This is a genomic window from Pseudomonas sp. SYWMCR5, from assembly GCF_057197165.1.
In genome coordinates this window covers 57,672-113,200 of the sequence record NZ_JBXUNH010000008.1, presented here as the reverse complement: position 1 = coordinate 113,200, position 55,529 = coordinate 57,672, and the positions used below count along the sequence as shown (strand labels likewise).

The window sequence follows — 55,529 nt, the reverse complement described above, 5'->3', positions numbered from 1 at the left end:
CTGACCTGGCTGGAGCATGGCCATGACTGATCCGCTCAAGCTGGCCGTGGTCGGCCACACCAACGTCGGCAAGACTTCGCTGCTGCGCACCCTCACCCGTGATGTCGGCTTCGGTGAGGTCTCCCATCGCCCCAGCACTACCCGCCATGTCGAAGGCGCGCGGCTGTCGGTGGAGGGCGAGCCCCTGCTCGAGCTCTACGATACCCCCGGCCTGGAGGACGCCATCGCCTTGCTCGACTATCTGGAGCGCCTGGAGCGTCCCGGTGAACGTCTCGACGGCCCAGCCCGCCTGGAACGTTTTCTCCAGGGCAGCGAGGCACGCCAGCGTTTCGAACAGGAAGCCAAGGTGCTGCGCCAGTTGCAGGCGAGCAATGCCGGTCTTTACGTGATCGACGCACGCGAGCCGGTGCTGGCCAAGTACCGTGATGAACTGGAGGTGCTCGCCAGTTGCGGCAAGCCGTTGCTACCGGTACTCAACTTCGTCGCCAGCAGCCAGCACCGCGAGCCGGAGTGGCGTGAGGCCCTGGCCCGCCTGGGGCTGCATGCGCTGGTGCGGTTCGACAGCGTGGCCCCGCCCGAGGACGGCGAGCGCCGCCTCTACGAAAGCCTTGCCCTGCTACTGGAGAAATCCCGCCCCGCCCTGCAGCGCTTGATCGACGACCAGCAGGCCCAGCGCCAGGCCCGCCAGCACAGCGGCAAGCGCCTGATCGCCGAGCTGCTGCTCGACTGTGCCGCCTGCCGACGCAGCGTCGAGGCAGAGCCTGCCGCTGAAGCCAAGGCCATCGAGGCGCTGCGCCAGGATGTGCGCCAGCGCGAACAACGTTGTGTCGAGGCGCTGCTCAAGCTCTATGCGTTCCGCCGTGAGGATGCCAATGCCGGCGACCTGCCGTTGCTGGATGGTCGCTGGGGCGATGACCTGTTCAACCCCGAGACCCTGAAGCTGCTGGGCGTACGTCTGGGCAGCGGTGTGGCCGCTGGCGCGGCGGCCGGGGCTGGTGTCGATCTGCTGGTCGGCGGCCTGACCCTTGGCGCTGCCGCGCTGGCGGGGGCCATTGCCGGCGGCGCACTGCAAACTGCGCGCAATTACGGATCGCGGTTGCTGGGCAAGCTCAAGGGTCAGCGTGAACTGACCGTGGATGACAGCGTGCTGCGCTTGCTGGCGCTGCGCCAACAGCAACTGATGCTCGCCCTGGACAGCCGTGGCCATGCCGCACAGGAGAGGGTGCGGCTGGGCGAGCTGGATGAGAAAGCCTGGCGCGAAGGCAAGCTACCGGAAGCGTTGAGCAAGGCACGGGCGCATCCGCAATGGTCGACGCTCAATCCGGGCGCACGGGTGAACCAGGCGGAACGCCAGGAGCAACTCGAGGCGTTGGTGTCACAGATCTGAGGCGCTTCCCTGTAGGAGCAACTGTCTTGCTCAAATTTAAAGGCCAGCCCAATCCCCCTGTGGGAGCGGGCTTGTCCCGCGAACACGGGCGTAGCCCGTGCCAGGCAGCGCGGTGTTTTTTTCGCGGGCAAGTCGGGGCGCCGAACCGCCGCTCCCACAAGTCCCTGCAGCACTGCTGAAGGCTGTGCTGCAACTCTCAGATCAAGGCCAACGCCTTCCCTTTCAACACCGCCATGTCCAGCACCGGCACCCCGACCTCCTTGGCCATCTCGTCCCACTCACGCATGCGCAGGCTCACCGCAAACAGCGGGTCGCGCTCGAAGGCGTCGGCCTCGGCATCGCTCATCACGCCCCCCTGGTAACCCAAGGTGCGCCGGCTCGCCTCGCTCAGCCGCTGGTAATAGCCCGGCTTGCGCAAGGTCAGGTAGCGCTTGGCCTCCACGTGGAACTCCACCAGCCGCGCCATGCGTTCGCCGAACCCACAACGGCGCAGATACTCGGCGCCGATACGCTCATGGCTGACCACACCATACCCACCCATGCTGGCGTCACCGCCGCAGAGGTGGCCGATGTCGTGGAAGAACGCAGCGAGCACGACCTCGTCGTCGAAGCCTTCGGCCATGGCCAGTTGCGCGGCCTGGGACATGTGCTCGATCTGGGTGATGGCTTCGCCGATGTAGTCGTCGGCGCCGTGGCGCTCATACAAGGCGAAGGTGTTGTCGATGATCTGGGCTGGGCTGGGCATCGCGGTAGGGTCCTGGCGTCGTGAGGATAGGCCTGTTGAATGTAGTGCTACTTACTGTGCCACCTTCTCCGACTTGCCGTCGTAGCGCTTGCGCCATTCGCCCAGGATCTGGTCGCGGTGCTTCGACGCCCAGGCAAAGTCGTTCTTGATCAGGCGTTGCTCATAGTCGGCCGGCAGTTCGGTCTGCGGCTTGGCGATGCCCGGCGCGGCCAGCACGGCGAAGTTGTCCTTGTACAGCTCCATGGCCGCTGGGCTGGCCGAGAAATCCGCCAGGCGCTTGGCTGCGTCAGCCTTAGGCGTGCCCTTGATCACCGCCGTGGCCTCGATTTCCCAGCCCAGGCCTTCCTTGGGCAGCACGATGTCCAGCGGCGCACCCTGGCGCTTGAGCTGCACGGCCGGGTACTCGAACGAGATGCCGATCGGGAACTCGCCCGCCGCCGCCAGCTTGCAGGGCTTGGAACCAGAATGGACGTACTGCCCGATGTTCTGGTGCAGGGCGTCCATGTAGGCCCAGCCCTGGGGCTCGCCGAAGGTCTGCAGCCAGGCACTGACATCCAGGAAGCCGGTGCCGGACGAGGCAGGGTTGGGCATGACGATCTTGCCCTTGTACTCGGGCTTGGTCAGGTCCTGCCAACTCACCGGCTTGCTCAGGCCCTGCTTCTCGGCCTCGATGGTGTTGAAACAGATCGTCGCGGCCCACACGTCCATCCCCACCCAGGCTGGCGGGTTGGCGGCGTCGCGGTAATTCGGTGCGATCTTGCCCAGGTCTTTCGGCGCGTAGGCATCGAGCATGCCGTTCTGATCGAGGATGGCCAGGCTGGAGGCTGCCAGGCCCCACACCGCGTCGGCCTGCGGGCGGTTTTTCTCGGCCAGCAGCTTGGCGGTGATGATGCCGGTGGAGTCCCGCACCCATTTGATCTCGATATCCGGGTTGGCCTTCTCGAACGCCTGCTTGTAGCTCTTGAGCTGCTCGGCTTCCAGGGCGGTGTAGACGGTCAGTTGGGTAGCGGCCGCCGAGGCGTGCAGGCTGAACACGGCAGATATGGCAGCAACAAGGGCAAGTGGCTTGAACATGAGGCAGCTCCTTTGAGGTGGACAGTCGGATCAGGGTTTGGGCGCGCGCTGGCGCCAGGCCTGGGAGCGGCGCAACAGACCGCGCGAGGCCCCCGCCAGCAGCAGCGAGGCCGTGGCGCTGGTGAGCAGGATCAGGGTGGACATCGCCGCAGCGCCGCCAACGTTGCCGGCATCGTCCATGTTCAATACGGCGACGGCGGCCAGGATCGTGTCGGGGCTGTAGAGGAAGATCGCCGCCGACACCGTGGTCATCCCGGAGACGAACAGGTAGCGCACGATATCCAGCAGTGCAGGCAGGCAGATCGGTACGGTGACGCGCAGGTAATGCCGATACAGCGGCGCCTTGAGCGACAGCGCAGCCGCTTCGAACTCACCATCGAGCTGGCGCAGCGCAGTGCTTGCGGTCATCTGTGCGGTGGTCAGGTAGTGAGCGATGGTGCAGACCACCAGCAACGCCATGCTGCCGTAGAAGACATGCAGCGGGTTGCCGGCGAGGTTGAAGAAGAACACGTAGCCCAGGCCCAGGACGAGCCCTGGCACCGCCATCGGTACGAAGCTGAGCAGGCGCAAGGCTTGGTTGAGCAGGCGCTGGCCTTGGGTTTTCTCCATCAGGTAGGTGCCGGTAAAGATCACCACGCTGCCGATCACGGCGCAGCACAGGGCCATGGTCACGCTGTTGCGGTAGGCCAGCCAGCCGCCACCAGCGGTGTCGTCGAACAGGTAGTGCTTGAACGAAAGCGTCAGGTTGTAGGGCCAGAAGGTGACCAGCGACGAATACACCGCCATGCCGATCACCCCCAGCAGCGCTGCGCAGACCAGCACCACGATGGTCAGGAAGCAGGCATCGCGACGACGCGAAGGCTGAGGCTCGAATACCTGCGCGCGCCCGCTCATCGCCTCGCCCTGGCGGCGGCGCAGCCAGGCATCGACGCTGAAGCTGAGCAGCGCCGGCACCAGCAGGACCATGCCGATCAGGGCGCCACGGCCGAACTGCTGCTGGCCGACCACCGCCTTGTAGGCTTCCAGTGCCAGCACCTGATAGTCGCCACCGACCACCACCGGCACGCCAAAGTCGGTGATGGTCAGGGTGAACACCAGGCAGAACGCGGCGAACACCGCTTGGCGCGTGGCCGGCCAGGTGATGCTGCAAAAGGCCCGCCACGGTCCTGCGCCCATGCTCGAGGCCGCGTCGAACAGCCTCGCATCGGCGAGCGACAGCGCCGACAGCAGGATCATCAGGGCATGCGGGAAGGTGTAGATCGCCTCGCCGAGCACGATCCCCCAGAAGCCATAGATGTTGTCGCTCAGCAGTGCACGCAGCAGGCCCTGGTTGCCGAACAGGTAGACCAGCGCAATGGCCGGCAGCATCGACGGCGCCAGCAGCGGCAGCAATGAAATCCCGCGCCACAAGCCCTTGGCCGGGATCAGCGTGCGTTGCAGGGCATAGGCGAACACGTAGGCCAGCGGCACGACGATCAGCGCCACGCTGAAAGCCACCGCCAGGCTGTTGCCGAGCAGCCAGCGAAAGTTGTCGCTGGCAAATAGCTCGGCGGCCGCCTGCAGGCCACCGCCCTGGCCCGCCTCGCCGCTGAAACCACGCCAGAAGATGGCCAGAAGCGGCATCAGCACGGCCAGCAGCAGCAGGAGCAACAGCAGACTCTTGCCACCGACCACGAACAGGCGATCACCTAGGGCGATGCCACCACCTGGTGCGGCCTTGACGGCGGCCAGCGATACGCTCATGGGCGCGGCCATCTCAGGCAAACACCTGCAGGCTCTGCGGTGGCAGGGCCACCCAGATATCCTGCGAGCCCAGGCGCGGCATGGCTTCGGGCGCCAGCTCCGCGAGCAACGCGTGCCCCGGCAAGGCCTTGAGCTCGAAGCTCATGCGGCAGCGGTTGCCGAGAAAGGTGAGCTCACGCACCTTGGCCGGAAACAGGTTCTCCTCGTGTACCACCGGATTGATCATGATCGCCTCCGGGCGGCAGAACAGCCGGCCACTGCGCGCACTCGCCGCGCCCGGAGCCAGACGCATGCTCATGCTGCCCACCTGGGCGTGGCTGTCGTCATGGCGCTGGAACGGCAGCCAGTTGCCCTGACCGACGAACTCGGCAACGAACGGTGTGGCAGGCCGGTCGTAGATATCCTGCGGGGAGGCGTACTGCTCGACCTGCCCGTTATTCATCACGGCGATGCGGTCGGCCATCAGCATGGCCTCGTCCTGGTTGTGGGTAACCATCAGCGTGGTGATGCCCAGCTTGCGCTGCAGTTGGCGCAGCTCGGTGCACAAGTGCTCGCGCACCCGCGCATCCAGCGCCGACATTGGCTCGTCGAGCAACAGCACCGACGGCGCTGGCGCCAGCGCACGGGCCAGGGCCACACGCTGCTGCTGGCCACCGGAGAGCTGGCTGGGGTATTTCTTTTCACTTCCGGTCAGGCCGACCAGCTCGAGCATTTCGGCGACGCGCTGACGCGACTGGTCGCGGCTGCCGTCCGTCAGGCCATAAGCGATATTGGCTTCGACAGTGAGGTTGGGGAACAGCGCGTAGGACTGGAACAGGATGCCGTAGTCACGGGCCTGGGGCGGCAGATCGGAAATATCCCGTTCGCCGATGTACAGCGAGCCACGGTCCTGGCGTTCGAGGCCGGCGATGCAACGCAGCAGGGTGGTCTTGCCGCAGCCGGAGGGGCCGAGCAGGCAGACCAGCTCGCCGGCGGCAATGTCCAGGGACACGTCGTTCAGCGCAGTAAACGCGCCGAAACGCTTGTGGATGCCGCGCACGTGCATGTGTGCGCCCGGAGTGGTGTGGTTCATGGCGGGGCCTCATCGAAGAGATGAGGGCCATGCTAGGAAGGCTGTGCGAAGGTTCTGTGGCGATTAGGGCAAAGCAGGTGATAGTGGCATTGGCGGATTTTGGTTGAGGGCCTGCGAACACAGGCATGGCACCGCGAACAAGCTGCAGGAAATCTAGAACCGAGCCCCCGCCACTTCCTGCGCTACCCCAAGAAACGCCGCCGGCAAGCGCGCCTGGCGCCGCTCCTTCAGGCAATACAGGTACTCGTGCATCAGCGGCGCGCCCTCCAGTGCCAGCACCCGCAACTCCGGGGTCAGGGGCACTTCATGGCGGGCAATGACGCTGATGCCGATATTGCGCAGCACCGCTTCGCGAATCGATTCGCGGCTGCCGATTTCCAACAGCGCACCGGCCTTCACCCCGGCCTCCTGCATCATCTGCTCGGTCAGCTTGCGCGTGGTCGAACCCGGTTCGCGCATCAACAGGCAATGCCCGGCGAGGCCTTCGATGCCCACCGCCTGACGCTGCGCCAGCGGATGGCTGCGGTGCACGGCCACGACCAGCGGATCGCTGCCCAGCACCCGGCGCACCAGGCGCGCATCCTCGACCAACTGCGACGAGGCAGCGATGTCCACCCGGTACTCCTCGAGCATCTCCAGCACCTGTTGCGAGTTGCCGATCTCCACCGCCACCTCGACCTGGGGCAGGCGTTCGCGGAACACCTTCACCAGGTCGAGAATGTAGTAAGGCGCGGTGGCCGCGACCCGCAAGCTGCCCTGGGCCTGGCCGCTGTTGCGCAGTTCGAACTCGATGTCCGCCTCTTGCTGCAGCAAGGCCTTGACCCGCGGCAGGAGCCTGGCGCCCTCCTCGCTCAGCACCAGGCGTCGGCCCCCCCCGGTAGAACAGCTCGACCGCGTACTGGCTCTCCAGGTTGCGGATCTGCGTGGTCACCGTGGGCTGGCTGAGCCCAAGCTTCTTCGCCGCCAGCGTGATGCTGCCCAGGCGGGCCACCATGTAGAAGGCTTTGAGCTCCGATGCGAGCATGGCACCTCGTTATTTGCGCAACAGGCGCAAGCCGTTGAACACCACCAGCAGGCTCACGCCCATGTCGGCGAACACTGCCATCCACAGGGTGGCCATGCCGGCAAAGGTGATTGCCAGGAATATCGCCTTGACCCCCAGTGCCAGGACAATGTTCTGGATGAGGATCGCAGCGCTCTGGCGCGACAGCCTGACGAACGCCGGGATTTTGCGCAAGTCGTCGTCCATCAGCGCCACATCCGCGGTTTCGATGGCGGTGTCGGTGCCGGCCGCCGCCATGGCGAAGCCGATCTCGGCGCGGGCCAGGGCCGGGGCGTCGTTGATGCCGTCGCCGACCATGCCCACGCGGTGGCCTTGAGCGTAGAGGTCTTCGATGGTCTTGAGTTTGTCGGCAGGCAGCAGGTTGCCCTCGGCGCGATCGATACCCACCTGGGCAGCGATGGCCTGGGCCGTGTGCGGGTTGTCGCCGGTCAGCATGACCGTCTTGATCCCCAGCTCATGCAACTCGGCGATGGCCTGGCGGCTGCTGTCCTTCACGGTATCGGCCACGGCGAACAGTGCCAGCGGGCCGGAGCGGTCGAGCAGCAGCACGACGGTCTTGCCTTGGCGCTCGAGCTGGTCGAGCTGAGCTTCCAGCGCAGGCGAGCACAGGCCCAGTTCCTCGACCAGTCGATGGTTGCCCAGGTGATAGGCCTGGCCATCGATCTCGCCACGCACACCGCGCCCGGCCAGCGCGGCGAACTCCATGACATCGCTGAGGGCGATGTTCTGCGCCTTGGCATGCTGGGCAATAGCGCGCGACACCGGGTGGTCGGAACGCTCTCCCAAGCTCGCGGCCAAGGCCTGGGCGCGATCCTCGAACAGCGGGTCGAGCGCCTTGAAGTCGGTCTGCACTGGCTTGCCGTGGGTGATGGTGCCGGTCTTGTCCAGGGCCAGGAAGTCCAGCTTGCGCCCGCCCTCGAGATAGACACCGCCCTTGATCAGGATGCCCTTGCGCGCCGCCGCAGCCAGGCCGCTGACGATGGTCACCGGGGTCGAGATCACCAGCGCGCACGGGCAGGCCACCACCAGCAGCACCAGGGCACGGTAGACCCAGTCGAACCAAGCACCGGCCATGAACAGCGGCGGGATGATCGCCACGGCCAATGCCACGGCGAACACGGCGGGGGTGTAGATGCGCGAGAACTGATCGACGAAGCGCTGGGTCGGCGCCCGCGCGCCTTGCGCCTCTTCCACCGCCTTGATGATGCGTGCCAGGGTCGATTGCCCGGCGCCAGCCGTGACGCGGAACTCAAGGGCACCGGCCTGGTTGATGGTGCCAGCGAAGAGTTTGTCGCCCACAGTCTTCTCGACAGGCAGGCTTTCGCCGGTGATCGGTGCCTGATCGACGCTGGATTGCCCACTGACCACCTCGCCATCCAGGCCGATCCGCTCGCCCGGGCGCACCCGCACCCGTGCACCGATGGCCACCTCACGCACCTCGACCTCACGCCATTGGCCATCCGCTTGTTGCACGGTGGCCATATCTGGCGTCAGTTGCATCAGGCCGCTGATGGCGTTGCGCGCCCGGTCCAGCGAGCGTGCCTCGATCAGTTCGGCGATGGTGAACAGCACCATGACCATCGCCGCCTCCGGCCACTGGCCGATCAGCACGGCACCGGTCACGGCGATGCTCATCAGCGCGTTGATGTTGAGGTTACGGTTCTTGAGCGCGATCCAGCCCTTCTTGTAGGTGCCCAGGCCGCAGCCGAGGATGGCTGCCAGTGCCAGCAAGGCCACCACCCACTCCGGCGCCAGCGCGGAGAAGTGCACGATTTCGGCGCCAATCGCGGCAATACCCGACAATGCCAATGGCCACCAGCGGGTCTTGTGGGCAACAGGGGCGCTGGCGCTGCCAGCGTCGTCTGCAGCCAGGGGCTCGGCCTTCATGCCCAGGCTGTCGATGGCACGCTCGATCTGCACGGTGCCGTCGAGGGTGTGGCGCACGCCGAGGATGCGGTTGATCAGGTTGAACTCCAACTGCTCGATGCCAGCAAGCTTGCCAAGCTTGTCCTGGATCAAGGTCTGCTCGGTCGGGCAGTCCATCGCTTCGATGCGAAAACGGCTGAGGCGCGCCTGGTCGCTGGCCTTTTCGGTCAGTTGCACGAAGGCCGGCGCCGCTTTGCTGGCACAGCAGCTGTGGGCCTGGGTGTCGTGGCAGGAGGACTTGGCGCCATGCTCATGGCCATGATCGTGCTTGTGGTCGTGGTCGTGACTGACAGGCTGGTTCATAGGTTCGCCCTGATGGAGAGTGCCCACTGACGGGGGGTTGTTGCCAAGTGAACACCCTGTAGCCACTATAGGGTCAAGCGATCCAATGGAGATTTCGTCATGAAGATCGGAGAACTGGCCAAGGCCACCGACTGCGCCGTGGAAACCATCCGCTACTACGAGCGCGAGCAATTGCTGCCCGAACCCGCCCGCACCGACGGCAACTACCGCCTGTACACCCAGGCCCATGTGGAGCGTCTGACCTTCATCCGCAACTGCCGAACCCTGGACATGACACTCGACGAAATCCGCAGCCTGCTGCGCCTGCGCGACACCCCCGAAGGTGCGTGCGGCAGCGTCAATGCGCTGATCGACGAGCATATCGAGCATGTGCAGGCGAGGATCGATGGTTTGATGGCGCTGCAGACGCAGCTGGTGGAGTTACGCAGGCAGTGCAATGCACAGGGGGATGAGTGCGCGATCTTGCAGCAGCTGGAGGTCAATGGTGCGGTGTCGGTGCCGGAGACCGAGCATTCGCATGTGGGGCGTAGTCACGGGCATTGAGGCCGGTAAAGGCCTCTGCCCGTGAAAAGAGCGACGCGGCCTCGAATCAGACCGCCATCGGCGCCGTCATCGGCGCATGATGCTCATACCCTTCCAGCCAGAAATCACTCGGCTCGATCTTTTCCAGCCACTCCGGCTCATACACACCGGTCTCGGCAAACGCCGGCACACGGTCGCTGATCACCAGCTTCGGCGCTTCCAGCGGCTCGCGCTTGAGCTGCTCATTGAGCATGTCCAGGTGGTTCTCGTACACATGGGCATCGCCGATGAAGTAGGTGAACCAGCGCGGGGTATAGCCGGTCAGGCGCCCGAACAGCGACAGCAGGGCCGCACCTTCGGTGAGGTTGAACGGTGTGCCCAGGCCCAGGTCGTTGGAGCGAATGTAGAGCGTGAGGGAAATTTCCTTCGTCTCGACATTGGGGTGGAACTGGTACAGCAGGTGGCAGGGCGGCAGCGCCATCTCGTCGAGCTGGGCGCAGTTCCAGCCGTGGAACAGGATGCGTCGGCTGCCCGGGTCGTTGGCGATGGTGTCCAGGCACTGGCGCACCTGGTCGATGGCCTTGTAGAGGATGACGAATCCCTGGCCATCTTCCTCGTCCTTGGCGATCTGGCGGAAACCGGCCTTTTGCGCCATTTCGATGGCGGCCGGGTTGCTCAGCGGGATGCGCTTGTAGCCTGGCCACTGGCGCCATTGCACGCCATAGATCTCGCCGAGGTCGTCATGACCCTGGCGGAAGGGGTTGGCCAGCCATTGGGCGTTCTCGTTGGCGTTCTGGTCCCAGACCTTGCAGCCGAGGTCGCGAAACTCGCCGGCGTTCTTCACGCCGCGCAAGAAACCGACCATCTCGCCGATCGCCGACTTGAACGCCAGCTTGCGTGTGGTGATGGCCGGGAAACCCTTCTGCAGGTCGAAGCGCAACATGGCGCCCGGCAGGCTGATAGTGCGGATACCGGTGCGATTGCCCTGCAGCGTGCCGTTCTCGATGACGTCGCGAACCAGGTCTAGATACTGTTTCATGGCCTACCTGTAGCAAGCACGGCAGGGGGATCGCCCCTGCCGTGGAATTATCAGTGGGCGGGTGTCGCCGTGGGTTTGCGATTATAAGCCCACCAGATCAAGGCGAGGCCAGCGACGATCATCGGTATGCAGAGAATCTGACCCATGGTCAGCCAGCCCCACGCCAGGTAACCCAGCTGTGCGTCCGGTACGCGGACGAACTCGACGATGAAGCGGAAGATCCCGTAGAACAGCGCGAACATGCCGGAAACCGCCATGGTGGGGCGTGGTTTGCGCGAGAACAGCCATAGGATCAGGAACAGGGCCACACCCTCCAGTGCGAACTGGTACAGCTGCGAGGGGTGACGCGGCAACTGCGCCGGATCGCTGAACGGCGGGAAGATCATCGCCCATGGCACGTCGGTCGGCTTGCCCCACAGCTCGGCATTGATGAAGTTGCCGATACGCCCGGCACCCAGGCCGATCGGCACCAGCGGCGCGACGAAGTCCATCAGCTCGAAGAACGACTTGTTGTTGCGCTTGCCGAACCACAGCGCTGCCAGCATCACGCCGATGAAGCCGCCATGGAACGACATGCCGCCTTTCCACACTTCGAAGATCAGCGTCGGGTTGGCCAGGTACTGGTGCAGGTCGTAGAACAGCACGTAGCCCAAGCGCCCGCCGACGATCACGCCCATCGACAGCCAGAAAACCAGGTCGGAGAGCTTTTCGCGGTTCCAGGTCGGGTCGAAGCGGTTCAGCCGGCGCGAGGCGAGCAGCCAGGCACCGCCGATGCCGATCAGGTACATCAGGCCGTACCAGTGGATTTTCAGCGGCCCGAGGGCCACGGCCACGGGGTCGATCTGCGGGTAAGGCAGCATGGTGGTTCCTCTAGATCAAAAAGCTAAGGCCGACGCAGAACAGCAGCGCGGCAAACAGGCGCTTGAGCAGGCGCGGCGACAGCTTGTGCGCCAGACGCGCGCCGAAGCGGGCGAAAAACATGCTGGTGACGGCAATGCCGACCAGCGCGGGGAGATAGACGTAGCCCAGGCTGTGCGCGGGCAGATGCGTTTCGTTCCAGCCCAGGATCATGAAGCTCAGGGCACTGGCCAGGGCGATTGGCAAGCCGCAGGCCGACGAGGTGGCCACGGCCTTCTGCATGGGCAGGCTACGCCAGGTAAGAAAAGGCACCGTGAGCGAGCCACCACCGATACCGAAGATCGCCGAGGCCCAGCCGATCACCCCACCCGCCGCGATCAGCCCAGGCTTGCCGGGGATGCCACGGCTGGCCTTGGGCTTGAGGTCGAGAGCCATCTGCAGCGACACCAGCAGGGCGAACACGCCGATGATCTTCTGCAGCATCGGCCCCTGGATCAACGAGGCGGTCTTGGCGCCAATGCCGGCGCCAATGAGGATGCCGACAGTCATCCACAGGAACACCGGCCACTGTACGGCCCCCTTGCGGTGGTGCTCCAGCACGGCATTGATCGAGGTGAAGACGATGGTCGCCAGCGAAGTCCCGACCGCCAGGTGCGTGAGGATCGAGGCATCGAAGCCCTGCAGGGTGAAGCTGAACACCAGCACCGGCACGATGATGATGCCGCCGCCCACGCCGAAGAGCCCGGCCAGTACGCCGGCGCAGGCGCCCAACAGCAGATAGAGTACGAATTCCATTCGCCGACCCTGTGAATACGATCCGGCATGGTAACGGAAGCCGGGGCTGCGCCTCTAGTGAACTCTGTGTCAGGTGATGGAAGTGCAGGCAGGCTGTGGGTAGAGTGGCACAAAACACTGAGGCCACCCCATGTGCCTGATCGTATTCGCCTGGCGGCCGGGGCACGCCCTGCCGCTGATCGTCGCGGCCAACCGCGACGAATTCTATGCCCGCCCTACCCAGGCGCTCGCCCCCTGGGACGATGCCCATGGCGTACATGCCGGGCGCGACCTCGAAGCCGGCGGCACCTGGCTGGGTATCGGCCCGGCCGGGCGTTTCGCGGCGCTGACCAATATCCGCGACCCTCGCCAGCCGCTCGGGCCACGCTCGCGCGGAGAACTGGTGGCGGCCTTCCTGCAGGGAGACCTGGGCGTCGAGGCGTATCTGGACCAGGTTGCCAGCCGCAGCGCGCAGTACTCGGGGTTCAACCTGCTGGTGGGCGATGGCGAGCGGCTAGGCTATCTGCACGCCCGCGACCCGGCGCCACGGCTGCTGTCACCCGGCGTGTACGGGCTGTCCAACGCCGGGCTGGATACGCCGTGGCCAAAACTGGTGAAGGCGCGCTCGGCGCTGGGCCAGGCGCTGGAATCGGCAGACCCGCAGCAGCTACTGGCGCTGCTGGCCGATGGTGGGCAAGCACAAGATGGTGAGTTGCCGGAGACCGGCGTAGGGCTGGCGACCGAGCGGTTGCTGTCGAGTGTGTTCATTGCCAGCCAGAATTACGGGACGCGGGCAAGTACCGTGCTGATCGTGGATGATCAGGGCAGAAGGCGGATGATCGAGCGCAGTTTCGGGCCCTTTGGTGGGCATCTAGGGGAAGTGGAACTGAATCTCGTGTGACTTCTCAGGCCCCTTCGCGGGCAAGCCCACCCCTGTGGGAGCGGGCTTGCCCGCGAAGGGGCCTGTGAACCATCAGAGGCTCTTGTTAGGTCCGATCATCCGCGCCAGCCCCAAGTTCTTCAGCGCCAGTTGCAACGAGCTGTGGATAACCTGCGGGTTGTCATGGGTCATGGCTTCGGTCAGCAGCTCGCGGGCCTTGCTCATGTTGATCTGACGCAGCATCCACTTCACCTTCGGCAGGTTGGTGGCGTTCATCGACAGGCTGTCGAAGCCCATCGCCATGAGCAGGATCGCCGCTGCCGGATCACCGGCCATCTCGCCGCAGATACTCACCGGCTTGCCTTCGGCGTGGGCATCGCGCACCACGGTCTGCAAGGCTTGCAGCACCGCGGGATGGAGGTAGTCGTACAGGTCGGCGACCCGCGGGTTGTTGCGATCGACCGCCAGCAGGTACTGCGTGAGGTCGTTGGAGCCGACCGAGAGGAAGTCGACCTGACGCGCCAGTTCCTTGGTCTGGTAAACGGCAGCCGGAATCTCCACCATCACGCCAACCGGGGGCATCGGCACATCGGTGCCTTCGTCACGCACTTCGCCCCAGGCACGGTGGATCAGGTGCAGCGCCTCTTCCAGCTCATGGATGCCAGAGATCATCGGCAGCAGGATACGCAGGTTGTTCAGCCCCTCGCTGGCCTTGAGCATGGCGCGGGTCTGTACCAGGAAGATTTCCGGGTGGTCGAGGGTGACGCGAATGCCGCGCCAGCCGAGGAAGGGGTTTTCTTCCTTGATCGGGAAGTAGGACAGCGCCTTGTCACCGCCGATGTCCAGCGTGCGCATGGTCACCGGCAGCGGGTGGAAGGCCGCCAATTGCTCGCGGTAGATCGCCAGCTGTTCCTTTTCGCTGGGGAAGCGCTGGTTGATCATGAACGGCACTTCGGTGCGGTAAAGGCCCACGCCCTCGGCGCCACGCTGCTGGGCCCGGGCCACGTCGGCCAGCAGACCGGTGTTGACCCACAGCGGCATGCGGTGGCCGTCGGGGGTGATGCACGGCAGCTCGCGCAGGGCATCGAGCCCCTGGGCCAACTGGCGTTCTTCCTCGACCACGTCGCTGTACTGCTTGCGCAGCACATCGCTGGGGTTGGTGTAGGCCTCGCCCTTGTAGCCGTCGAGAATCATCTCGATGCCATCGACCTTGGAATACGGCAGGTCGACCAGGCCCATCACCGTCGGGATGCCCATGGCCCGGGCCAGGATCGCCACGTGGGAGTTGCCCGAGCCCAAAACCGACACCAGGCCGACCAGCTTGCCTTCCGGCACTTCGCCGAGCATCGCCGGGGTCAGCTCCTCGCTGACCAGGATGGTGTTGTCGGGGTAGACCAGCGTCTGCGAGCGGGCCTCCTGCAGGTAGGCCAGCAGGCGGCGGCCGAGGTCCTTGACGTCCGAGGCGCGCTCGCGCAGGTAATCGTCATCCATCAGCTCGAAGCGGCTGACGTGCTCGCCGACCACCTGGCGCAGCGCGCCCTGGGCCCACTGGCCGGTCTTGATGACCTCGGCCACTTCGCCACCGAGGGCGGCATCTTCGAGCATCATCAGGTACACATCGAACAGCGCACGCTCTTCGGGGCGCAGCTGGGTCGCAAGCTTCGCCGACAGCTTGCGCATGTCGGCGCGCACCCCTTCGAGGGCGTTGTTGAAGAGTTTGAGCTCGCCGTCGATGTCTTCGACGGTCTTGTCCGGGACCACTTCGAGGTCGGCAGGCGGCAGCATGACCACTGCGCGGCCGACGGCAGCGCCCGGCGAGCCCGGTACACCGACGAAACGTGCTTCCTGGATACCCTTGCCCTGGCGGCCCAGGCCGCGTATCGAGCCGGTGGCCTCGGCGTGGGCGATAACCCCGGCGAGCTGGGCGCTCATGGTCACCAGGAAGGCTTCTTCGCCTTCATCGAACTGGCGCCGCTCCTTCTGCTGGATCACCAGTACCCCGACCACGCGACGATGGTGGATGATGGGGGCACCAAGGAAGGAGGCGAAGCGTTCCTCGCCGGTTTCGGCGAAGTAGCGGTAGCGCGGGTGATCCGCCGCGTTCTCGAGGTTCAGCGGCTCCTCGCGGGTGCCGACCAGGCCGACCAGGCCTTCGTTGGGGGCCATGCTGACCTTGCCGATCGAGCGCTTGTTCAGGCCTTCGGTGGCCATCAGCACGAAACGGTTGGTCTCCGGGTCGAGCAGGTAGACCGAGCATACCTGGCTGCCCATGGCCTCCTTGACGCGCAAGACAATGATACCCAACGCCGTCTTGAGATCTTTGGCGGAGTTCACTTCCTGGACGATCTTGCGCAGCGTATTGAGCATGGCTCGGGGTCGGACTCCGTCGTCAGTCGCGCGTCAACAGGCGCGGGGCTAGCTCTTTCAGGGCGCGGCGATACACCTCGCGCTTGAATGTCACCACCTGACCCAGCGGATACCAGTAGCTGACCCAGCGCCAGCCATCGAATTCCGGTTTTCCGGTCAGGTCCATCCGCACCCGCTGTTCGTTGCTTACCAGCCGCAGCAGGAACCACTTCTGCTTCTGGCCGATGCACAGCGGCTGGCTGTGCGTGCGGACCAGGCGCTGGGGTAAACGATAACGCAACCAGCCTCGGGTGCAGGCAAGAATTTCCACATCCTCGCGTTCCAGGCCAACTTCTTCGTTCAGCTCGCGGTACAGGGCATCTTCTGGGGTTTCGTCAGGGTTGATGCCACCCTGTGGAAACTGCCAGGCATCCTGGTTGATCCGCCGAGCCCATAGCACCTGCCCGGCATCATTCGTGAGAATGATCCCGACATTGGGGCGAAAACCATCCGGGTCGATCACGGCAGCAACCTCGAAAACGCATGTCACCGCATTGTTCCACAAAGCTTGCGAGCGCAGCAACGCACCCGCCATAGCTTATGTGCAGCGAGGTGAAAACTCCGTATTCTGCGGGACTTCTTCCCGGAGGCTTCTGCGAGAAAACCCATGCGCCTGGCTTTATTCGACCTGGACAATACCCTCCTCGGCGGCGACAGCGATCACGCCTGGGGTGACTACCTGTGTGAGCGGGGCATCCTCGACCCCATCGCCTACAAGCAACGCAACGACGCCTTCTATCAGGATTACCTCAACGGCACCCTGGACCTGCAGGCCTACCTGGCGTTCTCGATGGAGATCTTCGCCGCCACCGAACCTGCCCAGCTCGACCAATGGCACCGCGAATTCATGCGCGACTGCATCGAGCCGATCATCCTGCCCAAGGCGCTCGCCCTGCTACAGCAGCACCGCGAGGCTGGCGACAAGCTGGTGATCATCACTGCCACCAACCGCTTCGTCACCGCGCCCATCGCCCGCCGCCTGGGCGTGCGTACCCTGCTGGCCACCGAATGCGAGCGTGATGGCGAGCGCTACACCGGGCGTAGCACCGATATACCCTGTTTCCGTGAAGGCAAGGTGACGCGCCTGAAGCGCTGGATGCTGGAGAACGGCTACGACCTGGAAGACAGCTACTTCTACAGCGATTCGCTGAATGATCTGCCGTTGCTGGAGCAGGTGACGCACTCGGTGGCGGTGGACCCGGACCCGAAGCTGCGTGCAGAGGCCGAGCGGCGCGGCTGGCCGGTGATTTCGTTACGCGATTGACGCGGGGCTCTCTTCATGGGTTTACCCGTGAAAAGGGCCCCGCAGACGCATCAGACCGGCTTGGCCCCCATCAATCCTGCAATCGACAGGAAGCACACCCCACTGAACACCGCCAGCGCCAGCGTCAGACGCAGCCCGGCAGGTTCGGCCTTGCGCAGACGGTTCAGCCGCACCAGCAGCCACCACACGGCGAAAGCGCCCAGGGTATAGAGGATGCTGGAGGCCAGCACCCAGGTCTGGCCCAACGGCCAGCCGACCAGGTGCACCAGCCACCAGCCGGTGAACGGCATGCTCAGCAGGCACAGCCCCATCACCAGCCAGACGAATACCAGCGGCCGACGCAGCAGTTTGGCGTAGGCCTCGGCATCGCCCTGGCGGCGGGCACGCAAGGTCCAGGTCGCCAGGCCCAGCGCACCGAGGATCAACAGTGCGGTGGCGAGGATATGCAGGGTCTTGAGGGTGGTCAGGTGTTCCATCGCGTGCGGGTCCTTGAAAGACTTTTTTCGGCCTCATCGCGGGACAAGCCCGCGCCTACAGGTAAGGCGTTGCCTTCATGCCAAGCGTAGCCGCTCAACCCAGGAACAGCTTGTACGCCGGGTTATCGGTTTCATCCCAGTAGGGATAGCCGATCTTGGCCAGCGCCTCGGGCACCAGGTGACGCTCGTCATCCGGCACCTGCAGCCCAGCCACCACACGACCATCCGCCGCGCCGTGGTTGCGGTAGTGGAACATCGAGATGTTCCAGCGCCCGCCCAGCTTGTTGAGGAAGTTGAACAGCGCCCCCGGACGCTCAGGGAACTCGAAACGCAGCACCAGCTCATCGCTGGCCGCCGCCGAGTGGCCGCCGACCATGTGACGGATATGCAACTTGGCCAGTTCATTGTCGGTCAGGTCGGTTACCGGGAAGCCCTGCTCGGTCAGGTGCTGAACCAGGGCGGCGCGCGGGTCGGTCTCTGGATGGGTCTGCACGCCGACGAAGATGTGCGCCTCTTTGTCGGCGTGGTAACGGTAGTTGAACTCAGTGATCTGGCGCTTGCCGATAGCCTCGCAGAAGGCCTTGAAGCTGCCCGGACGCTCCGGGATGGTCACGGCGATGATCGCCTCGCGCTTTTCGCCCAGCTCGGCGCGCTCGGCCACGTGACGCAGGCGATCGAAGTTGACGTTGGCACCGGAGTCGATGGCCACTAGCGTCTGCCCCGAGACACCGGTCAACTCGACGTACTTCTTGATGCCCGCCACGCCAAGAGCGCCGGCAGGCTCGGTGATCGAGCGGGTATCGTCGTAGATATCCTTGATTGCTGCGCAGATCTCATCGGTGCTGACAGTGACCACCTCATCGACATGATCCTTGCAGATATCGAAGGTGTGCTGGCCGATCTGCGCCACAGCGACACCGTCGGCGAATAGCCCCACCTGCGGCAACACCACACGCTCGCCCGCAGCCATGGCGGCCTGCAGGCAATTGGAATCGTCGGGCTCGACACCGATCACCTTGATCTCGGGGCGCAGGTACTTCACATAGGCTGCGATCCCGGCAATCAGCCCGCCACCGCCGACCGGCACGAAGATCGCGTCCAGGCGGCCCGGGTGCTGGCGCAAAATTTCCATGGCCACGGTGCCCTGCCCGGCGATGGTGTGGGGATCGTCGTAGGGATGGATGTAGACGAAGCCCTTCTCCTCGACCAGCTTCAGCGAATAGGCCAGCGCCTCGGGGAAGGAGTCGCCGTGCAGCACCACCTTGCCGCCACGCGAGCGCACACCCTCGACCTTGATCTCCGGCGTGGTCTTGGGCATCACGATGGTCGCCTTGATGCCCAGCTCCCGCGCAGCCAGGGCCACGCCCTGGGCATGGTTGCCGGCAGAAGCGGTGACCACGCCGCGCGCCAGCTCTTCGGCGCTCAGTTGCGCCAGCTTGTTGTACGCCCCGCGGATCTTGAAGGAGAACACCGGCTGCAGGTCCTCGCGCTTGAGCAGGATCTGGTTGCCCAGGCGCTTGCTCAGTTGCCCGGCGTTGTGCAGCGGGGTTTCGACAGCGACGTCGTAGACGCGCGAGGTGAGGATCTTCTTGACGTACTGTTCGAGCATCTTGGAAACATCACTGGGCCGCGGGACAAGGGCTGGAAGTCTACCCCAGCGCCCTGTCGGGCGACCACAGCAAAGCCGCCGGACTCGTTATACTAGGCGACTTCAGAAAACCTCCCGCCCCTCTCGGAGCCCGCATGACCCAGGACCAACTCAAACAGGCCGTCGCCCAGGCCGCTGTCGACTTCATTCTGCCAAAGCTGGATGAAAAGAGCGTCGTCGGCGTCGGCACCGGTTCGACCGCCAACTTCTTCATCGACGCCCTGGCCCAGCACAAGACCGCCTTCGACGGCGCCGTCGCCAGCTCCGAGGCCACCGCACAGCGTCTGAAGGGTCATGGCATTCCGGTCTATGAGCTGAACAGCGTCAGCGAGCTGGAGTTCTACGTCGACGGTGCCGACGAGAGCGATGCGCACCTGAACCTGATCAAGGGCGGCGGTGCGGCCCTGACCCGCGAGAAGATCGTCGCGGCAGTGGCCAAGACCTTCATCTGCATCGCCGACGCCAGCAAGCTGGTGCCGGTGCTCGGCGCCTTCCCGCTGCCGGTCGAGGTGATCCCGATGGCCCGCAGCCACGTGGCGCGCCAGCTGGTCAAGCTGGGCGGCGACCCGGTGTATCGCGAAGGCGTGGTGACCGACAACGGTAACGTCATCCTCGACGTGTACAACCTGCAGATCACCAACCCGGTGGAGCTGGAAAGCCAGATCAATGCGATCGTGGGCGTGGTCACCAATGGCCTGTTCGCGGCGCGTCCGGCAGATTTGCTGCTGCTGGGGACTTCAGAAGGCGTGAAGAGCCTGAAGGCCGAGTAAACCGCCGCTCCCACAAGTACCCCGCTGTTCTGGAGGACACCGGGAAACCTGTGGGAGCGGGCTTGCCCGCGAATAGGCCAGCACTGACACAACAAAGACCATGCCCCCACAGAGCCCTGAACTACACCTACTCAGCCGATTGCCTGAACACATAGAACAGGTTCGGCTCACTCACCAGGTAAATGGTCCCGGCATCGTCCATGGCGATCCCCTCAGCCTGCGGCACTGTCTTCTTCAGGCCCTGATACCCCTTGCGCAATGACAGGGTGCTCAGCGGCCGCCCCTTCACATCCAGCTCCAGCACCAGCCGTGATTCGTCCGACAGCGCCAGCAGATGCCCGCTGCGTTCATCGAACTGCAGGCTCGACAGGTCGCGCACGAACAACCGCGAATCGCGCTTGCGGTCCTGCACCACATGCACCGCATAGGGCTGCTCCGGATTGTCATGTGGGAAGCCGTGCACCTCGTAGATCAGCATCGGGTCACGCTCCTTGGCGACGAACAGGCGCTTGCCGGCAGAGTCGTAGGCCAACCCCTCGAAGCCCTTGTTGCCGTTCAGGCCGATGCCCAGGGTGAGCTGTTCGGCATCGTTGGCATCGAGAAACAGGGTGTCGTCGTCCAGGCGCACACGGATCAGGCGCTGCTGACGCTCATCGGTGATCACGTAGCTGTTCGGCCCGACGTACTCCACGGCCTCGGGATCACCGAAACCGGTCAGCGGCACACGGCGCAGGATGCGCCCGTCCAGCGAAAGCTCGATGAGCTCGGAGCGGGCGTTGGTGACGGTGAACAGGGTCTTGCGGTCAGGATCGTAGGTGAGCGCCGAGACATCGTCGTCCAGCCCCTCGATGGGCTGAGCCTCGATCACGACCTGGTAGCGATCCAGACCGATGCCCTGCTCGGTCGGCTGCCACCAGCTCTTGAGGTTGAACCAGCCGCGCTCGAACAGGCGGAACTCGTGCCCCGCCACGCCAAGCACCGCCAGCACGGAGAAAGCCAGAAGAAAGAGAAACGAACGAAGATGACGGCGCATGAAGAGGACTCGACGGAGGATGCCGAATCTAATCATTCATAGCTGAAATAAAGCTTAAGGCCATCATCAGAGAATTCCGATAATCCTGTCAGTGCTTCTTGAAGCGATAGAACAGCGCGGGCTCGCTGACCATGTACAGGTTGCCCTGATCGTCCATGGTCACACCTTCGGCCCGAGGCACACGGCTACCCAGACCGTTGAACGCCCCGAGCAAGGTCATGAAGCTGACCTGTTCGCCCTTCTCGTCCAGCTCCAGCAGCATGTTCGAGTCAGCCGACAGCACCAGCAGGTGGCCCGTGCGTGGATCGACCGCCAGCGCCGACAGGTTGCGCAGGTCCAGCTCGTCACTGGGCAGTAGCTGCTTGTCGCCCTTGAGCGGCCCGCGACCGTCGGTGCTCCAGGCAAACAGACGCGGCGGACGCTCTTCGCCGATGATCAGGCGCTGGCGCAGCGAGTCCCAGGCGATGGCCTCGAAGCCCTTGTTGCTCTTGACCGACTTGCCCAGGTCATAGCTGGGGAAGTCGTCGTGATTGAGCGTCGAGGTACTCGCGTCCACCTTTACCAGCGTCAGGTCATGGTTGCGCTCATCAACGATCGCGATCAGCCCGTTTTCCAGCACGGCAAGGCCTTCAGGATTTTCCCAACCCACCAGCGGAATCTTGCGCAACACGTCGCCATCGAGCGTGAGTTCGACCAGGAAGGGGTTCTTGCCCATCACTGCAAACAGCGTGCGGGTCTGCGGATTGAACGACAGGTCCGAGGCTTCGTCGTCGTCCATGCCCGGCAACGGCTTGGCGTCGATGTCTACCAGGTAGTCCGGCAGCCAGACGCTTTCAATGCGCTCGGCACTGCTCTCGAAACGCTCCTTGACCCACAGCAGGCCACGGTCGTCCCAGTGCATGGCGATGGCCACCCCATAACCGATCACCGCTGCCACAGCCAGGGCGAACGGCCAGCGCAGGTAGAAACGACGCTTGGTGGAAGCTGGGGCGCTGGAGGGTGCTGGCATGCAGGGGGTCCTGGGTAAATGGGCGAAGACCCGCGCATTATCCAGATGCGGTGTGAAAAAAACGGTAAATCGTTCGCGGGTAAAACCGCTCTCACAAGGCTGCGCAAATCCCTGTAGGAGCGGGTTTACCCGCGAAAAGGACGACCCGCAGTCAGATCAAAGCACGCGGCTCTCGAAGCGGCTGACACCCGGCAGCTCAAGCACCAGCTCATCACCGACATTGAACGGCCCGACACCGGCCGGAGTACCGGTGAGAATCACGTCACCCGCCTGCAGGGAGAACTGCGCAGCGATGTGCTGGATGATCGGCACGATAGGGTTGAGCATCATTGCGCTGTTGCCATCCTGGCGCACTTCGCCATTGATGGTCAGGCGTACCGGAATGTCGGTCACGTCCTCGAAGCTGGATGCGGCGACGAACGGCGGCAATACACAGGCGCCGTCGAAGCTCTTGGCCAGCTCCCACGGCAGGCCCTTCTCCTTCAGCTTGGCCTGTACGTCACGCAGGGTCAGGTCCAGGGCCGGGGCGTAGCCGGAAATGGCATCCAGCACCTCTTCGACTGTCGGCTTGGTCGACAGTGGCTTGCCCAGCAGCACGGCAATCTCGGCCTCGTAGTGCACCGAACCGCGGTCGGTCGGGATCTTGAAGCCGCCTTCCAGTGGCACCACGCAGCTGCCGGGCTTGATGAACAGCAGCGGCTCGCTGGGGATGGGGTTGTCCAGTTCCTTGGCATGCTCGGCGTAGTTGCGGCCGATGCACACCACCTTGCCCAGCGTGAAGTGGATGCGCGTGCCGTCTACGTACTGGTGCTGGTAACTCATGGGGCCGACTCCTCTGGATACTGCTTTCTTATTCAGGTGCGAAGATCTTACCCGGATTCATGATGCCGTTCGGGTCGAACACCGCCTTTATCGCTTTCATGCAGGCGATTTCATCTGCCGAGCGGCTGTAGCCGAGGTAGTCCCGCTTGGTCATGCCCACGCCGTGCTCAGCAGAGATCGAACCGTTGTAGCGCTCGACGATCTCGAACACCCATTTGTTGACCTTGGTGCAGGAGGCGAAGAAATCGTCCTTGCTCATGTGATCGGGCTTGAGGATGTTCAGGTGCAGATTGCCGTCGCCGATATGCCCGTACCAGACGACTTCGTAGTCGGGGTAGTGTTCGCCGACCACCGCATCGATATCACGCAGGAACGCCGGCACCTTGGAGACGGTGACGGAAATATCGTTCTTGTAGGGCGTCCAGTGGGAGATGGTCTCGGACAGGTACTCACGCAGCTTCCACAGGTTCTTCAGCTGCGTCTCGCTCTGGCTCATCACCCCATCGAGCACCCAGCCCTGCTCGACGCAGTGCTCGAAGGTGGCCAGGGCTTCGCTGGCCACTTCCTCGGTGCTGGCCTCGAACTCCAGCAGCGCATAGAAGGGGCATGGCGTGTCGAACGGCGCCGGCACGTCGCCGCGACCCATGATCTTGGCCAGGCCCTTGTCGGAGAAGAACTCGAAGGCGGTCAGGTCGAGCTTGCCCTGGAAGGCATGCAGCACCGGCATGATCGAGTCGAAGTCCGGCGTGCCGAGCACCATCGCCGTGAGGTTGCGCGGCGCGCGGTCCAGGCGCATGGTCGCCTCGACCACGAAGCCCAGGGTGCCCTCGGCACCAATGAACAGCTGGCGCAGGTCGTAGCCGGTGGCGTTCTTGATCAGGTCGCGGTTGAGCTCCAGCAGTTCGCCCTTGCCGGTGACCACCTTCAGCCCTGCCACCCAGTTGCGGGTCATGCCGTAGCGAATGACTTTGATCCCGCCGGCATTGGTGCCGATATTGCCGCCAATCTGGCTGGATCCGCTCGAGGCGAAATCGACCGGGTAGTACAGGCCCTGGTCCTCGGCGAACTGCTGCAACTGGCGGGTGATCACGCCCGGCTGGCAGACCACGGTGCGGTCGAATTCGTTGAAGGCGAGAATCTGGTTCATCTGGTCGAAAGCCACCACGACTTCGCCATTGGCAGCGACCGCAGCGCCCGACAGGCCGGTGCGTCCGCCGGACGGCACCAGCGCGACCTTGTGGCGGTTGGCCCAGCGCACGATGGCCTGGACTTGCTCGGTGGTCTTGGGCAGGACGATGGCGGTCGGCGCCGGCGGGTAGTGCTTGGTCCAGTCCTTGCCGTACGCTTCGAGCGAGGCGGGGTCGGTCAGGACCTTGCCAGGGTCGACCAGGGTCTTCAGCTCATCAATTACCGCAGCGTGGGTCATCGCCAGAACTCTCGAATGATTCATGGTCACCCTGAGCACTCTTCACCTGTCGGGATAAGCTCAGACGGTGTCGCGTATGCTAGCATAGCCCTCCCGTCGATCGTGCTAAGGCCCGTCGCCGCGCCGCTTTGCCCCCCTCGCCATTTTTTCTCCGGGATACAGGTTTACGCAGATGAGCAAGACTTCTCTCGACAAGAGCAAGATCAGGTTCCTTCTTCTCGAAGGCGTCCACCAGAATGCTGTGGACACCCTCAAGGCTGCCGGGTACACCAACATCGAGTACCTCACTGGCTCACTGCCGGATGCGCAACTGAAGGAAAAGATCGCGGACGCCCACTTCATCGGCATCCGCTCGCGCACTCAACTGACTGAAGAAGTCTTTGACTGTGCGAAGAAACTGGTCGCGGTCGGCTGCTTCTGCATCGGCACCAACCAGGTTGACCTGAACGCGGCCCGCGAGCGCGGCATCGCGGTGTTCAACGCGCCGTACTCCAACACCCGTTCGGTTGCCGAACTGGTGCTGGCCGAAGCCATCCTGCTGCTGCGCGGCATCCCCGAGAAGAACGCCTCCTGCCACCGCGGTGGCTGGATCAAGAGCGCGGCCAACTCCTTCGAGATCCGCGGCAAGAAGCTCGGCATCGTCGGCTACGGCTCGATCGGCACCCAGCTGTCGGTTCTGGCCGAAAGCGTCGGCATGCAGGTCTACTTCTTCGACCCGCTGACCAAGCTGCCACTGGGCAACGCCACCCAGGTCACCAGCCTCAACGAACTGCTGGGCCTGGCCGACATCGTCTCGCTGCACGTGCCTGAGCTGCCATCCACCCAGTGGATGATCGGCGAGAAGGAAATCCGCGCGATGAAGAAGGGCTCGATCCTGATCAACGCTGCCCGTGGCACCGTGGTCGAACTGGATCACCTGGCTGCCGCGATCAAGGACAAGCACCTGATCGGCGCCGCCATCGACGTGTTCCCGGTCGAGCCGCGCTCGAACGACGAAGAGTTCGAAAGCCCACTGCGTGGCCTGGACAACGTGATCCTGACCCCGCACATCGGTGGTTCGACCGCCGAAGCCCAGGCCAACATCGGCCTGGAAGTGGCCGAGAAGCTGGTCAAGTACAGCGACAACGGTACGTCCGTATCCTCGGTCAACTTCCCTGAAGTGGCCCTGCCGGCGCACCCGGGCAAGCACCGCCTGCTGCACATCCACGAAAACATCCCGGGCGTACTCAGCGAGATCAACAAGGTCTTCGCCGAGAACGGCATCAACATCTCCGGTCAGTTCCTGCAGACCGACGAGAAAGTGGGTTACGTGGTCATCGACGTCGACGCCGAGTACTCGGACCTGGCGCAAGAGAAACTGCAGCACGTCAAGGGCACCATCCGCTCGCGCGTCCTGTTCTGAGCCTGATGGCTGCATGAAGAAGGGAGGCCCTGGTGGCCTCCCTTTTTTTGCCTGCGCGATCCGAGTGTTCTGCTTCGCGGTCGAATCGGGGCGCCGAAGCGCCGCGAAGCTTCCAGGCATCACTTCACATTGACGGTGATCTTCTTCGACTCGACGCTTGGCTTGAACGGCACATGGTACTGGTCGCCCAGCACCAGTTGCAGGGTGTGCTTGCCCGGGGTCAGGGTGATGGTCGCCTCGGTCTGCGCCTTGCCGAAATGCAGCACCTGCGGCCCGGCTGGCAGGGGTTGGTTGCCCTCGGGCATCAGGCTGGTCGGCAATGGCTGGTCAGCTACAGGCGCCTTGTCGACATCCACCAGCAGGTGATGGTGCCCGGAGTGCGGGGTCTGGTCGCCAGCCGGCTTGAGCGCGATACCCTCGATGCCGAACTTGACGGTGAAGGTCTTGTCGACCGTGGCGCCATCGGCCGGGGAGACGATGAAGACCTTGGCGTCTTTCGGTGGCTCCTGGCTTTTCAAGGCATCGGCAGCGCTGGCAAACAGCGAGGCCCCCATCAGCAGACCGGCAAGGGCAGCACGCGACACTGGGCTTTTCATTCACTTCTCCTGTCATTCACTTCAATTGACCGCTATCACTTAAACGAAGCGAGGTGGTACTTCACCATAGTCCAGTTACCGTCCCGCAGGTTCAAAAATGCCGGCATGAAAATTTCAGCGACGGCGTAAACCTAAGCACGATGTCGGGGTCATAGGCTGCGTTCGACCGCGGCAAAACGAGAAAGCCACGGCGAATGACATTCATCTGCCGAGATATAAAAAGGGATATTCATGCGTTTGACCATTGGCCTACTGCTGGCAGTACTCATCAGCCCCCTGGCCCAGGCAGAGCTGATCGACGAAATCAACGACCGGGGTGAACTGCGCATCGCCGTGCAAGCCAACAATGCCCCCTACGCCTTCAAGGAAAACGAGCACCTGACCGGGTTCGACATCGAGTTCGGCCAAGACCTGGCCCGCGAGATGGACCTGCGCGCGGAATTCATCGAGGCGCCCGCCGACGAAGTGCTGACAGGCGTGGAGAGTGGCAAGTACGACATCGCATTGACACCCGCGAGCGAACAGCCTGCGACTGAAAGCGCGCTGGATGCCAGCCAGACGTTTGGTGAGAAGAAGCTGGTGATCCCGTTCCAGAAGGACAATCCGGCCTTCGAGAGCACGCTGAACAATGCCCTGCAGCGGCTCAAGGACAGTGGGCGGATGGCGGAGCTCGAGCAGAAGTGGTTCGAGAAGACGGCGGCGCAGCAGTGATATCGCGGCGTTCTCTTCGCGGGCAAGCCCGCTCCCACAAGGCCTGTGGTGAGCCCAACCCTGTGGGAGCGGGCTTGCCCGCGAAAGGAACGACACCGAACTACCCGAGTGCCCGTTGCGCCTCATCCAGCTCCAGCTCGCTGAACACCAGCACCCCTTCCCGGCGCAACAGCGCAGCAACGACACCCTCCCCCGGCACCTTCACCCCGCTGAAACTGCCATCGTAGGTCAGTCGGTTACCGCACGACGGGCTACCGGACTTGAGCACCGCAACCCGAATCCCATGCCGCCGCACCAGCGCCAGGGCCTGCCGAGCGCCGCCCAGAAAGGCCGCACTGACATCCTCGCCAGCCACGGTCAGAACCTGAACCTGCCCATCGAGCACCTGGCCACCCTGCCCGCCCTGGATCTCCGCCGGCGGTCGCGGCGTCGGCAAGCCACCCGCCACCTCCGGGCACAAGGGCACTACACGCCCCTCGGCCTGCCATTGCTTGAGCAGATCGGGGTGGCCGCTGTCGCGTCCGTCATAGCGCACCGGCTGCCCCAGCAGACAGGCACTGACCAGTACCTTGGGCGACTCAGAAGGGATCATTGCCACGGCGCCGGAACCAGCCTGTCAGTGACAGGCGTTCGCGATTGGCCGGCAGGACTTCATGCGGGACTTCACCCGACAGGAACACCACCAGGCTGCCGGCCTCGGGCTGGACGTCATGCTCGACGTCGTCGGCAAGGAACATCCGCAACTGCCCGCCGTCTTCGGCTTGCCAGCGCTCATTGAGATAGAGCACCACCGACACCATGCGCCGGTCGTCGTCGCGGAAACGGTCAAGATGCCTGCGGTAGAAGGCGCCCGGCGGATACAGGGCGAAATGACACTCGAAGTCTTCCAACCCCAGGAACAGCCCTTGGTTGATCGCCTGGCGCAGGTTGCCCATGAGCTCAAGGTAGCGGTCGCAGGCCTCGGCCTGGCCGGGGTCGATCCACTGGATCTGGTCGCCACGGATCGCCTCGCGCACCTCCTGGGCCGCCCCCCTGCCGACACCTGCGGGGCTCAGTTCGCCCTCGGCATGGCGCCTGCGACACTCGGTGGCCAAGGCGCGGGCCAGCTCGAGCGACAGGAAAAGTGCCTGCTGCGACCAGCCACGGGTGGCCAGGTCGTCGACGATGATCGACAGCAGCGGATGTTCGGGAGAGGTATGCATGGCGCGCATCATATCCATTAGCCATGAGCACGGACAGCGCCACTTGGCCGAGAAGCACGCTGATATCTCGACAAAGGCGTACCACCCCACGGACAATAGCGGCCTGCCGACAGGAGTCCTGAATGCGCCGTTTGTTTTCCCTGCTTGTGCTGATGATCTGCACCATGCCTGTCTGGGCAGACAGCCTCGACCAACTGTACAAGGCCGCCGGCTGGCCCGACCAGCGCGCCCACTTCAATGACGCCATCGGGGCCGCCCAGCAGCGCTACCGCAACAGCCTGCCGCCCGCGGTTTTCCAGGCGCTCGTCGACAACAGCAACCAACGCTTCCAGGCCCAGGCAATGGATCAACGCGCCCAGGCCCAACTGCGCGCCAACCTGAAGAACCCGGCGCCGGCGCTGGCGTTCTTCCAATCGCCACTGGGGCGCAAGGTGGTTGCCGCCGAGCTGCTGGCCACGCGCAAGGACCAATTGGCCAAGAACGCCAAGGGCCTTCCCCGCATCCAGGCCAGCGACAACCGTCTGCTGGCCATCGGTCACCTGGCCCAGGCCCTGCCCGCCCGCGAAGCGGGGGCCGAGGTCAGCCTGGCGATCGCCGGAGTTGCCGCCGACAGCCTCAGCTCGATGATCCCCGGCCTGTTCGGCAGCGGCCAGGCCCAGGGCCTGCTCGATGGTCAGCGCCAACGCTTGATGAACGAGATTGGCGAAGACCTGAACAACACCTTGTTGTATGTCTACCGCGACCTGTCCGACGACGAGCTGGAAGCGTTCGCCACCTTCGCCGAATCCGCAGAGGGCAAGGCCTACTACAGCGCCGCGCTGGCTGCAGTGCGTGCGGGGCTGGCCGTCGGCCAGAGCAGCGCCAACCTCAAGTGAGCAGGCGCTGGTCGAGAAAGTTGAAGTAGCGCTGGCGGATATCCGGCAGCTCGTTGGCCAGGTGATGCCGCGCCTCGGGCAGCAGGAGAATCTGCGGCTCGGCGAACTTCTCCTTCAGCACCCTGAGGTTGTATGGCCAGTCCACCGTGCCGTCCGCCTCGCCCTGGACGATCAGCGGCCGACGCCGACTGTGCGGCGCCGCCTCGATGCGCTTGATCCAGGCCATCAGCGCGCCCACCCATGCCGTCGGCAGGCGCCGCGGCTGCAGCGGGTCAGCCTCGAGGAACGCGAGAAACGCCGGGTCATTGGTATTGGCGCTGAAACGTCGCTCGATACCATCGACGAAATGACGCAGCACCCGATAACTCAACTTCGACCAGTGCCAGGCCCGCGGCCGCACCAACGGCGCCAGCAGGATCACCTGGCCGTCGGCCGGGCTCTGCTCGCCGCAGTGCAGCAGATGATCGACAACGATGGCCCCACCCGTGCTCTGCCCGCACAGGTGCCAGGGCCGTGGCAGGTCGAGCCTGCGCGCTTGCTCGAAGAGGGCATCGAGCACCTGCTGGTAGACCGCGAAGTCGGCGATGCTGGCCCGCTCGCCGCTGGACAGCCCGTGACCTGGCAGGTCGCAGCCGATCACCGCGAAGCCCTGCTGCAGCGCCCAGCCAATCACATGACGATACAGCCCCATATGGTCGTAGTAACCATGCAGCAGGAACAATGTCGCCACCGGCGCATCCGGCAGCCACACCTGCCCCACCAGGTCGAAACCCGCCACACTGAAGGCGCCCAGCCAGCTTTGCGCCGGCAGGTCGAGGCCATAGAAGCGCTGGTAGTCGAGGGCCTGGGCCGACAGTGGCTGGCGCGCCGCCAGCGGGGCAAGGCTGGTACGCAGCAGGTCGGGGTCAAAGGGTGACGGCATGGAGACATCCACAATGGCGCGAGTATTGATCTGCGATATTCAGCTCTGAGCCCGGTCATGGCAAGCTGGCGTCCCCTGCAGAAGCGGTCGTGTCGTTTTCTACGGAATCACCATGCGAATTTTTACCACGCTGCTCACCACCCTGGTCTGCGCCGCCCTGCTGTGGTGGGCCTACGACAGTTTCCAGTCCCGCTACCTGCGCACCTTCGACAACCAGGCCACGCTGTTCGACGGCAGCCAGTTGCAACTGCCCGCCGAGCTCGCAGGCCCTGGCCCGATCCGCATCGTGCACTTCTGGGACCCGGCCTGCCCTTGCAACGTCGGTAACCAGCAACACCTGGCCGAGCTGATCGAGCACTTCGCCGCACAGGGTGTGACCTTCCATGTACTGCAAAAGCCTGGCAGTCACGGCCAACTACCCGCCAACCTTGGCGCCTTGCAACCCGTCGGCGACCTGCCCGGCAGCGAATACCTGCCTGCGTCACCGGCTGTGGCGATCTGGGATCGCAAGGGTCAGCTCGCCTATTTCGGCCCTTACAGCGAAGGCGCAGTGTGCAACTCCAGCAACAGTTTCATCGAGCCGGTGATCCAGGCGCTGCTGCAAGGCCGTCAGGTACAGGCCTCCAATGCCCTGGCCAGCGGCTGCTATTGCCCCTGGCAGAAAGAAGCGCAGTAAAGGGCAGACCTGTCACGCCGGGAAGGCTATTCTCAACGCGTTTTGCGGTGTTCAGCAGCCGCTCGCCCCCTCGTCAACGGCACAAGGAATTCTATGAAGCGCAGCCTCACTCTGCTTGCCATCGTCGTGGCCGTAGCCGCGGGTGCCGGTTACTGGTACGTGCACGGCAAGCTGCCGCAGCGCGAGGGCGAAGTGGCTATCACCGGCTTGAGCGCACCGGTCAGCGTGCGCTACGACGAACGCGGTGTACCGCATCTACAGGCGCAGAACGAGCCTGACCTGTACCGCGCCCTGGGCTATGTGCACGCCCAGGACCGGCTGTTCCAGATGGAACTGGTGCGCCGCCTGGCACGTGGTGAGCTGGCCGAAGTGCTGGGCAGCAAACTGGTGCCCACCGACACCCTGTTTCGCAGCCTGCGCATCCGCGAGCAGGCGGCGCGGATGGTCGAGCGCCTGGATCACCAGTCACCGTCCTGGCTCGCACTGCAGGCCTACCTGGACGGCGTGAACAGCTGGCAGGCCAGCCATCCCAAGCCGGTGGAGTTCGACGTCCTCGGTATCCCTGAACGCCCCTTCACCGCCGAAGACACCCTGAGCATCGCCGGCTACCTGGCCTACAGTTTCGCCGCCGCCTTTCGCACCGAACCTGCGCTGACCTATATCCGCGATCAGCTCGGCCCCGACTACCTGAAGATCTTCGACCTCGACTGGCAACCTGACGGAGCTCTGCACCCGGCCCTTGCCGCCAACGACTGGCGCGCACTCGAAGGCCTGGCCCGGCTCAGCCACCAGGCGCTTGGCGACGCGGGTATCCCGCAGTTCGAAGGCAGCAACGCCTGGGCTGTCGCCGGCAGCCATACCCGCAGTGGCCGCCCGCTGCTGGCGGGCGATCCGCATATCGGCTTCGCAGTACCGGCAGTGTGGTACGAGGCTGAACTGTCGGCGCCCGGCTTCAACCTCTACGGCTATTTCCAGGCGCTGAACCCCTTCGCCCTGCTCGGTCACAATCGCGACTTCGGCTGGAGCCTGACCATGTTCCAGAACGACGACGTCGATCTGATCGCCGAGAAGACCAACCCCGCCGACACCAACCAGGTCATGGTCGATGGCCAATGGCGCGCGCTGGAGACAACCGAGCAGCAGATCGCGGTCAAGGGCGAAGCTCCGGTGACCATCACCCTGCGTCGCTCGCCCCACGGGCCGATCGTCAACGATGTGCTCGGCGAAACCGCAGGGCAAACCCCTGTCGCCATGTGGTGGGCCTTCCTCGAAACCGAAAACCCCATCCTTGATGCCTTCTACCAGGTCAACCGCGCCGACACCCTGGGCAAGATGCGCGAGGCCGCGGCGAAGATCCAGGCACCGGGGCTGAACCTGGTCTGGGCCAACGCTCGCGGTGACATCGGCTGGTGGGCCTCGGCGCAATTGCCGATTCGTCCGGACGGGGTCAACCCGGCGTTCATTCTCGACGGCAGCACCCACCAGGCCGACAAGCTCGGCTTCTACCCCTTCAGCGCCAATCCCCAGCAGGAGAATCCGCCCAGCGGCTACATCGTCTCGGCCAACTACCAGCCCCCGGCCGCCATGCCGATCCCCGGCTATTACAACCTGCCCGACCGTGGCCGCCAGCTGGATCGTCGACTGGCCGACCCGCAAGTCAAATGGGATGTGCAGAACAGCCAGGCGCTGCAGCTGGACACCAGCACCGACTACGGCCCCCGCACCTTGGCGCCGCTGCTCAATACCTTGCGTGCGATCGCCGAGGGTGACGAACAGAAGGAACTGGTCGAACAACTGGCCGCATGGCGCGGCGACTATCCACTGGATTCGACCAGCGCCACGCTGTTCAACCAGTTCCTCTACGAGCTGGCGTTCGCGGCCCTGCATGACGAGCTGGGCGACACCTGGTTCCAGGTGCTGATCAGCACCCGCGCCATCGACGCCGCGCTACCGCGCCTGGCCGCCGATGCCGACTCACCCTGGTGGAACCTGCGCGGCGGCCACGACCGCACCGACCGCACCGCCATCGTCCGCCAGGCCTGGCAACGCAGCCTGGCGCATCTGCGCGAGCTGTACGGCAGCGACCCGGCCGACTGGCAATGGGGCAAGGCCCACACCCTCACCCATAACCACCCGCTGGGTCAGCAGAAACCGTTGAACCTGCTGTTCAATGTCGGCCCCTTCGCCGCACCGGGCACCCATGAGGTGCCGAACAACCTGTCGGCGAAGATCGGCCCGGCGCCCTGGCCGGTGAACTACGGGCCTTCGACCCGACGCCTGATCGACTTCGCCGACGCCGGGCAAGCGCTGACCATCAACCCTGTAGGCCAGAGTGGCGTGCCGTTCGACCGCCATTACTCGGACCAGGCCGAAGATTATGTACAGGGGCGGTATCACAAGGCGCAGATGGGGGTGATTCCGGCGCGCACTACCTTGCGCCTGGTGCCACCGGGACAGTGAACGCGCTGCTGTCGAAAAGCTCACCACCAGAGCAGCCCTAACATGACCAGTTTCACAACCCTTCACACTGCGAACAGGTAACCTGTTCGCCCCTTTCTTCCAAGAGCCTTCCTCATGCAAAAGCACTTCATCGAAATCGACGGCGCCCGCATGAGCTACGTCGACCAGGGCCAGGGCTTCCCGGTGCTGCTGGGCCATAGCTACCTGTGGTCTGCCGCGATGTGGCAACCGCAGATCGATGCGCTGTCGAAACACTTCCGCGTGCTGGTGCCCGAGCTCTGGGGCCATGGCGACTCCGAGGCACCACCAGCCACCACCACCGACATGAGCGCGCTGGCACGCCAGCACCTGGCGTTTCTCGACGCGCTGGGCATCGACAAATGCCATCTGGTCGGCCTGTCGGTCGGTGGCATGTGGGGTGCTGAGCTGGCGATCGAACACCCGGAACGGGTTGACCGCATCGTGCTGATGGACACCTACCTCGGCGCCGAACCTGAAGCCACGCGCCTGAAGTACTTCGGCCTGCTGGATGCCGCCAGCGGCGCAGGGTTCTTCCCTGACCCACTGCTCGACATCGTGGTGCCGATCTTCTTCCATGCCGGCGGCCAGACGGTGCCAGACGTGCGCGAGCAGTTCCGCGCCGACCTCAAGGCCAGCAGCGCCGAGACCATTCGCCAGAGCCTCGACCCGATGGGGCGGGTGATTTTCGGACGCCCTGACCTGCTGGGCCGACTGGGCGAGTTGCCGGCAGAGCGGACCATCGTGGTCTGCGGCGACCAGGATATTCCGCGTCCGCCTGCCGAAAGCAACGAAATGGCACGGATCATCGGCTGCCTGGCGGCGCAGATTCCGTTCGCAGGGCATATCTCCAGCCTGGAGAACCCGAAGGTGGTGAATGAGTTCCTGTTGAACTGGTTGCCGCGTAACCGCTGATATCGCCGGGGCTGCAGTGCAGCCCCGCGATTGGACCCTGACTCACCCCTGCCACTTGCCGCCCTCGACGATCACGCTCTCAGGCTTGGTGTCGTCGCTCAGCTCCTTGCGCACGTACTGGTCATACAGTTTGAGCAGGAACTTCTCCTCGCCCAGCTTGGCCAGCTCGGCATTGACCCAGTCGCGCAGCTCGGTATTGCCCTTCTTCACCGCCGGGGCAATCGGCGCCTCGTCACCCAGCAACTCTGGCAACACGCGGTAACCCGGGTTCTGCTTGGCCCAGCTGAACAGGATCAGGTTGTCCTGGGCATAGGCGTCGCCACGGCCATTGGCCAGGGCCTGCAGCGATTCGCTGTTCTTCTCGAACTTGAGCAGCTTCCAGTCCGGGTGGTTCTTGGTCAGCCAGATATCGGCGGTGGTGCCGGTGGTGACGATGATGGTCTTGCCGGCCAGGTCATCGAGGGCTTTCACCGGGCTGCCATCGGCCACGATGGCCTGCACCGCCACACGCAGGTTGGGGTTGGTGAAGTCGACCGCTTCCTTGCGCTCCGGGGTGACGGTCATGTTGGCGAGGATCAGGTCGACCTTGTCGCTCTGCAGGAACGGGATGCGGCTGGCCGGCTCCACGGCCACGAACTCGACCTTGTTCTCGTCGCCGAGCAGGTCCTTGGCGAAGCGACGACCGATATCGGTGTCGAAGCCCACATAGCGGCCGCTCTCGTCGACGAAGCCGAACGGCGGCTTGTCGGTGAACACGCCGACGATCAACTTATCGCGGGCCTTGATGGTTTCCAGGTAGCTGGTGGACAGCGCGGACGTCGCCGCAGCCGACTTGCCCGGCTCCGCGGGTTTGTCGCAACCGGCCAGCAAGGCCAGGCCGAACAGCGGCGCCAGCAGTTTGGTGAAGTGGGCAGTTTTCATGACAGTTCCTTGTGTAGTGTCTTCGGCAGGCTTTCGACGAAGGAGAATTTGTCCAGGAACTGCTGCGCGCGTGCGGTCCGCGGTTGGCTGAAGAAGCTCTCGGGGTCGCTCTGTTCAAGGATCCTGCCGGCCTCCATGAACACGATACGGTCGGCCACCGCCCGGGCGAAGGCCATTTCGTGGGTGACGATGAGCAGGGTCATGCCGTCCCGGGCCAGGCCCTGGATCACCTGCAGCACCTCCTTGACCATCTCGGGATCCAGGGCTGCGGTGACCTCGTCGAACAGCATCACCTGCGGGTTCATGCACAACGAACGAACAATGGCGATGCGCTGCTGCTGGCCGCCTGACAACTGCCGGGGGAAGGCGTCCCGCTTGTCCAGCAACCCCACCCGCGCCAGCAACGCCTCGGCCTGCGCCTGGGCTTCGGCGCGCTCGCGCTTCTGCACCTTGAGTGGGCCGAGCAGCAGGTTGTCGATCACGCTCATGTGACCGAACAGGTGATAGCTCTGGAACACCATGCCCACCCGCTGGCGTACCTGGCGCCAGTCGGTGCCGGGGCCGAGCAAGTCCTGGCCATCGAGGCGCAGGCTACCGCCATGGGCCTCCTCCAGGCCGTTCAGGCAACGCAGCAGGGTGCTCTTGCCGCAACCGCTGGGGCCGAGGATCACCACCACTTCGCCGGCCTGTACTTGCAGGTCGACCCCCTTGAGCACCTGGTGCTCACCGAAGAACTTGTTGAAACCCTGGAATTCGATCAATGCGCTCATGAGTGGGCCCAGCGGCGTTCCAGCGCGCGCGAAGCGGCGGAAAGCGGATAGCAGATGAAAAAGAAGAACAGGAACAGTACGCCGTAGATCAGCACCGACTCGTAGGTACGCTCGATGATCTGCTGGCCGGCCTTGATCACATCGACGACGCCGATCAGCACGGCAAGCGAGCTGGTCTTGACGATGCGCGTGTAGATGTTGATGGTGGGCGGCGTCATGCGCTTGAGGGCCTGCGGCAACAGCACGTGCCCATACAACTGCAGGCCCGACAGGCCGATCGACAACCCCGCCTCACGCTGGCCGCGCGGCAGCGAAGCCAGGGCCCCGCGCACCACCTCGCCAACCTCGCTGGCACCCCACAGCCCCAGCACCAGCACCGCGCACCAGAAGCTGGGGATACTCAGCGAAAAGAAGATCGGCAACCCGAAGAACACCAGGTACAGCCAGACCAGCACCGGTATCGCCCGAAACAGCTCCAGATAGATCTGCAAGGCGATGTTCACCGCACGCTTGCCCAGCGTGGCCAGCACGCCATAGAGCACACCACCCAGGGTGGCGAAGACGATGCCCAAGGCCGAGATCGCCAGGGTCTGTCCGGCGCCCTTGGCCAGTTGCGGCAAGGACACCAGCAGCAGCTCAATTGCCGAACTGGCCATGTTGCAGCCTCCTTTCGAGGTGGCGCAGCAGCAGCGACAACGGCAGGAACAGCAGCACGCAGAGCAACGTCAGCACCGCGAGCATCTCGTAGGTCTTGTAGTACAGGGCGATGTAGTTCTTGGTGGTGTAGAGGATTTCCGGCACGGCTACCGCCGAGACCACGGTGGTTTCCTTGAGCAGGAAGATGAAGTTGGCGAATAGCGCCGGCAGGCTGAGGATGCCGGCCTGGGGCAGGATCACGTGGCGCAGCAACTGGCCCTCGGACAAGCCGATGGAGCGCCCGGACTCCAGCTGCGCCCGTGGCACCGCTTCGACACCCGCTCGCAGCACCTCGGTGAGGTAGGCGCCGCCCATGAAGGTCATGGTGATGATCGCGGCAGCGAAGCCGGATACTTTCAAACCCAGGGTCGGCAGTGCGAAATAGACGAAGAACAACTGGATCAGCAGCGGCGTGTTGCGCGCCAGCTCCACATAGCCTTTGACCAGCCGCCACAGGTAGGGGGTGCGAAACACCAGGACGGCGGCATTGAACACGGCGACCAGCAGCGAGGTGGCGATGGCGATCAGCCCGACCTGCAGGGTGACGCCGACGGCCTTGAGGAATGCCGGGAGTGTGCTAAGCATGAAGGCAGTGTCGAAGGTCATGGATAACGCCTCGACACAAGGTCACGGAGGTACGACATGGGCAAGGTTCCGGGCTCGACGCGAGGATGGCTCGGCGTCGTGGACGATGAAAGGGATGTGCCGGTAAGCACGATAGGTAGACTCTAAAGGCATAAAAAACTTTCTCTAAATACCCTTATTGCATATTGATATCACCCGACGGGCTAACCGGAAATTTCATACATCCGTCTGGGATCTTTCCCTCGAAATATCTCTCAAATGGACTTCAGACTGATCGGCCTGCCAGGCCCACAGGGACGACAACGATGAACAGCCCAAGCACACCTGTTTCGAACGAACAACTTCAGTGGTTGCTGGCCCTGCGCAAGGCGCTTGCCGAGCAGCGTTGACGGGGCTCGGGATTGCGGTGCTTTCTTCGCGGGCAAGCCCGCTCCTACAAGAGCCGGTGACGGTCTCGGGATTGAGGATGCGAAAAGGACACCGCAGCGCACAAACAAAAACGCCGACACAACAGTGTCGGCGTTTTCATGTGAAGCGCTAACCCGGCAAATCAGAACGCCGGCAGTACCGCGCCCTGGTACTTCTGCTCGATGAAGGCTTTCACTTCAGGGCTGGTCAGGGCCTTGGCCAGCTTCTGGATGGCGTCGCTGTTCTTGTTGTCAGGACGCGCGACCAGGAAGTTCACGTATGGCGAGTCGCTGCCTTCGATCACCAGCGCATCCTTGGCCGGGTTCAGGCCAGCCTCCAGCGCGTAATTGGTGTTGATCATGTCCAGGTCGACCTGGTCCAGCACGCGCGGCAGCATGGCCGACTCGAGCTCGCGGAATTTCAGTTTCTTCGGGTTCTCGGCGATGTCTTTCGGCGTCGCCAGGGCGTTCTTCGGATCCTTCAGCGTGATCAGGCCGGCCTTCTGCAACAGCAGCAGGGCGCGACCACTGTTGCTGCCCTCGTTCGGGATAGCCACGGTGGCGCCTTCCTTGAGCTCCGACAGGCTCTTGACCTTCTTGGAGTAGCCACCGAACGGCTCGACGTGAACGCCGATCACGGTTTCCAGGTGGGTGCCCTTGCCTTCGTTGAAGTTCTTCAGGTACGGCAGGGTCTGGAAGTAGTTGGCGTCCAGGCGCTTCTGGTCGACCTGCACGTTCGGCTGCACGTAGTCAGTGAAGACCTTGATCTGCAGGTCAACACCTTCCTTGGCCAGGGTCGGCTTGATCAGCTCGAGGATTTCGGCGTGCGGCACCGGCGTGGCGGCTACCACCAGTTTTTCGGCGGCGTGAGCCAGGCCGGACAGCGACAGGGCAGCAGCGAGGGCAGTCGTCAGCAGGGTCTTTTTCATGGTGATCCTTGTTATCAAGCTGGGGCCATCGACGATGGCGAAGTCAGGTGCCACACCGTCTCGACAGTGGGCGTGGAGCGGACGATACCGGGATTTTTTATGCCCTAACAATATCTTTTGATTCGCTGCTTATTCCAAAAACAAAAAGCCATCAGCTGTTTTGCTTATGAGCGACCGACAACCGCTCTAGCTCGCGGATGCATTGAGCTCGGCCAGGCTTTGCTCCAGCAGCTCACGCAAGGCGGCACGCGTGCCTGGCTCACGGCTGCGCCCCAGTTGCGCAAGCTGGCTGGCCAGACTGGCCAGGGGCGCACGCTCGGGCAGGTCCAGGTGCTGCGGGAGAATTTCATCACCGTCGGCCACCAGCAAGGCAAAGTGGATGACGTTCTCCAGCTCGCGGGTGTTGCCGGGCCAGGCATGGGCTTCCAGCGCTTGCTGCGCCGCTTCGCTGATCAGCGGCACGCTGCGCTCCAGGCGCACGCTGTAGATGCCGACGAAGTATTCGGCCAGCGGCAGGATGTCCCCCACCCTCTGGCGCAGTGCCGGCAATTCCAGTTCGCCCTCGTGCAGATAGAGGTACAGCCGTTCGTTGAAGCGCCCGGCACGCACCGCCTGGGCCAGGTCGATGCTGGAGGCGGCCACCAGACGCACATCCACGGCCTGCGCCTGCTGGGCGCCGACCCGAGTGACCTCACGGTTCTCCAGGGCCGCCAGCAGCTTGCCCTGGATGGCCAGCGGCAGGTCGGCGATCTCGTCCAGGTACAAGGTGCCGCCATTGGCCGAACCGAACCAGCCTGCGCGACTGCTGGCCGTGCCGCCATGGGTACCGGCGCTGTAGCCAAACAGCTCGGCATCGGCGTAGGTGTGGCTGATGCCCGCGCAGTTGACCGAGACGAACAACCCCGCGCGATCGCTGGCACGGTGGATCTGCCTTGCCAGCAGCTCCTTGCCGGTGCCGGTCTCACCACGGATCAGCACCGGCAGCGGTTGCGGCGCCAGGCGTTCGAGCGCTTCGCGCAGTTGCTGCGAACGTGCATCGACGAATACCAGCGCCTTGGCACGGATGCTCAGCGGGCTCTTGTCCAGCTCGGGAAACGTCAGCAGTGGCTGGCCGAAGGGATTGTTGAAACTCATGGAAAACTCCCGCCCCAGACGCAGGCGACCAGGGGTTCAGCGAAATCGGTTGAAAGGCCAGGTCAGGCGCGGCGCAGGGAGCGCTGCTCGATCCGGCCTTGCAGGCGGTACAGGTAGGCGAAGCCCTGTTCCCAGCGCTCGTGACCGGACTTGACGTTGATGTGCCCGGCATTGCTCAACAACCCTGCTTCCGCGCCCCAGGCCTTGGCCAGGTAGAGTGCACGCGGCACGCTGACGGCCGGATCGTTGTCCGAGCTGACCACCTGGCTGGGAAACGGCAGCGTGTGCAGGGGAATGGGCGCGAAATTGCGCAAGGCCGGCGCGCAGGTCGGCCGTTCGACATCCGCGGGCGCCACCAGCAGCGCCCCTCGCACCTGGCGCAGCAGCGCAGGGCTGGCCTGCGCGGCCCAGTGGGCGATGGTGATGCAACCCAGGCTGTGGGCGATGAGGATCACCGGCGAGCGTTCGGCGGCAATCGCCTGCTCGAGTGCCTGTATCCAGTCGCGCCGCTGCGGGGTGAGCCAATCGTGCTGCTCGACCCGGGCGCTGTTGGGCAGGCTGCGCTGCCAGTGGCTTTGCCAATGATTGTCTGGCGATCCTTGCCAGCCCGGCACAATCAGGTAACGAATCGACTCATTGCGCATGGGGACGCCTCCTTGGAAGTTTGCGTGCTTGGGAACCCAGTATAGGGAGGCAGTTATATTCGTAAAGGAATAAGAAGCTATTTATTAATAACCATAATTATTGGTTGTCTGGGCTGGCCTTTTCGCGGGCAAGCCCGCTCCTACAGGGTTTGTGCGCCCCGGGGCGGGCATAAAAAAAAGGCCATCCCCTGCCAAGAGAAATGGCCCTGAAGCACTTGCCTGAAGAGGGTATTGCCGATCAACGCGCGGTGATCACCGCCAGCTTGCTGATCCCGGCACGTTCGATGGCGGCCATCGCCCGCGCCACTTCGCCGTAGTTGACGCCATCGTCAGCCTGCAGCTGTACACGCACATCCGCATCCTTTTCCCTGGCCGCCTTGAGGTTGGTTTCCAGCAGGTCCGGCTGGATCTCGTCCTTGTTGATGAACAGCTTGCCGCCGCCATCGATGCTCACCACCAGCGGGTCTTTCTGCTCCACTGGGGCCACGGCTTCGGTCTTGGGCAAGTTGATCGGGATGGCGTTGGTCAGCAAGGGCGCGGTGACGATGAACACCACCAGCAGCACCAGCATGACGTCCACCAGCGGTGTGACGTTGATTTCACTGAGGACCTCGTCGCTGTCCTGGGTCGAGAACGCCATGTCAGGAAGCCTCCTTCACCGGCTGGCCGAAACCGGCCTGGGCTTTTTGCAGGGTCGGGTGAACCAGGACGCGGAAGGCACTCTTCTGCGCCAGGCTGTAGAAGTCGTGGGCGAAGTCGTCGAGGTCGGCTGCGGTCAGCTTGAGGCGGCGCAGGAAGTAGTTGTAGACCAGCACCGCCGGGACCGCGACGGCGATACCGACGCCCGTGGCGACCAGTGCCGCACCGATCGGGCCGGCCACGGTTTCCAGGCTGGCGGAGCCGGCAGCGCTGATGCCCTTGAGCGCTTCCATGATGCCCCACACGGTGCCGAACAGACCGATGAACGGCGAGGTGCTGCCAATACTGGCGACAACCGCCAGGCCGGTTTCCAGCGAACGGCGCTCACGCACGATCTGCTGGCGCAAGGCGCGCTCGAGGCGATCCTGATGGTTGATCGCATGGCTCAGGTCGGCTGCCTGGCCCGGCTCGCCCACGGCGATGGCGGCATAACCGGCCTGGGCGACGCGGGCGGCAGGGCCAGGCTGCTCATGGCTGATCCCGGCTGCCGAGTCGAGGCTAGAAGCGGCCCAGAACTGGGCATGGAAGCGCTTGTCCTGGTTCTTCAGCCGCACGAACTGCACGACCTTGACCAGGGCCAACGCCCAGGTGACCACGGAAAAACCAACCAGCAGCCAGATGACGGCGCTTTCAACGGATTCGAGAGGGGATGCCAACAGGCTCATGATGAAGTCTTCCTATGTTCGGTTCGATGGCGCGAGTTAACGAAGCTTGAAATCGATCGGGACACTGACCCAGCCCACCTGGGCCACGTCTCCCTGCTTGGCCGGCACGAAGCTCCAGCGCTTAACCGCAGCCAGCGCGGCGGCGTCCAGGGCATCGCGGCCGCTGGTCTTCTGGATCTGGATCTGCCCCGGCTTGCCGCTGGGCAGTACCTCGACCCGCAACAGCACGGTGCCTTCCCATCCACGGCGCTGGGCCAGTTGCGGGTATTCCGGCGCCGGGTTCTTCAGGTACGCGGCATTGGCCGAAGCGGGCGTGACCGGTGCCGGTGCTGGTGGTGCAGGTGCAGGCGCGGGCGTCGGCACCGGTGGCGGCGCCTCGACCGGCTTGGGCTGCGGCTTGGGTACGGGCTTGGGCACAGGTTTTGGTTTGGGCACAGGTTTCGGCACAGGCTTGGCGGCCAGCTCATCGACCACCGGTGGTGGTGGCGGTGGTGGCTCGACCACAGGCACAGGCGGTGGCGGCTCGACGACCGGCGGCGCCGGAGCGGCGAACTCGATGGTCATCGGCGGAATCTCTGGCGCAATCACCGGCAGCTCGGGGGTTGGTCGTTGGCTGACCCAGTAGGCCGCAGCGCCATGCAGCACCAGCACCAGCAACCCCAGCGCCAGCTTGTCGCGACGCTTGAGACCACTGACCGGCGTGCGTTGCAGGCGCAGCTGCGCCAGCGGCAGGCGAAGCGTGCGTCCAAGCTCGACCAGGTCGCCCTGGGCCGGGCGCCATGGCTGGTCGTAGGCCCTCGCGGCCGTCTGGACATTACCCATTGAATCGACTCCTGGAAACGTGATGCAGGTCTTCGGACCTTGGCCGGTCCTCGTGGCTGAATCATCCGTTTTAGAGGCTTATCTCTGAAAGTAATGTTTAAAATTAAAGCTATACAAAAATCGAATATAAGATTTTCAGGGTTCCCGCAAAGCCGCGTGGCGCAAGGGCTGTAGCGGTGAGGACGGAAAGTAATGCACGGTCGGCATGCAAAATATTCGTGCAAGGTATGGAAAACGGCGGGCTAAGGGCCACATCGCCACCCCACCCTTCGTCCAGGCATAAAAAAACCCGGGCTACGAACCCGGGTTTTTCAACATCTGCACAAGCGTCAGATATCGGCGACCTTCTGCCAGACCTTCGGCCGGAAGAACAGGGTCTCGCCGCGCGCAAGGCCGGTCAGGCTGTCATGATCCTTGACCACTTCGGCCTCGATCAGCTCGCTCTGCCCCTCGACCTTCAGGGTCACCCGGGTGGTCGCGCCCAGCGGACGAATGTCGCGGACTTCGGCAGCGTGATGGCCCTCGGTCTCATGGCGCGACAGCGACACCTCGTGAGGGCGGAACAGCACATGGTTGCCCTCGCTCAAGGCCAGGCGGTTGGAGTCGCCGAGGAAGTGGTAGACGAAGTCGTTGGCCGGTTTCTCGTACACCTCGCCCGGCGAGCCGATCTGTTCGATCACGCCCTTGTTCATCACCACGATGCGGTCGGCCACTTCCATCGCCTCTTCCTGATCGTGGGTGACGAACACCGAGGTCAGGTTGATATCCTCGTGCAACCGCGCCAGCCAGCGGCGCAGCTCCTTGCGCACCTTGGCATCGAGGGCGCCGAACGGCTCGTCGAGCAGCAGCACCTTCGGCTCCACCGCCAGGGCGCGGGCCAGGGCGATGCGCTGGCGCTGGCCACCCGACAACTGCTCGGGGTAGCGGTCGGCGAGCCAGTCGAGCTGAACCATGTTCAGCAGCTCATGGACCTTTTCGGCGATCTTGCTCTCGCTCGGGCGTTCGCCCTTGGGCTTCATGCGCAAGCCGAAGGCGACGTTGTCGAACACGCTCATGTGGCGGAACAGCGCATAGTGCTGGAACACGAACCCGACGTTGCGATCGCGCACATCGTGGCCCGAGACATCCTCGCCGTGGAACACGATGCTGCCGTCATCCGGCGTCTCGAGGCCGGCGATGATGCGCAGCAGGGTGGTCTTGCCGCAGCCGGAGGGGCCGAGCAGCGCGACCAGCTCACCGCTGTGGATATCCAGGTTGATGTTGTTCAGGGCCTGGAAACTGTTGAAGCGCTTGCTGACGTTACGAACTTCGATCGACATGACTCATTCCTCCGCTGCGCTATGGCGCAGGCGGTTAATACGGTTCTCGCTCCACTGCTTGAGCAGCAGGATGAAGAGCGCCAGGATCAGCAACAGGCTGGCCACGCTGAAGGCCGCGACATGGTTGTACTCGTTGTAGAGGATCTCCACGTGCAGCGGCAAGGTGTTGGTGACGCCGCGGATATGGCCGGAGACCACCGACACCGCACCGAACTCGCCCATGGCCCGCGCGGTACACAGCACCACGCCGTAGATCAGGCCCCACTTGATGTTCGGCAGGGTGACATGCCAGAACATCTGCCAGCCGTTGGCGCCCAGCAGGCGCGCGGCCTCTTCCTCTTGCGTGCCCTGCTCCTGCATCAGCGGGATCAGCTCACGGGCGACGAAGGGCACGGTGACGAAAATGGTCGCCAGCACGATGCCCGGCAGGGCGAAGACGATCTGGATATCGTGGTCCTGCAGCCAGGGGCCGAGCAGGCCCTGGGCGCCGAACATCAGCACATAGACCAGGCCAGCGATCACCGGCGAGACCGAGAACGGCAGGTCGATCAGGGTGACCAGCACGCTCTTGCCACGGAAGCTGTACTTGCTCACGCACCAGGCAGCGCTGACGCCGAACACCAGGTTCAGCGGCACCGAGATGACCACCGCAAGCAGCGTCAACTTGAGCGCCGAAAGCGCGTCAGGCTCGAAGATCGCCTCGAAGAAGGTGCCGAAGCCATTCTTCAGCGCCTGGGACACCACGATCACCAGCGGCAGCAGCAGGAACAGCGCGAACACCAGCCAGCCAAGGCCGATCAGTACACGGCGCGAGGTGGCGCTGCCGCGGCGGGCGGCATTGGCGGCGGAGCTTGCAGTTATGGATGACGAAGACATGACCGGGCCTCCTTCAAGGGGTTTCGATGCGCCGCTGAAGCAGGTTGATCAGCAGCAGCAGAATGAAGGAAACCACCAGCATCAGCACGCCGATGGCGGTGGCGCCGGTGTAGTCGTACTGGTCGAGCTTGACCATGATCAGCAGCGGCAGGATCTCGGTCTTCATCGGCATGTTGCCGGCGATGAAGATCACCGAACCGTACTCGCCCACACCCCGGGCGAATGCCAGGGCGAAACCGGTCAGCCAGGCCGGCAGCAGTGCCGGCGCCAGCACATGGCGGAACACCTGCAACGGCTTGGCACCCAGGCAGGCGGCGGCCTCCTCGACCTCACGCGGGATGTCCGCCAGCACTGGCTGCACCGTACGCACCACGAACGGCAGCGTGACGAAGGTCAGGGCCAGGGTGATGCCCAACGGGGTGTAGGCGATCTTGAAGCCCAGGTCGGTGGCGAACTGGCCGACCCAGCCCGCAGGCGCGTACAGGGCAGTCAGGGCGATACCGGCGACGGCGGTGGGCAGGGCGAACGGCAGGTCGATCATCGCATCGATGATCTTGCGCCCGGGGAAGGTGTAACGCACCAGCACCCAGGCCAGCAGGGTGCCGATCACGCCATTGATGATGGCGGCGAACAGGGCGGTACCGAAACTCAGCTTGAGCGCCGCGATGACCCGCGGTGCACTGATGATGTTCCAGAACTGCTCCCAGGTCAGCTGCGAGGCATGAATGAACATGGCCGCCAGCGGTATCAGCACGATCAGGCTGAGATACACCAAGGTGTAGCCCAGCGTCAGCCCGAAGCCGGGTATGACGGGGGAGATGCGACGTGACATAAATATCCCTGGTTGAACGCACTTGGCCCGGAACAGATTCCGGGCCGGTGCAAACTTCTGAAATCCTGGGGCTGCTTTGCGGCCCCGCTTTTTCCTTGGCCTTTACTGCGCCTGGTAGATCTGGTCGAACACACCGCCGTCGTTGAAGAACTTCGGCTGCGCAGTTTTCCAGCCACCGAAGTCCTTGTCGATAGTCACCAGGTCAAGTTTCGGGAACTGCTTGGCGAATTCGGCGGCGACTTTCTCGTCACGCGGACGATAGAAGTTTTCTGCAGCGATCTTCTGGCCAGCAGGGCTGTACAGGTATTTCAGGTATTCGGTGGCGATCTCGGTGTTGCCCTTCTTCTCGGCGTTCTTGTCGACCACCGCCACTGGCGGCTCGGCGAGGATCGACAGCGAAGGCACGACGATCTCGAACTTGTCGCTGCCGCCGTCTTCCTTCAGCGCCAGGAAGGCTTCGTTTTCCCAGGCCAGCAGGACGTCGCCCTGGCCGTTGTTGACGAAGGTGATGGTCGAGCCGCGTGCGCCGGTGTCCAGCACCGGTACGTGCTTGAACAGCTCCTGCACGTACTCTTTGGCTTTGGCTTCGCTGCCACCGGATTTCAGGCCATAGGCCCAGGCGGCGAGGAAGTTCCAGCGGGCGCCGCCGGAGGTTTTCGGGTTGGGGGTGATGACCGAGACGTCTTTCTTGACCAGGTCACCCCAGTCCTTGATGCCTTTCGGGTTGCCCTTGCGCACCAGGAACACGATGGTCGAGGTGTAGGGGGTGCTGGCATCCGGCAGACGGGTCTGCCAGTTCTCCGGCAGGGTCTTGCCGAGCTTGGCGACTTCGTCGATATCGCCAGCCAGGGCCAGGGTCACCACGTCGGCGCGCAGGCCGTCGATCACCGCGCGGCCCTGCTTGCCCGAGCCACCGTGGGATTGCTGGATCTTCACCTTGTCGTCCGGGTGCGCCTGCTGCCAGTGCTTGATGAATTCGGCGTTGTACTGCTGGTACAGCTCACGGGTCGGGTCATAGGACACGTTGAGCAGTTCGTAATCCTTGGCGATGGCGGAACCGGCAAAAACGGCACTGGCCAGAGCGGCGAGCGCATAACGGCGGATGGACATGGTGAAGCTCCCGATTGGCATTTTTTCTAGTTGGATGTGTCGGATCAGCCGGACTTGTTGCCGGGCTGCTGCAGGCGGAATTTCTCCTTGCGCTCGATCTGCACGACCTGAGCGTTGTGCACGGTGATCTCCACTGCACCGAAGCGCAGGTCGCGCAGCGCGCTCTGGATTTCACGCAGAATGGTGGCTTCGTCCTGACCGTCGATGCTACGCAGAGATGCACTCATGCTCGTTCTCCATTGAGTAAGGGTGCCGGGCAGAAGAAGGGGATTGCGCCTGGCTTGAGGGCAATCTTAGTGAGGGCGGGATATTCTTAAAAATACTGTTTAAGAATGTTTATATAACTGAATTTCTGAGCAGGTAAGCGGGTGACTGTGGGAGCGGGCTTGCACGCGAATGCTGTGGTGCGGCCACTGTTGCATTCGCGGGCAAGCCCGCTCCTACAGGAAGTTGAAGCTTCAGTTATGCGCCTGCGGCTCGCGGATCTTGTACCAGGCCACGTACAGCGCCGGCAGGAACAGCAAGGTCAGCAGCGTTGCGCTGATGATCCCGCCGATCATGGCGTAGGCCATCGGGCCCCAGAACACCTCGCGGGCGATGGGGATCATCCCCAGGCTGGCCGCTGCGGCCGTGAGCAGGATCGGCCGACGCCGATGGTTGGTAGCCTCGACCACCGCGTCCCAAGGTGAGTAGCCCTGGGCCTCGAATTCGTCGATCTGGGTCACCAGGATCACCGAGTTGCGGATGATGATGCCGATCAGCGCAAGAATCCCGAGGATCGCAACAAAGCCCATGGGCGTTCCCGTCGGCACCAGCGCCAGCACCACGCCGATCAGCCCCAGCGGCGCGACGCTGACCACCAGGAACAGCTTCTGCACGCTGTGCAACTGGATCATCAGGAAGGTCGCCATCAGGAACAGCATCAGCGGAATCACCTGAGCAATCGGCCCCTGCGCCTTGCCGCTCTCCTCCACGGTGCCGCCGGTGGCTACTTCGTAACCGGCCGGCAGCGAAGCGGCGAACTCTTCGATCTTCGGCTTGAGCTGGGCCACCAGGTCGGTGGGCTGGATCTCGCCGTTGACCGATGCCTTTATGGTGATCGTCGGCTTGCGGTCACGCCGCCAAACCAATGGCTGTTCGAGCTCGTAGCGCACCGTGGCGAACGACAGCAAGGGGATCGAGGTGCCGCTGGGGCTGACGATCTGCAGGTTCTGCAGGGTATCGGGCGAGCCGCGCTCACTGTCCTTGGCGCGCGCGACCACGTCCACCAGGTAGATCTGGTCGTTGACCTGGGTCACCGGTGCACCGGTGACGATGCTGTTCATCACGTTGGCGACGTCTTCGGACGACAGGCCCAGTTGGCGCGCCTTGTCCTGGGCGATCTCGACCCGCAGGACTTTGCCGGGCTCGTTCCAGTCGTACATCATCTCGCCAATGTTGGGGTTCTGGTCGAGCAAGGTCGCAAGGTCGATGGCGTGCTTGCGCACCTGGTCGATATCCTTGCCGCTGACCCGGTACTGGATCGGACGCCCCACTGGCGGGCCCATCTCCAGCGATTGCACATTGGTGCCGATGCCGACGAAATCATTGCGCAGCCGCTCCTGCAGCTTGGGAATCAACGTGTTGCGCTGCTCCAGCCCCTTGCTGACGATGACCAGTTGCGCGTAGTACGGGTTCTGCAGCTGCTGGTCGAGCGGAAGGTAGAAACGCACCGCGCCCTGGCCGATATAGGTGCTCCAGTGGTCGATGTCCGGATCGTCCTTGAGGGTGGCTTCCAGGCGATCAACCGCACGGCGGGTTTCCTGGATCGACGCGTTCTGCGGCAGGTTCAGTTCCAGCAGGATCTCCGGGCGATCCGAAGACGGGAAGAACTGGTTCTGCACGAACCGCATGCTCAACACCGCCAGGGCGAACAGCACCACGGTGCCAACGATGGTCAGCCAGCGGTTGCGCATGCACCACAGCAAGCCGCTTTCGAAGGCGCGGCCGATGCGGCCGGGTTCCCCATCATGGGGTTTGACCTTGCTGCTGAGGATATGCACGCCCAGCACCGGCGCGAAGAACACCGCCACCACCCACGACACCAGCAGCGCCACCGCGATCACCGCGAACAGGGTGAAGGTGTATTCGCCCGCAGAGCTGGCGTTCAGGCCGATGGGCACGAAGCCGGCAACGGTGACCAAGGTGCCGGTGAGCATCGGGAATGCCGTCGAGGTATAGGCATAGGTCGCCGCGTCGTTCTTGCTCTCGCCCATCTCCAGGCGCGTGACCATCATCTCTACGGTGATCATTGCATCGTCGACCAGCAGGCCCAGGGCGATGATCAATGCACCCAGCGAGATGCGCTGCATGGTGATGCCGCTGTACTCCATGAACACGAAAACCATCGCCAGCACCAGCGGGATCGAACAGGCCACCACCAGGCCTGCGCGTATGCCCAGGCTGATGAAACTGACCACCAGCACGATGATCACCGCCTCGAACAGCGCACTGGTGAAGCCGCCCACGGCGTCCTCGACCACCACGGCCTGGTTCGACACGGTATGCACGCCCACACCCACCGGTAGCTCAACGGTGATGCTGTCCATCTTGTCGCGCAGTGCCTTGCCGAACTCCTGGATGTTGCCACCCTTCTTCATGCCGATCGCCAGGCCGATGGCCGACTGGCCGTTGTAGCGGAACATGGGGGCGGGCGGATCCTGGAAACCGCGCTCGATATCGGCGATGTCGGCCAGGCGGAAGAAGCGGTCGTTGATTCTCAGGTTGACCACCTGCAGGTCCTTCTCCGAGGCGAACTGGCCGGTGGTGCGCACCGAGATGCGCTCTGGCCCGGCTTCGATCACCCCGGCCGGAGTCACCGCATTCTGCGATTGCAGCGCCTGCATCACCTGGCGCTGGTCGATGCCCAGTGCCGCCAGCTTGCGGGTGGAGAAGTTCAGGTACAGCACTTCATCCTGCACGCCGATGGTTTCGACCTTGCCGATATTCGGCACCTCGCGCACTTCGGCGCGCACCTGCTCGACGTAATCGCGCAACTGGCGCAGGTCCAGGCCATCGGTGGTGAAGGCGTAGATCGAGCCGAACACATCACCGAACTCGTCGTTGAAACCCGGCCCTTGCAGGCCCTGGGGGAATTCACCGCGGATGTCCTGGATCTTCTTGCGCACCTGGTACCAGATCTGCGGGATATCCTCGGCCCTGGTGGTATCGCGCAGGTAGACGAAAACCGTCGACTCGCCGGGCCGGGTGTAGCTCTTGACGTAGTCGAGCGAGTCCAGTTCCTCGAGCTTCTTCTCGATCCGGTCGGTCACCTGGTACAGGGTTTCGTCCTGGGTCGCACCGGGCCAGCGGGTCTGGATCACCATGGTCTTGATGGTGAAGGACGGGTCTTCTTCCCGGCCCAGGTTCATGTAGGAGAACACGCCCATCAGCAAGGCGACGAACATCAGGTACCACACGAAGGACTGGTGCTTCAGGGCCCAGTCCGACAGGTTGAAGCTTCCTTTCATCGTGCGTCCTCGTCGAATTTGACCTGCTGGCCCGGCTTCAGGCTGTTCACACCCGCCGTCACCACCCGTTCGCCCGGCTGCACACCGGCGCCCAGCACGACGCGCCGTTCGCTGCGCTCCACGAGTGTGACCTCACGGGTGGCCACGGTCTTGTGCTGCGGATCGACCACCCAGACCTGGGTCTTGCCGTCTCGCTCCAGCAGGGCGGTAGCCGGCAGCTCGGTGCGCGGCGCGATCGCCGAGCTGAGCGTGACGCTGATGGCGGTGCCGAGGTGGAACGCCTGCGGCGTACTGGCCAGGCTTAGCCGCGCACGTCGGGTGCGGGTGGCGGCATCGGCCTGCGGCTCAAGCTCGCGCAGCGTGGCGGTGGTGCTGATGGCCGGCTCCAGTTGCGATGCCACGGTGAACACCAGCGACGGGGTCAACTGCTCGGCGACTGGGATCGGCAGATCAATCACCGCCTCCTTGACGTCCGGGCGCGCCAGCGTGACCACTTCCTGGCCGGCACTGACCGTCTGCCCGGCTTCGGCGCGCCAGGCCGTGACCACGGCGCCATGGTCGGCCTTGAGCGTGCTGTAGCCGAGCTGGTCGCGTGCCTGGCTGAGCGCCGAACGCGCCTGTTCGAGCGAGGCGCCGGTGGTCTTCAGGTCGGTCTGGGCAATGTCCAGCTGGGCCTGGGCGCCGACGCCGCGGTCATACAACTGCTGCTGGCGACGGGCATTGGCCTGGGCGTTGATCCATTGCGCCTGGACTCGCGCCAGGTCGCCTTCGGCGGCGCGCAGCTGGTTCTGTTGGTCGGTGGGATCGAGAGTGGCCAGGGTGTCGCCCGGTTTCACCTGCGCGCCCACGTCCACCCAGCGCCGCGCAATGCGCCCGGACACTCGGAAGCCCAGGGTGCTTTCAAAGCGGGCCTGGATGGTGCCGGCAAAACGACCGAGCTGCGACTGCGTCTGCGGCTCGACCAGGGTCGAGAGCACCGGCCGTACGGGCTCGGGCGCCGGCTCATCACCCTTGCAACCGGGCAGCAGGGCTGCTGCGGCAAGTAACACCAGCAAGGGCTTCATGGCTCACCTCCGGGGCTCTTGGCGTCGACTTTCTGCACCTGCATGCCCGGATGCAGCAACTGGCCGCCACTGACCACAACGGTTTCGCCGCTTTTCACGCCGTCACTGATGACGATGCGCCCGGTGAGGTAACGCGCCACCTGAACCTTGCGCAGTTCGACCTTGTCGCCCTCGCCCACCACCCACACCGCCGGCTCATGCAGCGCCTTGGTCAGCGCCGACCAGGGCAATTCGATGCTTGGGCGTCCCTGTGCGTGAGCCGTGGCGGTTACCGGCGAGCCCAACTGCATGGCAGCCGGCACGTTACGCAGCGCCACCTTGACCTGCACCGTACCGCTCTCGGCAGACACCGTCGGAGTGATTTCGCGAACCCGTCCTTCGGCCTGCACCTTGGGGTTATCCACAAGCCGGACGATCACCCCCTCGTCACTGGGTGGCGACACCAGCAGCGACTCATAGACGTTGAAGACGGCATCACGATCGCCGTCGGTGGCCAGGCTGAAAATCGGCATGGTCGCCTGCACCACCTGGCCGACCTCGGCCTGGCGCGCGGTGATCACGCCGTCCGCCTCGGACACCAGGTCGGTGTAGCTCAATTGCTCGCGGGCATTGGCCAGTTGTGCCTGGGCCGCCTTGAGCGCGCTCTGGCTGCTGCGCAGGGCAGCTTCAGCCGAGTCGTATTCACTCTGGCTGGTGTAGCCCTTGGGCAACAGTTTCTGCTGACGCACGAAGGCGGCGCGGGTCTGGGTGACCCTCGCCTGCTCGGCGAATACCTCGGCCTTGGCCGAGTCGACATTGTTCTGCAGGTCTTTCGGGTCCAGGCGCGCCAGCACCTGGTTGGCCTTGACGTGATCGCCCACATCGACGCTGCGGGCGATGATCTTGCCGCCCACGCGAAATGAAAGGTCGGTCTGTACGCGCGCCTGCACATCACCGGTAAGGGTGACGTTGGCGGCGAAATCGGTAGGTTCGACCCGTGCCACGCCGACGCGTGGCAGTTCAGGGCTGGACGCCTGTTCCTTGCAGCCTGACAACACTGCCAACAACCCCAGGCAAACGACCAACAGCGGACGCGTAAACGTCATGCAGGCTCCTTGCTTGCGCGCAAATGATTCGTGGGATGCGACTGTCAGCGTAGTTCAGGGTTCAATAATCGGTACTGGTGGGGTCGGCTTTGGATTGGCGGTGGCCTTTTCGCGGGCAAGCCCGCTCCTACAGAGAGTTGTGGTGCCTGTAGGAGCGGGCTTGCCCGCGAAGAGGCCACCGCAAAATCCGGAAACCATGACTGGCGCCAAGGGAGGACCAGCACCGCTAACCTCCAAAGGTCAATTTCATGGAGGAAATTCGATGCTCCTGGCCCACTCTCCCCGCCTGCGCCGCGGCCGCTGCTCAGAGCCTGGCAGGTGCTACCTGCTGACCACTGTCACCCACGAACGACAACCCCTGTTCCACGACCTGCGCAGCGCCCGGCTGGTGGTGAAACAGCTACGCCTGTCAGATCAGGAAAACGCCAGCCGCACGCTGGCCTGGGTGCTGATGCCGGACCATCTGCACTGGTTGATCGAGTTGAGGGGGGTGACGCTTGGGAGTTTGATGCGCAGGTTCAAGTCGCGCAGCGCCATCACCCTGCGCAAGGCCGGAGTGAGGCATGTACCCGTCTGGCAACCGGGGTATCACGATGCCGCTTTGCGCAAGGAGGAGGAAGTGGTGCAGGCAGCCAGATACATCATCGCCAATCCACTGAGAGCAGGGCTGGTCAGCAGTGTGCGGGAGTATCCGCATTGGGATGCGGTCTGGCTTTGAATCGGTGGTGAAGCCTTCGCGGGCAAGCCCGCTCCTACAGGTTCAGTGCACGTTGCACCATCCTTGTGGGAGCGGGCTTGCCCGCGAAAGGGCCGTCAGGCCGACGCAGCAGCCGGAGCCGGACGCCGCACCTGCGGCTGCCCGACGTTCGCTGCAGCACCTTCCTCGATGGCCTGCTGGATCGCCCGGCGGCGGCGCTCTTCGGCGCGGCGGCTGAAGTACCAGACCAGGAAGGTCACCAACGACACCGACAGCAGGATCAGGCTGGCCACGGCGTTGATCTCAGGCTTAACGCCCAGGCGCACGGCCGAGAACACTTCCATCGGCAAGGTGGTCGAGCCAGGGCCGGACACGAAGCTGGCCAGCACCAGGTCATCCAGCGACAGGGCGAACGACATCATGCCGCCTGCTGCCAGAGAAGGCGCGATCATCGGGATGGTGATCAGGAAGAACACCTTCCACGGCTTGGCACCCAGGTCCATCGCCGCTTCCTCGATCGACAGGTCCAGCTCGCGCAGGCGAGCCGACACCACCACCGCCACATACGCGGCACAGAAGGTGGTGTGGGCGATCCAGATGGTGACGACGCCACGCTCCTGCGGCCAGCCGATCATCTGCGCCATGGCCACGAACAGCAGCAACAGCGACAGACCGGTGATCACCTCGGGCATCACCAGCGGCGCGGTGACCAGGCCACCGAACAGCGTGCGGCCCTTGAAGCGGGTGACCCGGGTCAGCACGAAGGCCGCCAGGGTGCCCAGCGCGACCGCAGCCACCGCCGTATAGCAGGCGATCTCCAGCGAGCGCATCACCGAACCCATCAGCTGGGTGTTGTCGAGCAGGCCGACGTACCACTTCACCGACCAGCCGCCCCACACCGTCACCAGCTTCGAGGCGTTGAACGAGTAGATCACCAGGATCAGCATCGGCAGGTAGATGAACAGCAAGCCGAGCACCAGCATCAGCTTGGAGAAACTGAAGCGCTTCATGCCCGACCCTCCATCTCTTTGGCCTGGCTGCGGTTGAACAGCAGGATCGGCACGATCAGGATCGCCAGCATCACCACTGCCAGCGCGGATGCCACCGGCCAGTCACGGTTGTTGAAGAATTCCTGCCACAGCACCTTACCGATCATCAGGGTTTCCGGACCGCCGAGCAGTTCAGGGATCACGAACTCGCCCACCACCGGGATGAACACCAGCATGCAACCAGCGATGATGCCGTTCTTCGACAGCGGCACGGTGATCTTCCAGAAGCTGTTGAAGGTGCTCGAGCCCAGGTCGCTCGCGGCTTCCAGCAGGCTCTGGTCATGCTTCACCAGGTTCGCGTACAGCGGCAGGATCATGAATGGCAGGTACGAATAGACCACGCCGATATACACCGCCAGGTTGGTGTTGAGGATCTGCAGCGGCTGGTCGATCAGCCCGGTCCACAGCAGGAAGCTGTTGAGCAGCCCGTTGTTGCTGAGGATGCCCATCCAGGCATAGACGCGGATCAGGATCGCGGTCCAGGTCGGCATCATGATCAGCAGCAACAGGACCGTCTGCATCTCTTTCTCGGCCTTGGAGATGGCGTAGGCCATCGGGTAGCCGATCAGCAGGCACAGCAGGGTGCTGAAGAAGGCGACCTTGAGCGAGCCCAGGTAGGCCGAGATGTACAGGTCATCTTCGGTGAGCAGGCCGTAGTTGGCCAGGTTCAGCACCAGTTGGATCTTGTCCTCGACGTAGGTGTAGATCTCCGTGTAAGGCGGGATCGCCACGTCGGCTTCGGCGAAGCTGATCTTCAGCACGATGAAGAACGGCAGCATGAAGAACAGGAACAGCCAGATGAACGGCACGCCGATCACCAGATGGCGTCCCTCGGGGATGATGCGCTGGAGGGCTCGTTTGAGCTTTCGCGGTTTCATGAGCGCAGTACCACGCCGCTGTCGTCTTCCCACCACACGTAGACTTCATCGCCCCAGGTCGGGCGCGCGCCCTGGCGTTCGGCGTTGGCGACGAACGACTGGACGATCTTGCCGCTCGGCAGCTCGACGTAGAACACCGAGTGACCGCCCAGGTAGGCGATGTCGTGGACCTTGCCGCGCGACCAGTTGTGCTCGAAATCGGGTTGCGTCGTCGTCACCAGCAACTTCTCTGGGCGCAGCGCGTAGGTGATGTGCTTGTCCTCGACCGAGGTGGTGACACCGTGGCCGACGTAGATCTTGCGCTCGAGCTCCGGCGAGGCGATCAGCGCGTGGCCTTCGGCGTCGTCGATCACTTCACCTTCGAACAGGTTGACGTTGCCGATGAACTCGCACACCAGGCGGCTGGTTGGCGTCTCGTAGATATCCACAGGCGAGCCGATCTGGGCGATCCAGCCCAGGTGCATGATGGCGATGCGCTGGGCCATGGTCATGGCCTCTTCCTGGTCGTGGGTCACCATCACGCAGGTCACACCGACCCGCTCGATGATCTCGACCAGCTCCAGCTGCATCTGCGAACGCAGTTTCTTGTCCAGCGCGCCCATCGGCTCGTCGAGCAGCAGCAGTTTCGGACGCTTGGCAAGCGAGCGGGCCAGGGCCACACGCTGACGCTGACCACCGGAGAGCTGGTGCGGCTTGCGCTTGGCGTACTGGGTCATGTGCACCAGCTTGAGCATCTCGGCCACGCGGGCTTCGATGTCGGCCTTGGGCATCTTGTCCTGCTGCAGGCCGAAGGCGATGTTCTGCGCCACGGTCATGTGCGG

Annotated in this window: 54 protein-coding genes and 1 pseudogene (2 of these 55 cut by a window edge); 13 read left to right on the top strand and 42 right to left on the bottom strand. The window is 63.9% G+C overall.

All coding sequences use genetic code 11. The features are described from left to right. Both AC2CGW_RS20065 and AC2CGW_RS20060 read left to right on the top strand, forming a co-directional pair. Positions 1 to 30, top strand: the end of a protein-coding gene (locus AC2CGW_RS20065) for a DUF2868 domain-containing protein (protein WP_186721943.1). The gene continues 1,362 nt to the left of window position 1, outside the view; only the last 30 of its 1,392 coding nucleotides appear in the window; the start codon falls outside the window, past its left edge; it ends in the stop codon at positions 28 to 30. Beyond that, complete coding sequence (locus tag AC2CGW_RS20060) at positions 23 to 1,387, top strand: GTPase/DUF3482 domain-containing protein (protein ID WP_484574480.1); 1,365 nt, start codon at positions 23 to 25, stop codon at positions 1,385 to 1,387. The genes AC2CGW_RS20065 and AC2CGW_RS20060 overlap by 8 nt, the downstream gene beginning before the upstream one ends. Positions 1,388 to 1,583: 196 nt before the next feature. Here AC2CGW_RS20060 and AC2CGW_RS20055 read toward each other — a convergent pair whose 3' ends face one another. From AC2CGW_RS20055 to AC2CGW_RS20030, 6 genes and pseudogenes are all read right to left on the bottom strand, one after another. Continuing rightward, positions 1,584 to 2,132 (bottom strand): phosphonate degradation HD-domain oxygenase, encoded by a 549-nt coding sequence (locus AC2CGW_RS20055; RefSeq protein WP_426352280.1) that lies wholly within the window; start codon positions 2,130 to 2,132, stop codon positions 1,584 to 1,586. A gap of 51 nt (positions 2,133 to 2,183) precedes the next feature. Continuing rightward, positions 2,184 to 3,206, bottom strand: a complete 1,023-nt coding sequence (locus AC2CGW_RS20050; protein WP_484574479.1) for a putative 2-aminoethylphosphonate ABC transporter substrate-binding protein — start codon at positions 3,204 to 3,206, stop codon at positions 2,184 to 2,186. Between the two features lie 30 nt (positions 3,207 to 3,236). Then, on the bottom strand, positions 3,237 to 4,961 hold the full coding sequence (locus AC2CGW_RS20045; protein ID WP_484574478.1) for a putative 2-aminoethylphosphonate ABC transporter permease subunit: 1,725 nt from the start codon (positions 4,959 to 4,961) through the stop codon (positions 3,237 to 3,239). A 1-nt stretch (position 4,962) separates the two neighbouring features. Further along, positions 4,963 to 6,021: a putative 2-aminoethylphosphonate ABC transporter ATP-binding protein gene (locus tag AC2CGW_RS20040; RefSeq protein WP_484574477.1), complete on the bottom strand. Its 1,059-nt coding sequence runs from the start codon at positions 6,019 to 6,021 to the stop codon at positions 4,963 to 4,965. A 153-nt stretch (positions 6,022 to 6,174) separates the two neighbouring features. Beyond that, positions 6,175 to 7,045 (bottom strand): annotated as a pseudogene (locus AC2CGW_RS20035) (LysR family transcriptional regulator). A gap of 9 nt (positions 7,046 to 7,054) precedes the next feature. Next, positions 7,055 to 9,313, bottom strand: coding sequence for a heavy metal translocating P-type ATPase (locus AC2CGW_RS20030; protein WP_426351429.1), 2,259 nt, complete (start codon positions 9,311 to 9,313; stop codon positions 7,055 to 7,057). Between the two features lie 99 nt (positions 9,314 to 9,412). On the opposite strand from AC2CGW_RS20030, the gene cadR reads away from it, so the two are divergent. Continuing rightward, positions 9,413 to 9,856: a cadmium resistance transcriptional regulator CadR gene (cadR, locus tag AC2CGW_RS20025; protein ID WP_054891134.1), complete on the top strand. Its 444-nt coding sequence runs from the start codon at positions 9,413 to 9,415 to the stop codon at positions 9,854 to 9,856. Positions 9,857 to 9,902: 46 nt separating this feature from the next. On the opposite strand, the gene AC2CGW_RS20020 is transcribed toward cadR, so the two are convergent. Genes AC2CGW_RS20020 through AC2CGW_RS20010 form a run of 3 tightly spaced genes read right to left on the bottom strand, consistent with a single transcriptional unit; the run spans position 9,903 to position 12,527 of the window. Then, positions 9,903 to 10,874, bottom strand: a complete 972-nt coding sequence (locus AC2CGW_RS20020) for a thymidylate synthase (RefSeq protein WP_426351430.1) — start codon at positions 10,872 to 10,874, stop codon at positions 9,903 to 9,905. Positions 10,875 to 10,924: 50 nt separating this feature from the next. Beyond that, complete coding sequence (gene lgt / locus AC2CGW_RS20015; RefSeq protein WP_054891132.1) at positions 10,925 to 11,734, bottom strand: prolipoprotein diacylglyceryl transferase; 810 nt, start codon at positions 11,732 to 11,734, stop codon at positions 10,925 to 10,927. Positions 11,735 to 11,744: 10 nt separating this feature from the next. Next, positions 11,745 to 12,527 carry a sulfite exporter TauE/SafE family protein gene (locus tag AC2CGW_RS20010; protein ID WP_186665532.1) on the bottom strand — a complete coding sequence of 261 codons (783 nt, stop codon included), beginning with the start codon at positions 12,525 to 12,527 and terminating at the stop codon, positions 11,745 to 11,747. A 130-nt stretch (positions 12,528 to 12,657) separates the two neighbouring features. On the opposite strand from AC2CGW_RS20010, the gene AC2CGW_RS20005 reads away from it, so the two are divergent. Then, a complete protein-coding gene (locus AC2CGW_RS20005) occupies positions 12,658 to 13,407 on the top strand; it encodes an NRDE family protein (protein WP_186665531.1) in 750 nt (249 codons plus the stop codon). 72 nt (positions 13,408 to 13,479) lie between these two features. Here AC2CGW_RS20005 and ptsP read toward each other — a convergent pair whose 3' ends face one another. Both ptsP and AC2CGW_RS19995 read right to left on the bottom strand, forming a co-directional pair. Then, a complete protein-coding gene (gene ptsP, locus AC2CGW_RS20000; protein WP_186710667.1) occupies positions 13,480 to 15,753 on the bottom strand; it encodes a phosphoenolpyruvate--protein phosphotransferase in 2,274 nt (757 codons plus the stop codon). A gap of 22 nt (positions 15,754 to 15,775) precedes the next feature. Then, positions 15,776 to 16,255, bottom strand: coding sequence for an RNA pyrophosphohydrolase (locus AC2CGW_RS19995; protein ID WP_029614755.1), 480 nt, complete (start codon positions 16,253 to 16,255; stop codon positions 15,776 to 15,778). Positions 16,256 to 16,399: 144 nt separating this feature from the next. Here AC2CGW_RS19995 and AC2CGW_RS19990 point away from each other — a divergent pair, with 144 nt between their 5' ends. After that, positions 16,400 to 17,056 (top strand): histidinol-phosphatase, encoded by a 657-nt coding sequence (locus AC2CGW_RS19990; protein WP_186665529.1) that lies wholly within the window; start codon positions 16,400 to 16,402, stop codon positions 17,054 to 17,056. Between the two features lie 50 nt (positions 17,057 to 17,106). On the opposite strand, the gene AC2CGW_RS19985 is transcribed toward AC2CGW_RS19990, so the two are convergent. Next, positions 17,107 to 17,532: a DUF2269 domain-containing protein gene (locus AC2CGW_RS19985; RefSeq protein WP_288376419.1), complete on the bottom strand. Its 426-nt coding sequence runs from the start codon at positions 17,530 to 17,532 to the stop codon at positions 17,107 to 17,109. A gap of 94 nt (positions 17,533 to 17,626) precedes the next feature. Then, positions 17,627 to 19,141 (bottom strand): threonine ammonia-lyase, biosynthetic, encoded by a 1,515-nt coding sequence (gene ilvA / locus AC2CGW_RS19980; protein WP_186665527.1) that lies wholly within the window; start codon positions 19,139 to 19,141, stop codon positions 17,627 to 17,629. 134 nt (positions 19,142 to 19,275) lie between these two features. Here ilvA and rpiA point away from each other — a divergent pair, with 134 nt between their 5' ends. Further along, complete coding sequence (gene rpiA / locus AC2CGW_RS19975) at positions 19,276 to 19,950, top strand: ribose-5-phosphate isomerase RpiA (protein ID WP_054891125.1); 675 nt, start codon at positions 19,276 to 19,278, stop codon at positions 19,948 to 19,950. Between the two features lie 127 nt (positions 19,951 to 20,077). Here rpiA and AC2CGW_RS19970 read toward each other — a convergent pair whose 3' ends face one another. From AC2CGW_RS19970 to AC2CGW_RS19955, 4 genes are all read right to left on the bottom strand, one after another. Continuing rightward, complete coding sequence (locus AC2CGW_RS19970; RefSeq protein ID WP_186710665.1) at positions 20,078 to 20,983, bottom strand: SdiA-regulated domain-containing protein; 906 nt, start codon at positions 20,981 to 20,983, stop codon at positions 20,078 to 20,080. An 88-nt stretch (positions 20,984 to 21,071) separates the two neighbouring features. Further along, a complete protein-coding gene (locus AC2CGW_RS19965; protein WP_426351512.1) occupies positions 21,072 to 21,992 on the bottom strand; it encodes an SdiA-regulated domain-containing protein in 921 nt (306 codons plus the stop codon). A 156-nt stretch (positions 21,993 to 22,148) separates the two neighbouring features. Beyond that, on the bottom strand, positions 22,149 to 22,814 hold the full coding sequence (locus tag AC2CGW_RS19960; RefSeq protein WP_426351513.1) for a fumarylacetoacetate hydrolase family protein: 666 nt from the start codon (positions 22,812 to 22,814) through the stop codon (positions 22,149 to 22,151). A 28-nt stretch (positions 22,815 to 22,842) separates the two neighbouring features. Beyond that, on the bottom strand, positions 22,843 to 24,240 hold the full coding sequence (locus tag AC2CGW_RS19955) for an FAD-binding oxidoreductase (RefSeq protein ID WP_426351514.1): 1,398 nt from the start codon (positions 24,238 to 24,240) through the stop codon (positions 22,843 to 22,845). A gap of 172 nt (positions 24,241 to 24,412) precedes the next feature. Here AC2CGW_RS19955 and serA point away from each other — a divergent pair, with 172 nt between their 5' ends. Continuing rightward, the gene (serA, locus tag AC2CGW_RS19950) at positions 24,413 to 25,642 is read left to right on the top strand and encodes a phosphoglycerate dehydrogenase (RefSeq protein WP_054891120.1); all 1,230 of its coding nucleotides are present in this window, start codon (positions 24,413 to 24,415) and stop codon (positions 25,640 to 25,642) included. Positions 25,643 to 25,761: 119 nt separating this feature from the next. On the opposite strand, the gene AC2CGW_RS19945 is transcribed toward serA, so the two are convergent. Beyond that, positions 25,762 to 26,238, bottom strand: a complete 477-nt coding sequence (locus AC2CGW_RS19945) for a DUF4399 domain-containing protein (RefSeq protein WP_186710663.1) — start codon at positions 26,236 to 26,238, stop codon at positions 25,762 to 25,764. A 231-nt stretch (positions 26,239 to 26,469) separates the two neighbouring features. On the opposite strand from AC2CGW_RS19945, the gene AC2CGW_RS19940 reads away from it, so the two are divergent. Then, the gene (locus tag AC2CGW_RS19940; protein ID WP_186665519.1) at positions 26,470 to 26,949 is read left to right on the top strand and encodes a substrate-binding periplasmic protein; all 480 of its coding nucleotides are present in this window, start codon (positions 26,470 to 26,472) and stop codon (positions 26,947 to 26,949) included. 100 nt (positions 26,950 to 27,049) lie between these two features. Here the strand turns inward: AC2CGW_RS19940 and AC2CGW_RS19935 are convergent, their stop codons facing one another. Beyond that, complete coding sequence (locus AC2CGW_RS19935) at positions 27,050 to 27,541, bottom strand: 2-thiouracil desulfurase family protein (protein ID WP_186665517.1); 492 nt, start codon at positions 27,539 to 27,541, stop codon at positions 27,050 to 27,052. Next, positions 27,528 to 28,160 (bottom strand): 2OG-Fe(II) oxygenase, encoded by a 633-nt coding sequence (locus AC2CGW_RS19930; RefSeq protein WP_426352068.1) that lies wholly within the window; start codon positions 28,158 to 28,160, stop codon positions 27,528 to 27,530. The genes AC2CGW_RS19935 and AC2CGW_RS19930 overlap by 14 nt, the downstream gene beginning before the upstream one ends. A 113-nt stretch (positions 28,161 to 28,273) precedes the next feature. On the opposite strand from AC2CGW_RS19930, the gene AC2CGW_RS19925 reads away from it, so the two are divergent. Continuing rightward, on the top strand, positions 28,274 to 29,026 hold the full coding sequence (locus tag AC2CGW_RS19925; RefSeq protein WP_426352060.1) for a DUF2059 domain-containing protein: 753 nt from the start codon (positions 28,274 to 28,276) through the stop codon (positions 29,024 to 29,026). Here the strand turns inward: AC2CGW_RS19925 and bipL are convergent. Further along, positions 29,019 to 29,948 carry a phospholipase BipL gene (gene bipL, locus AC2CGW_RS19920; protein WP_186711710.1) on the bottom strand — a complete coding sequence of 310 codons (930 nt, stop codon included), beginning with the start codon at positions 29,946 to 29,948 and terminating at the stop codon, positions 29,019 to 29,021. The two genes, AC2CGW_RS19925 and bipL, sit on opposite strands and share 8 nt — an antisense overlap. A 112-nt stretch (positions 29,949 to 30,060) precedes the next feature. Between bipL and AC2CGW_RS19915 the strand changes: the two genes are divergently transcribed. From AC2CGW_RS19915 to AC2CGW_RS19905, 3 genes are all read left to right on the top strand, one after another. Further along, positions 30,061 to 30,624 (top strand): DUF6436 domain-containing protein, encoded by a 564-nt coding sequence (locus AC2CGW_RS19915; protein ID WP_426352061.1) that lies wholly within the window; start codon positions 30,061 to 30,063, stop codon positions 30,622 to 30,624. Between the two features lie 93 nt (positions 30,625 to 30,717). After that, positions 30,718 to 33,084 carry a penicillin acylase family protein gene (locus tag AC2CGW_RS19910; protein WP_426352062.1) on the top strand — a complete coding sequence of 789 codons (2,367 nt, stop codon included), beginning with the start codon at positions 30,718 to 30,720 and terminating at the stop codon, positions 33,082 to 33,084. A gap of 114 nt (positions 33,085 to 33,198) precedes the next feature. Further along, positions 33,199 to 34,017, top strand: coding sequence for an alpha/beta fold hydrolase (locus tag AC2CGW_RS19905; RefSeq protein ID WP_288376407.1), 819 nt, complete (start codon positions 33,199 to 33,201; stop codon positions 34,015 to 34,017). Positions 34,018 to 34,059: 42 nt separating this feature from the next. Here the strand turns inward: AC2CGW_RS19905 and AC2CGW_RS19900 are convergent, their stop codons facing one another. From AC2CGW_RS19900 to AC2CGW_RS19815, 18 genes are all read right to left on the bottom strand, one after another. Further along, positions 34,060 to 34,938, bottom strand: coding sequence for a transporter substrate-binding domain-containing protein (locus AC2CGW_RS19900; RefSeq protein ID WP_426352063.1), 879 nt, complete (start codon positions 34,936 to 34,938; stop codon positions 34,060 to 34,062). Further along, positions 34,935 to 35,708 carry an amino acid ABC transporter ATP-binding protein gene (locus tag AC2CGW_RS19895; RefSeq protein ID WP_186665507.1) on the bottom strand — a complete coding sequence of 258 codons (774 nt, stop codon included), beginning with the start codon at positions 35,706 to 35,708 and terminating at the stop codon, positions 34,935 to 34,937. Before AC2CGW_RS19895 ends, AC2CGW_RS19900 begins: the two co-directional genes overlap by 4 nt. Continuing rightward, a complete protein-coding gene (locus AC2CGW_RS19890; RefSeq protein ID WP_186665506.1) occupies positions 35,705 to 36,364 on the bottom strand; it encodes an amino acid ABC transporter permease in 660 nt (219 codons plus the stop codon). The genes AC2CGW_RS19895 and AC2CGW_RS19890 overlap by 4 nt, the downstream gene beginning before the upstream one ends. Next, the gene (locus AC2CGW_RS19885; protein ID WP_065864006.1) at positions 36,345 to 37,010 is read right to left on the bottom strand and encodes an amino acid ABC transporter permease; all 666 of its coding nucleotides are present in this window, start codon (positions 37,008 to 37,010) and stop codon (positions 36,345 to 36,347) included. Before AC2CGW_RS19885 ends, AC2CGW_RS19890 begins: the two co-directional genes overlap by 20 nt. Positions 37,011 to 37,539: 529 nt before the next feature. Then, entirely contained in the window at positions 37,540 to 38,325 is a 786-nt protein-coding gene (locus AC2CGW_RS19880) for a MetQ/NlpA family ABC transporter substrate-binding protein (protein ID WP_186665505.1), read from the bottom strand. A gap of 186 nt (positions 38,326 to 38,511) precedes the next feature. Then, positions 38,512 to 39,459, bottom strand: a complete 948-nt coding sequence (locus AC2CGW_RS19875; RefSeq protein WP_426352064.1) for a sigma 54-interacting transcriptional regulator — start codon at positions 39,457 to 39,459, stop codon at positions 38,512 to 38,514. Between the two features lie 62 nt (positions 39,460 to 39,521). After that, positions 39,522 to 40,103 carry an alpha/beta hydrolase gene (locus AC2CGW_RS19870; protein ID WP_426352065.1) on the bottom strand — a complete coding sequence of 194 codons (582 nt, stop codon included), beginning with the start codon at positions 40,101 to 40,103 and terminating at the stop codon, positions 39,522 to 39,524. A gap of 238 nt (positions 40,104 to 40,341) precedes the next feature. Beyond that, positions 40,342 to 40,743, bottom strand: coding sequence for an ExbD/TolR family protein (locus AC2CGW_RS19865; RefSeq protein WP_054891104.1), 402 nt, complete (start codon positions 40,741 to 40,743; stop codon positions 40,342 to 40,344). A gap of 1 nt (position 40,744) precedes the next feature. Further along, positions 40,745 to 41,467: a MotA/TolQ/ExbB proton channel family protein gene (locus AC2CGW_RS19860; RefSeq protein ID WP_186665497.1), complete on the bottom strand. Its 723-nt coding sequence runs from the start codon at positions 41,465 to 41,467 to the stop codon at positions 40,745 to 40,747. A 36-nt stretch (positions 41,468 to 41,503) separates the two neighbouring features. Continuing rightward, positions 41,504 to 42,289 (bottom strand): energy transducer TonB, encoded by a 786-nt coding sequence (locus tag AC2CGW_RS19855; protein WP_426352066.1) that lies wholly within the window; start codon positions 42,287 to 42,289, stop codon positions 41,504 to 41,506. 329 nt (positions 42,290 to 42,618) lie between these two features. Beyond that, complete coding sequence (locus tag AC2CGW_RS19850; protein ID WP_054891101.1) at positions 42,619 to 43,608, bottom strand: sulfate/molybdate ABC transporter ATP-binding protein; 990 nt, start codon at positions 43,606 to 43,608, stop codon at positions 42,619 to 42,621. 3 nt (positions 43,609 to 43,611) lie between these two features. Further along, positions 43,612 to 44,484, bottom strand: a complete 873-nt coding sequence (cysW, locus tag AC2CGW_RS19845) for a sulfate ABC transporter permease subunit CysW (protein ID WP_112899462.1) — start codon at positions 44,482 to 44,484, stop codon at positions 43,612 to 43,614. Positions 44,485 to 44,497: 13 nt separating this feature from the next. Next, a complete protein-coding gene (gene cysT / locus AC2CGW_RS19840) occupies positions 44,498 to 45,316 on the bottom strand; it encodes a sulfate ABC transporter permease subunit CysT (protein ID WP_186665492.1) in 819 nt (272 codons plus the stop codon). A 102-nt stretch (positions 45,317 to 45,418) separates the two neighbouring features. After that, entirely contained in the window at positions 45,419 to 46,426 is a 1,008-nt protein-coding gene (locus AC2CGW_RS19835; RefSeq protein ID WP_426352067.1) for a sulfate ABC transporter substrate-binding protein, read from the bottom strand. Between the two features lie 44 nt (positions 46,427 to 46,470). Then, positions 46,471 to 46,653: a sulfur starvation response protein OscA gene (oscA, locus tag AC2CGW_RS19830; protein ID WP_016489716.1), complete on the bottom strand. Its 183-nt coding sequence runs from the start codon at positions 46,651 to 46,653 to the stop codon at positions 46,471 to 46,473. A gap of 231 nt (positions 46,654 to 46,884) precedes the next feature. After that, a complete protein-coding gene (locus AC2CGW_RS19825) occupies positions 46,885 to 49,935 on the bottom strand; it encodes an efflux RND transporter permease subunit (protein WP_426352263.1) in 3,051 nt (1,016 codons plus the stop codon). Further along, positions 49,932 to 50,999: an efflux RND transporter periplasmic adaptor subunit gene (locus AC2CGW_RS19820; protein WP_186665486.1), complete on the bottom strand. Its 1,068-nt coding sequence runs from the start codon at positions 50,997 to 50,999 to the stop codon at positions 49,932 to 49,934. The genes AC2CGW_RS19825 and AC2CGW_RS19820 overlap by 4 nt, the downstream gene beginning before the upstream one ends. Further along, entirely contained in the window at positions 50,996 to 52,084 is a 1,089-nt protein-coding gene (locus AC2CGW_RS19815; RefSeq protein ID WP_186665484.1) for an efflux RND transporter periplasmic adaptor subunit, read from the bottom strand. Before AC2CGW_RS19815 ends, AC2CGW_RS19820 begins: the two co-directional genes overlap by 4 nt. Before the next feature lie 262 nt (positions 52,085 to 52,346). On the opposite strand from AC2CGW_RS19815, the gene AC2CGW_RS19810 reads away from it, so the two are divergent. After that, the gene (locus tag AC2CGW_RS19810; RefSeq protein WP_288376385.1) at positions 52,347 to 52,802 is read left to right on the top strand and encodes an REP-associated tyrosine transposase; all 456 of its coding nucleotides are present in this window, start codon (positions 52,347 to 52,349) and stop codon (positions 52,800 to 52,802) included. A gap of 95 nt (positions 52,803 to 52,897) precedes the next feature. On the opposite strand, the gene AC2CGW_RS19805 is transcribed toward AC2CGW_RS19810, so the two are convergent. The 3 genes in view from AC2CGW_RS19805 to AC2CGW_RS19795 are tightly spaced (at most 35 nt apart) and all read right to left on the bottom strand, a layout consistent with a single transcriptional unit that may run on beyond the window. After that, complete coding sequence (locus AC2CGW_RS19805; protein WP_186665480.1) at positions 52,898 to 53,791, bottom strand: ABC transporter permease subunit; 894 nt, start codon at positions 53,789 to 53,791, stop codon at positions 52,898 to 52,900. After that, complete coding sequence (locus AC2CGW_RS19800; protein WP_172964842.1) at positions 53,788 to 54,669, bottom strand: ABC transporter permease subunit; 882 nt, start codon at positions 54,667 to 54,669, stop codon at positions 53,788 to 53,790. The genes AC2CGW_RS19805 and AC2CGW_RS19800 overlap by 4 nt, the downstream gene beginning before the upstream one ends. 35 nt (positions 54,670 to 54,704) lie before the next feature. Then, a protein-coding gene (locus AC2CGW_RS19795; protein WP_054894983.1) for an ABC transporter ATP-binding protein crosses the window boundary here: on the bottom strand, positions 54,705 to 55,529 show its 3' portion. It continues 318 nt past the right edge of the window; 825 of the gene's 1,143 nt are visible here — the last part of the coding sequence; the start codon falls outside the window, past its right edge; the stop codon is at positions 54,705 to 54,707.

Coding starts and splice junctions, on each gene's coding strand:
- AC2CGW_RS20060 (WP_484574480.1), top strand. CDS start 23: ATGACTGATCCGCTCAAGCTGGCCGTGGTCGGCCACACCAACGTCGGC.
- AC2CGW_RS20055 (WP_426352280.1), bottom strand. CDS start 2,132: ATGCCCAGCCCAGCCCAGATCATCGACAACACCTTCGCCTTGTATGAG.
- AC2CGW_RS20050 (WP_484574479.1), bottom strand. CDS start 3,206: ATGTTCAAGCCACTTGCCCTTGTTGCTGCCATATCTGCCGTGTTCAGC.
- AC2CGW_RS20045 (WP_484574478.1), bottom strand. CDS start 4,961: ATGGCCGCGCCCATGAGCGTATCGCTGGCCGCCGTCAAGGCCGCACCA.
- AC2CGW_RS20040 (WP_484574477.1), bottom strand. CDS start 6,021: ATGAACCACACCACTCCGGGCGCACACATGCACGTGCGCGGCATCCAC.
- AC2CGW_RS20030 (WP_426351429.1), bottom strand. CDS start 9,313: ATGAACCAGCCTGTCAGTCACGACCACGACCACAAGCACGATCATGGC.
- cadR (WP_054891134.1), top strand. CDS start 9,413: ATGAAGATCGGAGAACTGGCCAAGGCCACCGACTGCGCCGTGGAAACC.
- AC2CGW_RS20020 (WP_426351430.1), bottom strand. CDS start 10,874: ATGAAACAGTATCTAGACCTGGTTCGCGACGTCATCGAGAACGGCACG.
- lgt (WP_054891132.1), bottom strand. CDS start 11,734: ATGCTGCCTTACCCGCAGATCGACCCCGTGGCCGTGGCCCTCGGGCCG.
- AC2CGW_RS20010 (WP_186665532.1), bottom strand. CDS start 12,527: ATGGAATTCGTACTCTATCTGCTGTTGGGCGCCTGCGCCGGCGTACTG.
- AC2CGW_RS20005 (WP_186665531.1), top strand. CDS start 12,658: ATGTGCCTGATCGTATTCGCCTGGCGGCCGGGGCACGCCCTGCCGCTG.
- ptsP (WP_186710667.1), bottom strand. CDS start 15,753: ATGCTCAATACGCTGCGCAAGATCGTCCAGGAAGTGAACTCCGCCAAA.
- AC2CGW_RS19990 (WP_186665529.1), top strand. CDS start 16,400: ATGCGCCTGGCTTTATTCGACCTGGACAATACCCTCCTCGGCGGCGAC.
- AC2CGW_RS19985 (WP_288376419.1), bottom strand. CDS start 17,532: ATGGAACACCTGACCACCCTCAAGACCCTGCATATCCTCGCCACCGCA.
- ilvA (WP_186665527.1), bottom strand. CDS start 19,141: ATGCTCGAACAGTACGTCAAGAAGATCCTCACCTCGCGCGTCTACGAC.
- rpiA (WP_054891125.1), top strand. CDS start 19,276: ATGACCCAGGACCAACTCAAACAGGCCGTCGCCCAGGCCGCTGTCGAC.
- AC2CGW_RS19970 (WP_186710665.1), bottom strand. CDS start 20,983: ATGCGCCGTCATCTTCGTTCGTTTCTCTTTCTTCTGGCTTTCTCCGTG.
- AC2CGW_RS19965 (WP_426351512.1), bottom strand. CDS start 21,992: ATGCCAGCACCCTCCAGCGCCCCAGCTTCCACCAAGCGTCGTTTCTAC.
- AC2CGW_RS19960 (WP_426351513.1), bottom strand. CDS start 22,814: ATGAGTTACCAGCACCAGTACGTAGACGGCACGCGCATCCACTTCACG.
- AC2CGW_RS19955 (WP_426351514.1), bottom strand. CDS start 24,240: ATGACCCACGCTGCGGTAATTGATGAGCTGAAGACCCTGGTCGACCCT.
- serA (WP_054891120.1), top strand. CDS start 24,413: ATGAGCAAGACTTCTCTCGACAAGAGCAAGATCAGGTTCCTTCTTCTC.
- AC2CGW_RS19945 (WP_186710663.1), bottom strand. CDS start 26,238: ATGAAAAGCCCAGTGTCGCGTGCTGCCCTTGCCGGTCTGCTGATGGGG.
- AC2CGW_RS19940 (WP_186665519.1), top strand. CDS start 26,470: ATGCGTTTGACCATTGGCCTACTGCTGGCAGTACTCATCAGCCCCCTG.
- AC2CGW_RS19935 (WP_186665517.1), bottom strand. CDS start 27,541: ATGATCCCTTCTGAGTCGCCCAAGGTACTGGTCAGTGCCTGTCTGCTG.
- AC2CGW_RS19930 (WP_426352068.1), bottom strand. CDS start 28,160: ATGCGCGCCATGCATACCTCTCCCGAACATCCGCTGCTGTCGATCATC.
- AC2CGW_RS19925 (WP_426352060.1), top strand. CDS start 28,274: ATGCGCCGTTTGTTTTCCCTGCTTGTGCTGATGATCTGCACCATGCCT.
- bipL (WP_186711710.1), bottom strand. CDS start 29,948: ATGCCGTCACCCTTTGACCCCGACCTGCTGCGTACCAGCCTTGCCCCG.
- AC2CGW_RS19915 (WP_426352061.1), top strand. CDS start 30,061: ATGCGAATTTTTACCACGCTGCTCACCACCCTGGTCTGCGCCGCCCTG.
- AC2CGW_RS19910 (WP_426352062.1), top strand. CDS start 30,718: ATGAAGCGCAGCCTCACTCTGCTTGCCATCGTCGTGGCCGTAGCCGCG.
- AC2CGW_RS19905 (WP_288376407.1), top strand. CDS start 33,199: ATGCAAAAGCACTTCATCGAAATCGACGGCGCCCGCATGAGCTACGTC.
- AC2CGW_RS19900 (WP_426352063.1), bottom strand. CDS start 34,938: ATGAAAACTGCCCACTTCACCAAACTGCTGGCGCCGCTGTTCGGCCTG.
- AC2CGW_RS19895 (WP_186665507.1), bottom strand. CDS start 35,708: ATGAGCGCATTGATCGAATTCCAGGGTTTCAACAAGTTCTTCGGTGAG.
- AC2CGW_RS19890 (WP_186665506.1), bottom strand. CDS start 36,364: ATGGCCAGTTCGGCAATTGAGCTGCTGCTGGTGTCCTTGCCGCAACTG.
- AC2CGW_RS19885 (WP_065864006.1), bottom strand. CDS start 37,010: ATGACCTTCGACACTGCCTTCATGCTTAGCACACTCCCGGCATTCCTC.
- AC2CGW_RS19880 (WP_186665505.1), bottom strand. CDS start 38,325: ATGAAAAAGACCCTGCTGACGACTGCCCTCGCTGCTGCCCTGTCGCTG.
- AC2CGW_RS19875 (WP_426352064.1), bottom strand. CDS start 39,459: ATGAGTTTCAACAATCCCTTCGGCCAGCCACTGCTGACGTTTCCCGAG.
- AC2CGW_RS19870 (WP_426352065.1), bottom strand. CDS start 40,103: ATGCGCAATGAGTCGATTCGTTACCTGATTGTGCCGGGCTGGCAAGGA.
- AC2CGW_RS19865 (WP_054891104.1), bottom strand. CDS start 40,743: ATGGCGTTCTCGACCCAGGACAGCGACGAGGTCCTCAGTGAAATCAAC.
- AC2CGW_RS19860 (WP_186665497.1), bottom strand. CDS start 41,467: ATGAGCCTGTTGGCATCCCCTCTCGAATCCGTTGAAAGCGCCGTCATC.
- AC2CGW_RS19855 (WP_426352066.1), bottom strand. CDS start 42,289: ATGGGTAATGTCCAGACGGCCGCGAGGGCCTACGACCAGCCATGGCGC.
- AC2CGW_RS19850 (WP_054891101.1), bottom strand. CDS start 43,608: ATGTCGATCGAAGTTCGTAACGTCAGCAAGCGCTTCAACAGTTTCCAG.
- cysW (WP_112899462.1), bottom strand. CDS start 44,484: ATGTCTTCGTCATCCATAACTGCAAGCTCCGCCGCCAATGCCGCCCGC.
- cysT (WP_186665492.1), bottom strand. CDS start 45,316: ATGTCACGTCGCATCTCCCCCGTCATACCCGGCTTCGGGCTGACGCTG.
- AC2CGW_RS19835 (WP_426352067.1), bottom strand. CDS start 46,426: ATGTCCATCCGCCGTTATGCGCTCGCCGCTCTGGCCAGTGCCGTTTTT.
- oscA (WP_016489716.1), bottom strand. CDS start 46,653: ATGAGTGCATCTCTGCGTAGCATCGACGGTCAGGACGAAGCCACCATT.
- AC2CGW_RS19825 (WP_426352263.1), bottom strand. CDS start 49,935: ATGAAAGGAAGCTTCAACCTGTCGGACTGGGCCCTGAAGCACCAGTCC.
- AC2CGW_RS19820 (WP_186665486.1), bottom strand. CDS start 50,999: ATGAAGCCCTTGCTGGTGTTACTTGCCGCAGCAGCCCTGCTGCCCGGT.
- AC2CGW_RS19815 (WP_186665484.1), bottom strand. CDS start 52,084: ATGACGTTTACGCGTCCGCTGTTGGTCGTTTGCCTGGGGTTGTTGGCA.
- AC2CGW_RS19810 (WP_288376385.1), top strand. CDS start 52,347: ATGCTCCTGGCCCACTCTCCCCGCCTGCGCCGCGGCCGCTGCTCAGAG.
- AC2CGW_RS19805 (WP_186665480.1), bottom strand. CDS start 53,791: ATGAAGCGCTTCAGTTTCTCCAAGCTGATGCTGGTGCTCGGCTTGCTG.